The sequence below is a fragment of the Fibrella aquatica genome, from assembly GCF_041321135.1.
Classification (GTDB): domain Bacteria; phylum Bacteroidota; class Bacteroidia; order Cytophagales; family Spirosomataceae; genus Fibrella; species Fibrella aquatica.
This window is the reverse complement of sequence record NZ_JBGGWF010000005.1, coordinates 288,358-346,028: the sequence shown is the minus strand read 5'-3', so window position 1 is coordinate 346,028 and position 57,671 is coordinate 288,358. Positions and strand designations below refer to the sequence as shown.

Annotated in this window: 48 protein-coding genes (2 of these 48 only partly in view); 32 read left to right on the top strand and 16 right to left on the bottom strand. The window is 48.4% G+C overall.

Annotated features, from left to right (window positions below; translation table 11 throughout):
* Positions 1-926 carry the 5' portion of an MBL fold metallo-hydrolase gene (locus tag ACAW87_RS14940; RefSeq protein ID WP_370724249.1) on the bottom strand. Its footprint begins 100 nt before the window's first position, so the window shows 926 of its 1,026 coding nt (coding positions 1-926); its start codon is at positions 924-926; its stop codon lies off the left edge, out of view.
* Positions 927-1,136: 210 nt separating this feature from the next.
* The gene (locus tag ACAW87_RS14935) at positions 1,137-2,141 is read right to left on the bottom strand and encodes a T9SS type A sorting domain-containing protein (RefSeq protein WP_370724247.1); all 1,005 of its coding nucleotides are present in this window, start codon (positions 2,139-2,141) and stop codon (positions 1,137-1,139) included.
* Between the two features lie 154 nt (positions 2,142-2,295).
* Here ACAW87_RS14935 and ACAW87_RS14930 point away from each other — a divergent pair, with 154 nt between their 5' ends.
* The 4 genes from ACAW87_RS14930 to ACAW87_RS14915 all read left to right on the top strand — a co-directional run bounded on the left by ACAW87_RS14930 (position 2,296) and on the right by ACAW87_RS14915 (position 7,798).
* A complete protein-coding gene (locus ACAW87_RS14930; RefSeq protein ID WP_370724246.1) occupies positions 2,296-4,281 on the top strand; it encodes a sensor histidine kinase in 1,986 nt (661 codons plus the stop codon).
* A gap of 132 nt (positions 4,282-4,413) precedes the next feature.
* Positions 4,414-5,100 carry a response regulator transcription factor gene (locus ACAW87_RS14925; protein ID WP_370724244.1) on the top strand — a complete coding sequence of 229 codons (687 nt, stop codon included), beginning with the start codon at positions 4,414-4,416 and terminating at the stop codon, positions 5,098-5,100.
* Positions 5,101-5,270: 170 nt separating this feature from the next.
* Positions 5,271-6,245 carry a porphobilinogen synthase gene (gene hemB, locus ACAW87_RS14920; RefSeq protein ID WP_370724242.1) on the top strand — a complete coding sequence of 325 codons (975 nt, stop codon included), beginning with the start codon at positions 5,271-5,273 and terminating at the stop codon, positions 6,243-6,245.
* Between the two features lie 218 nt (positions 6,246-6,463).
* Positions 6,464-7,798: a dihydroorotase gene (locus tag ACAW87_RS14915; RefSeq protein WP_370724240.1), complete on the top strand. Its 1,335-nt coding sequence runs from the start codon at positions 6,464-6,466 to the stop codon at positions 7,796-7,798.
* A 56-nt stretch (positions 7,799-7,854) separates the two neighbouring features.
* Here the strand turns inward: ACAW87_RS14915 and ACAW87_RS14910 are convergent, their stop codons facing one another.
* The 7 genes from ACAW87_RS14910 to ACAW87_RS14880 form a co-directional block, all read right to left on the bottom strand.
* Positions 7,855-8,193 (bottom strand): phage holin family protein, encoded by a 339-nt coding sequence (locus tag ACAW87_RS14910; RefSeq protein ID WP_370724238.1) that lies wholly within the window; start codon positions 8,191-8,193, stop codon positions 7,855-7,857.
* Positions 8,194-8,359: 166 nt separating this feature from the next.
* On the bottom strand, positions 8,360-8,962 hold the full coding sequence (gene hisIE / locus ACAW87_RS14905) for a bifunctional phosphoribosyl-AMP cyclohydrolase/phosphoribosyl-ATP diphosphatase HisIE (RefSeq protein ID WP_370724237.1): 603 nt from the start codon (positions 8,960-8,962) through the stop codon (positions 8,360-8,362).
* Positions 8,963-9,101: 139 nt separating this feature from the next.
* Positions 9,102-9,863, bottom strand: coding sequence for an imidazole glycerol phosphate synthase subunit HisF (gene hisF / locus ACAW87_RS14900; RefSeq protein WP_370724235.1), 762 nt, complete (start codon positions 9,861-9,863; stop codon positions 9,102-9,104).
* A 12-nt stretch (positions 9,864-9,875) separates the two neighbouring features.
* Positions 9,876-10,610, bottom strand: coding sequence for a 1-(5-phosphoribosyl)-5-[(5-phosphoribosylamino)methylideneamino]imidazole-4-carboxamide isomerase (gene hisA, locus ACAW87_RS14895; protein ID WP_370724233.1), 735 nt, complete (start codon positions 10,608-10,610; stop codon positions 9,876-9,878).
* Between the two features lie 67 nt (positions 10,611-10,677).
* Positions 10,678-11,040, bottom strand: a complete 363-nt coding sequence (locus ACAW87_RS14890; RefSeq protein ID WP_370724231.1) for a four helix bundle protein — start codon at positions 11,038-11,040, stop codon at positions 10,678-10,680.
* Between the two features lie 92 nt (positions 11,041-11,132).
* Entirely contained in the window at positions 11,133-11,726 is a 594-nt protein-coding gene (gene hisH / locus ACAW87_RS14885; protein ID WP_370724229.1) for an imidazole glycerol phosphate synthase subunit HisH, read from the bottom strand.
* A gap of 77 nt (positions 11,727-11,803) precedes the next feature.
* Entirely contained in the window at positions 11,804-12,415 is a 612-nt protein-coding gene (locus ACAW87_RS14880) for a transposase (RefSeq protein WP_370724227.1), read from the bottom strand.
* A 306-nt stretch (positions 12,416-12,721) separates the two neighbouring features.
* On the opposite strand from ACAW87_RS14880, the gene ACAW87_RS14875 reads away from it, so the two are divergent.
* From ACAW87_RS14875 to ACAW87_RS14830, 10 genes are all read left to right on the top strand, one after another.
* Positions 12,722-13,717 (top strand): GDP-mannose 4,6-dehydratase, encoded by a 996-nt coding sequence (locus ACAW87_RS14875; RefSeq protein WP_370724225.1) that lies wholly within the window; start codon positions 12,722-12,724, stop codon positions 13,715-13,717.
* A gap of 141 nt (positions 13,718-13,858) precedes the next feature.
* A complete protein-coding gene (locus ACAW87_RS14870) occupies positions 13,859-16,234 on the top strand; it encodes an SLBB domain-containing protein (RefSeq protein WP_370724223.1) in 2,376 nt (791 codons plus the stop codon).
* A gap of 8 nt (positions 16,235-16,242) precedes the next feature.
* Positions 16,243-17,319 (top strand): Wzz/FepE/Etk N-terminal domain-containing protein, encoded by a 1,077-nt coding sequence (locus ACAW87_RS14865; RefSeq protein ID WP_370724221.1) that lies wholly within the window; start codon positions 16,243-16,245, stop codon positions 17,317-17,319.
* Between the two features lie 26 nt (positions 17,320-17,345).
* Positions 17,346-18,839 (top strand): oligosaccharide flippase family protein, encoded by a 1,494-nt coding sequence (locus ACAW87_RS14860; RefSeq protein ID WP_370724297.1) that lies wholly within the window; start codon positions 17,346-17,348, stop codon positions 18,837-18,839.
* Positions 18,840-18,862: 23 nt separating this feature from the next.
* On the top strand, positions 18,863-19,606 hold the full coding sequence (locus tag ACAW87_RS14855) for a glycosyltransferase family 2 protein (RefSeq protein ID WP_370724219.1): 744 nt from the start codon (positions 18,863-18,865) through the stop codon (positions 19,604-19,606).
* Between the two features lie 35 nt (positions 19,607-19,641).
* On the top strand, positions 19,642-20,532 hold the full coding sequence (locus tag ACAW87_RS14850) for a glycosyltransferase (RefSeq protein WP_370724217.1): 891 nt from the start codon (positions 19,642-19,644) through the stop codon (positions 20,530-20,532).
* Between the two features lie 36 nt (positions 20,533-20,568).
* Positions 20,569-22,362 carry a hypothetical protein gene (locus ACAW87_RS14845; protein ID WP_370724216.1) on the top strand — a complete coding sequence of 598 codons (1,794 nt, stop codon included), beginning with the start codon at positions 20,569-20,571 and terminating at the stop codon, positions 22,360-22,362.
* A 17-nt stretch (positions 22,363-22,379) separates the two neighbouring features.
* Positions 22,380-23,663 (top strand): O-antigen polymerase, encoded by a 1,284-nt coding sequence (locus ACAW87_RS14840; RefSeq protein WP_370724214.1) that lies wholly within the window; start codon positions 22,380-22,382, stop codon positions 23,661-23,663.
* Between the two features lie 4 nt (positions 23,664-23,667).
* Complete coding sequence (locus tag ACAW87_RS14835) at positions 23,668-24,372, top strand: glycosyltransferase family 2 protein (protein WP_370724212.1); 705 nt, start codon at positions 23,668-23,670, stop codon at positions 24,370-24,372.
* A 22-nt stretch (positions 24,373-24,394) separates the two neighbouring features.
* On the top strand, positions 24,395-25,300 hold the full coding sequence (locus ACAW87_RS14830) for a glycosyltransferase family 2 protein (protein ID WP_370724211.1): 906 nt from the start codon (positions 24,395-24,397) through the stop codon (positions 25,298-25,300).
* Positions 25,301-25,309: 9 nt separating this feature from the next.
* Here ACAW87_RS14830 and ACAW87_RS14825 read toward each other — a convergent pair whose 3' ends face one another.
* The gene (locus ACAW87_RS14825; RefSeq protein WP_370724209.1) at positions 25,310-26,932 is read right to left on the bottom strand and encodes a glycosyl hydrolase family 28-related protein; all 1,623 of its coding nucleotides are present in this window, start codon (positions 26,930-26,932) and stop codon (positions 25,310-25,312) included.
* A gap of 485 nt (positions 26,933-27,417) precedes the next feature.
* Here ACAW87_RS14825 and ACAW87_RS14820 point away from each other — a divergent pair, with 485 nt between their 5' ends.
* The 7 genes from ACAW87_RS14820 (at position 27,418) to ACAW87_RS14790 (ending at position 36,699) form a co-directional block, all read left to right on the top strand.
* A complete protein-coding gene (locus ACAW87_RS14820; RefSeq protein WP_370724207.1) occupies positions 27,418-28,359 on the top strand; it encodes a class I SAM-dependent methyltransferase in 942 nt (313 codons plus the stop codon).
* A 250-nt stretch (positions 28,360-28,609) separates the two neighbouring features.
* The gene (locus tag ACAW87_RS14815; RefSeq protein ID WP_370724205.1) at positions 28,610-29,311 is read left to right on the top strand and encodes a glycosyltransferase family protein; all 702 of its coding nucleotides are present in this window, start codon (positions 28,610-28,612) and stop codon (positions 29,309-29,311) included.
* Complete coding sequence (locus ACAW87_RS14810; protein WP_441656226.1) at positions 29,281-31,062, top strand: autotransporter outer membrane beta-barrel domain-containing protein; 1,782 nt, start codon at positions 29,281-29,283, stop codon at positions 31,060-31,062. Before ACAW87_RS14815 ends, ACAW87_RS14810 begins: the two co-directional genes overlap by 31 nt.
* Before the next feature lie 119 nt (positions 31,063-31,181).
* Positions 31,182-32,756 (top strand): capsule assembly Wzi family protein, encoded by a 1,575-nt coding sequence (locus ACAW87_RS14805; RefSeq protein ID WP_370724204.1) that lies wholly within the window; start codon positions 31,182-31,184, stop codon positions 32,754-32,756.
* A 151-nt stretch (positions 32,757-32,907) separates the two neighbouring features.
* Positions 32,908-34,287, top strand: coding sequence for a sugar transferase (locus tag ACAW87_RS14800; protein ID WP_370724202.1), 1,380 nt, complete (start codon positions 32,908-32,910; stop codon positions 34,285-34,287).
* Between the two features lie 204 nt (positions 34,288-34,491).
* On the top strand, positions 34,492-35,703 hold the full coding sequence (locus ACAW87_RS14795) for a serine hydrolase domain-containing protein (RefSeq protein ID WP_502918426.1): 1,212 nt from the start codon (positions 34,492-34,494) through the stop codon (positions 35,701-35,703).
* 36 nt (positions 35,704-35,739) lie between these two features.
* A complete protein-coding gene (locus ACAW87_RS14790) occupies positions 35,740-36,699 on the top strand; it encodes an alpha/beta hydrolase (protein ID WP_370724200.1) in 960 nt (319 codons plus the stop codon).
* A 97-nt stretch (positions 36,700-36,796) separates the two neighbouring features.
* Here the strand turns inward: ACAW87_RS14790 and ACAW87_RS14785 are convergent, their stop codons facing one another.
* The gene (locus ACAW87_RS14785) at positions 36,797-37,699 is read right to left on the bottom strand and encodes a prohibitin family protein (RefSeq protein ID WP_370724199.1); all 903 of its coding nucleotides are present in this window, start codon (positions 37,697-37,699) and stop codon (positions 36,797-36,799) included.
* Between the two features lie 265 nt (positions 37,700-37,964).
* Positions 37,965-38,378 (bottom strand): DUF1573 domain-containing protein, encoded by a 414-nt coding sequence (locus ACAW87_RS14780; RefSeq protein WP_370724197.1) that lies wholly within the window; start codon positions 38,376-38,378, stop codon positions 37,965-37,967.
* Between the two features lie 306 nt (positions 38,379-38,684).
* Here ACAW87_RS14780 and ACAW87_RS14775 point away from each other — a divergent pair, with 306 nt between their 5' ends.
* From ACAW87_RS14775 to ACAW87_RS14750, 6 genes are all read left to right on the top strand, one after another.
* Complete coding sequence (locus ACAW87_RS14775; protein WP_370724195.1) at positions 38,685-41,093, top strand: alpha-ketoacid dehydrogenase subunit alpha/beta; 2,409 nt, start codon at positions 38,685-38,687, stop codon at positions 41,091-41,093.
* Positions 41,094-41,201: 108 nt separating this feature from the next.
* Positions 41,202-42,692 carry a 4Fe-4S dicluster domain-containing protein gene (locus tag ACAW87_RS14770; RefSeq protein ID WP_370724194.1) on the top strand — a complete coding sequence of 497 codons (1,491 nt, stop codon included), beginning with the start codon at positions 41,202-41,204 and terminating at the stop codon, positions 42,690-42,692.
* A gap of 23 nt (positions 42,693-42,715) precedes the next feature.
* The gene (locus tag ACAW87_RS14765; RefSeq protein ID WP_370724192.1) at positions 42,716-43,246 is read left to right on the top strand and encodes an NADH-quinone oxidoreductase subunit J family protein; all 531 of its coding nucleotides are present in this window, start codon (positions 42,716-42,718) and stop codon (positions 43,244-43,246) included.
* An 89-nt stretch (positions 43,247-43,335) separates the two neighbouring features.
* Positions 43,336-43,647, top strand: coding sequence for an NADH-quinone oxidoreductase subunit NuoK (nuoK, locus tag ACAW87_RS14760; RefSeq protein ID WP_370724191.1), 312 nt, complete (start codon positions 43,336-43,338; stop codon positions 43,645-43,647).
* Positions 43,644-44,258, top strand: a complete 615-nt coding sequence (locus ACAW87_RS14755) for a 2OG-Fe(II) oxygenase (protein ID WP_370724190.1) — start codon at positions 43,644-43,646, stop codon at positions 44,256-44,258. The genes nuoK and ACAW87_RS14755 overlap by 4 nt, the downstream gene beginning before the upstream one ends.
* Positions 44,259-44,381: 123 nt before the next feature.
* A complete protein-coding gene (locus tag ACAW87_RS14750; protein WP_370724189.1) occupies positions 44,382-45,866 on the top strand; it encodes a sulfatase in 1,485 nt (494 codons plus the stop codon).
* Positions 45,867-45,938: 72 nt separating this feature from the next.
* On the opposite strand, the gene ACAW87_RS14745 is transcribed toward ACAW87_RS14750, so the two are convergent.
* From ACAW87_RS14745 to recQ, 3 genes are all read right to left on the bottom strand, one after another.
* Positions 45,939-47,108: a PSP1 domain-containing protein gene (locus tag ACAW87_RS14745; RefSeq protein ID WP_370724187.1), complete on the bottom strand. Its 1,170-nt coding sequence runs from the start codon at positions 47,106-47,108 to the stop codon at positions 45,939-45,941.
* Positions 47,109-47,220: 112 nt separating this feature from the next.
* Positions 47,221-48,504 (bottom strand): phosphoribosylamine--glycine ligase, encoded by a 1,284-nt coding sequence (gene purD, locus ACAW87_RS14740; RefSeq protein WP_370724186.1) that lies wholly within the window; start codon positions 48,502-48,504, stop codon positions 47,221-47,223.
* 110 nt (positions 48,505-48,614) lie between these two features.
* Positions 48,615-50,846, bottom strand: coding sequence for a DNA helicase RecQ (gene recQ, locus ACAW87_RS14735; protein ID WP_370724184.1), 2,232 nt, complete (start codon positions 50,844-50,846; stop codon positions 48,615-48,617).
* 195 nt (positions 50,847-51,041) lie between these two features.
* Between recQ and ACAW87_RS14730 the strand changes: the two genes are divergently transcribed.
* Positions 51,042-52,010: a KpsF/GutQ family sugar-phosphate isomerase gene (locus ACAW87_RS14730; RefSeq protein ID WP_370724182.1), complete on the top strand. Its 969-nt coding sequence runs from the start codon at positions 51,042-51,044 to the stop codon at positions 52,008-52,010.
* 122 nt (positions 52,011-52,132) lie between these two features.
* Complete coding sequence (locus tag ACAW87_RS14725) at positions 52,133-52,570, top strand: nuclear transport factor 2 family protein (protein WP_370724180.1); 438 nt, start codon at positions 52,133-52,135, stop codon at positions 52,568-52,570.
* Positions 52,571-52,674: 104 nt separating this feature from the next.
* On the opposite strand, the gene ACAW87_RS14720 is transcribed toward ACAW87_RS14725, so the two are convergent.
* Positions 52,675-53,268: a TIGR04282 family arsenosugar biosynthesis glycosyltransferase gene (locus ACAW87_RS14720; RefSeq protein WP_370724179.1), complete on the bottom strand. Its 594-nt coding sequence runs from the start codon at positions 53,266-53,268 to the stop codon at positions 52,675-52,677.
* Positions 53,269-53,507: 239 nt separating this feature from the next.
* Here ACAW87_RS14720 and ACAW87_RS14715 point away from each other — a divergent pair, with 239 nt between their 5' ends.
* The 3 genes from ACAW87_RS14715 to ACAW87_RS14705 form a co-directional block, all read left to right on the top strand.
* Entirely contained in the window at positions 53,508-53,876 is a 369-nt protein-coding gene (locus ACAW87_RS14715; protein ID WP_370724177.1) for a Rid family detoxifying hydrolase, read from the top strand.
* Between the two features lie 123 nt (positions 53,877-53,999).
* Entirely contained in the window at positions 54,000-55,538 is a 1,539-nt protein-coding gene (gltX, locus tag ACAW87_RS14710; RefSeq protein WP_370724176.1) for a glutamate--tRNA ligase, read from the top strand.
* Between the two features lie 277 nt (positions 55,539-55,815).
* Positions 55,816-57,671, top strand: the beginning of a protein-coding gene (locus tag ACAW87_RS14705) for a hypothetical protein (RefSeq protein WP_370724174.1). 3,379 nt of this gene lie beyond the right edge of the window; only the first 1,856 of its 5,235 coding nucleotides appear in the window; the start codon lies at positions 55,816-55,818; its stop codon lies beyond the right edge, outside the window.

The following is a 57,671-nucleotide window of genomic DNA, read 5'->3' as shown; positions in this document are numbered from 1 at the left end:
AAAAGACCATCGTCGCCCTGCTGGAAGGTACCGAAATGAATACCGATGCTCTGCGGCTGACCCAGGTCGTTGAACGCTTTTACCGCGTCGATGGGCGACATATGCACGGGAGCCATGAACCAGGTAGGTCGGTATGAACCAATGGGCAACATCGCGAATTTGATGGGTCCGGTTTCGCTGATTTCAGCCTGACGGGCAATTTTCGGAAACAGATCGCCGTAGCCCGTATCACCGGCGAAATAGATCGTACCAAACCGGGTGTGCAACAGATAACCGGCCCACAGTGTGCGGTCGCGATCACCCATGCCCCGGTTGCTGAAATGGCGCGCTTCGGTGCAGGTGATGGTCAGTTTATTTGATAAGACAAGCTTATCATTCCAGTCCATTTCGCGGGTTGCGTTGCCGCCCACTTTTTTGGGCAGATACGATACGCCCAATGGCGTAACCATTGGCGGATTAAAATCTTTCGCCAGCCGCTCTAACGTACCCAAATCGAGGTGATCGTAGTGGCAGTGACTGAGCAAGACCGCGTCGATGGGCGGTAACTCTTCATAGCGAATGCCCGGCGGACGACCACGTTTGATACCCAGCCACTTGGTTGGCCCAACCCTGGGCGACCAAACCGGATCGGTCAGGATATTGAGTCCGTCGACCTGAAGCAGAAAGCTCGAGTGCCCCACAAACGTAACAACCAGACTATCTCCAAAAACGCGATTCCGTGGTTTAGGGCCCGGTTGCGCATTGGGCTCATCAAGCCAGGGACCTTTGTCGCGGTTCAATAACCATTTCAGCACGCCTCCTTTCCGTTCAACAGCCGGTCCCGTATTAACGAACTTTTTCCCGTTGAAATGGTCGGTTACGGGTCCTTTGTAGCGCGGAGCACAAGCCGTAACCCAGAGAATGAGGAACAGAAAAGTATATTTCATACGCCGTTATGAACAGGATTCGATAAATGACGACACGAAGTTAAGTCAGGCACACGCATGAATATGTACGTACCTACCAACAAAAACCCCGGCTACATATCGGAGACATGGCCAGGGTTACAAGAAGTCTGCTGTCTTCTGTTGCTTCGCTGGGTCAAACAACGTACCTGAGCGAAGCAACAGAAGACAGTAAACTGTAAACAGAAAACTTTATTTCGAGGTAGTGTCTTTCTTCAACACCACACGGCGTACGGCACCGTCTTCATTTTGAGTGACAGTAACGAAGAAAACGCCTTCGGATTTCCGGCCCAAATCAACCTGACCGACAAACTCACCGGTGAAATCTTTCAACTCGCGACGGGCTACTTCTTTCCCTTTAGGATTAGTAACCACAATGAGCGCGTCACCTTTGCCGGGGGCACTGAACCGAACATTCAGCATGAACTTATCGGGATTGCTGGGATAAGCATCCAGCCCACGAATAGTCGACGCCTGCGAACCTCCGCTGCTTCGCGACCAGCTTTCAAACGGCCGCGCCAGCCGCTCGTTGAGCCCGCTCAGGCCCTGCACCCGCGAGAGCCGATCGGCCAGGGGCGCAAATTCACGCTCGAACGTGTAGCCAAACTCTTTCATGTTGTTTGCCAGTGAATCGAGACGACGGCGATCGAAACGAAACACGCGCGAACGGCGACCCAGCGAGTCATCATCAAACGTAAAGTTTCCTTCAAATTCAAAATCGCCGTTACCGAAGAGTGCGCGGGGCGGTTGCGGTGCCCGGGGGGCGCGGGGCGAGCGGGGAATCGTAGCTGTCCGTGGCGCACGCGGGGTGGGCATGCCATATACGCGAACAGGTGCGTCTGGCGACACAAACACATCACCTACTACGTTCTGCCCCCCGCCGTTGCGGTTGTTGAAGCGAATTCGGTCGGTGCCGCGTTCGTCTTCGATGGTCACCGAAATCTGGCTGTCTTTGCCTTTGCGCGTGGCCCGCAGCGAATCGATCAGTTTGTTGACAATAGCATCGCGTTTTTCATCGGTCATGCCATCGGTGCGGTAGGTACGTTCTATTTCGCGCAGTTCGTTGCCGTTCCGCTCAACTACTTTAAGCCGCATTTCGCCAGCGGTTTTGGTCGAGGCGGGCGTTTGGGCCATTGCTGTGGCAGCCAGACACGTACCTATTGCGAACTGGCACAGGATGTTCACTGTTTTTTTCATGGTTAGCGTAGTTTTCAGTGGTTTTCTCAGAACGATAAGCCACTAGTATGTTGCCTGTTAAAAGTTGTTAAGTCGATATGTGCGTCGGGGTTAGACGCGTACTTTGTATAGACGAGCCGCTTCGCCACCGCGTTGCACCGATCCTTTAAAATTAATGTCAACGAAACAAATTCGCTGGATTGTTCTTTCGATGGCTATTGGGCTGTTGGGTTTGGTAGGGTTTCAACTCTACTGGATCAGCAACGCCCTGCATTTACAGAAAGAACAGTTCGATTACAAAGTAACCGATGCCCTTCAGGAGGTTGTGCGCAGCCTGGAGCGGCAGGAGGCTCAGTATCAGGTCAGGCAGCGATTGGCGGCGCAACAGCAGCAGCAACAGTTGAAGGCCATTGGCAAAAGCAGCCCCCTGGCAGTTAACAATCAGAATTCAACGCCACGCCAGACTCCCACTCGCAGCGGGGTGGAGCAACCACCCCGACAACGTCAGCAGAAACCAACGGCGTCATCGGCTTATCCGCTGGAAGAAGGCATGCCCGGCACAGTGACCATTCAGATGGATGCCCTGCAACCCATTCACCGATCGCTCACTCCAGAACAACTACGAACTGTTGATGAATTTTACCGGCAGCAGGATTTATTGATTGCGGTGGGTGATCTGGAAGCTCAACTCATTCAGCAGGAACGATTTGGCCGTTGGATTGATCAGGTATTGCAAAGCCACATCAACGACGTGTTGCAATCCTCATCGGGCTTGGTTGTGCCCGACTCTGTGTCGAGGCTAGAACAGCAACGTACCCACAGCCCTACCACCAGCTTACCAAAACCGCTGAAGTCGAGGCAGAAAAAAGCAACCTTAACGGCGGATCAAGTAATTACTAATTCCGTGCCCGCCACCAGTTCGAGCAATCAGCCCGGAAGCGGCACGTCGGTTACCGATCAGTCGGAAATGATCAAGGATATTTTCCGGGGCGTGCTGATGGCCGATCGACCGCTGACCGAACGGGTAAATCGATTTATGCTCGATACGCTGCTTCGGCAGGCGTTGGGCGAGCGGGGCATCAGTATTCCGTTCGATTATGCCGTTCGGAGCCCGCAACTGGGCAATTTCCTGTTCACGTCGACCGGAAAGCCGTTGGGCAATAATCCGGTTATTTCTCAAAACGGAAATCAGCAACAGGTTGAGGAGTCGACGTATAAAGCAGCGCTGTTTCCCAACAATATGCTGGAAACCGGCAACTATCTCTACCTGTTCTTCCCCGATCAGCGGGCCTTCATTCTGAGCCGTATGACAGCCACATTGGCTGGCTCGGCCATTCTGATTTTGGTGATCATGGGCTGTTTCTACGTGGCTATCACTACCATTCTGCGCCAGAAAAAAATGGCCGACATCAAGAACGACTTCATCAACAACATGACGCACGAGTTCAAAACACCCATCTCGACCATCGGATTGGCCGTTGAGATGGCTCGTGATCAGTTATCGACCAGTATGGCACCCGCGCTGGTTGGTGCCGGGGCTCAGGGTAGCGGCGGTTCGGGCTTATCCGAGCGGCTCTCCAGGTACGTTAGCATCATCCGCGACGAAAATCAACGGCTGGGTTCACACGTTGAAAAAGTGCTGCAAATGGCGCTTCTCGATAAAGGCGAAGTGAAACTGGCCCTCACGCCGGTGAACGTGCACGACGTAATAGAAAAGGTCCTGAACACGATGAGCCTATCGATCGAGCAACGGCAGGGTGAGCTGGACATGGAGTTCGACGCCACCGACGAGGTCGTACTAGCCGATGAAGTTCACCTAACCAATATGCTCTATAACCTGATCGATAACGCCATCAAGTACTCGCCCGATCACTTAACCATTCGCATACGTACCTCCAACACCACCTTACCCACTGGAAAACCGGCCGTAGCTATTGCCGTTGCCGATCAGGGGCTGGGCATGACGAAGGAACAACTGAACCGAATCTTCGAGACCTTCTACCGCGTACCAACGGGAAATCGCCACGACGTAAAAGGCTTTGGCCTGGGGCTCAGCTATGTAAAGAAAATGGCGGAAGAGCATCAGGGACAGATTACCGTTAACAGTACCCCCGCAAAGGGCAGTGAATTTCAACTAGTTATACCTAATGTTGGAGTCTAAAAAGTCGATAGTCGGCAGTCTTGACAGTCTGTTTTAGTGTTGCTTACGCAGAACGTTTGCTCTTGCGTAAGCAACACTAAAACAGACTATCCAGACTGCCGACTATCGACTATTACCGACTTCTCTCCTCCTATGCCTTCTATTCTCCTTGTTGAAGACGATCCGAATCTTGGCCAGCTTACGCAGGAATACCTGACGTTGAAAGGCTACCCAACCGACCGCGCCACCGATGGCAACGCGGGCCTGCAGCAGTTTATGACCGGTCAGTACGACCTGTGCATTCTGGATGTGATGATGCCCAAGAAAGACGGTTTTACGCTGGCCAAAGAGATTCGCATGGGCGGGCGTGACGTACCCATCATCTTTCTTACGGCTAAATCCATGCAGGAAGACACCATTCAGGGACTGCGCCTGGGAGCCGATGATTACATCACGAAGCCCTTCAATATGGAAGAGTTGCTGTTGCGGATTCAGGCCATTTTGCGGCGGTATCAAGGCGCAGAAACTCAACCCGAAACGACCATGTATCAGATCGGTATGTTCCGGTTCGATTACCCGCATCAGTTATTGTTACGCAACAATGAAACCACCGGTCAGCGCCTGACCAGTAAGGAATCGGAGCTGCTTAAGTTGCTGGCTCAGAACCTGAATCAGCCACTGGGACGTAGTTTTGCCCTGAAAGTGGTGTGGGGTGACGACTCCTATTTCAACGCCCGCAGCATGGACGTATACATCACCAAGCTTCGTAAATACCTGAAAGATGACCCTTCGGTGCAGCTTGTAAATGTGCACGGCGAAGGATTTAAATTGGTAGCGTGAGGAATTGTCATTCGTTGTCATTTGTAGTCATTATGCTACGCTGTCATTTATTGTCCTTACGCTTCGCCGTCATTAAGTAGTCAGTCATTGTTATTAATGAGCGCCAATCAATGACAGCGAAGCGTAATGACTACCTAATGACAGCACAGCGTAAGGACAATTAACTAACTATGAACATAATTCGCCGCCCCCGCCGCAATCGTCAATCGGCTGCTATTCGCGACATGGTGCAGGAAACACGCCTGCACGCGTCTGATTTCATTTTCCCCGTTTTTATTCTGGAAGGAAAGCAGGTACGTTCTGAGGTCAGTTCAATGCCCGGTATCTACCGCTATTCGCAGGATCTGTTGCTCGACGAAATCGGCCGTTGCCTCGATCTGGGCATCACTACGTTCGATCTGTTTCCGAACCTGCCAGAGTCGATAAAAGATAAATACGCTACCGAAAGCCACAATCCCGACGGGCTGTATCTGCAAACGGTGCGCGCCATTAAAGAGAAATACCCCGAAGCCACGGTCATGACCGACGTAGCCATGGACCCGTACAGTTCGGATGGGCACGATGGCATTGTGGAAAACGGACAGATTTTGAACGACGAAACGCTGGAGGTACTTGGCCGCATGGCCGTTGCCCAGGCACAGGCCGGCGCCGACATTGTTGGTCCGTCGGATATGATGGATGGGCGCGTTGGTTACCTGCGTCAGGAACTGGACAAGGCCGGTTTTCATAACGTGGCGATCATGTCGTACTGCGCTAAATACGCGTCGGCGTTCTACGGCCCTTTCCGCGACGCGCTGAATTCGGCTCCGAAGTTTGGTGACAAGAAAACCTACCAGATGAACCCGGCTAACCGCCGCGAAGCCCTGATCGAAGCTGAACTCGACACCGCCGAAGGGGCCGATATGCTGATGGTTAAACCGGCGCTGGCTTATCTGGACGTCATCAGCCTGTTGCGGCAGAACAGCCATTTGCCCATCGCCGCATATAACGTCAGCGGCGAATATGCCATGATCAAAGCCGCCGCCCAAAACGGCTGGCTCGATGGTGAACGGGCCATGATGGAATCGCTACTGTCAATCAAACGCGCCGGTGCAGACGTGATTTTGACCTATTTCGCCAAAGAAGCCGCCGCGCTATTACGATAATATTTGATGGGTACGCGGATTTTCATGGGTACGCTGATCTCGCGGATTAAAAAGGATTTACGCGGATTTTTGGATTTAAAGGGATTTGCTCTGCTAAGGCTACACATCCGCTTAAATCCAAAATCTGTGTAAATCCCTTTTAATCCCCTTAATCCGCGTTCCATCATACATCCGCGAAAATCCGTTAAATCCCTTTAATCCGCGTTCCCATAAAACGTATGACCTACCGTATTCTTAACGCCCAAATTATCAACGAAGGGCAAATTCAACAGGCTGACCTGCGCATTGAAAACGGGTTCATTACCGAAATAGGCGCACACGTAACCGCCAAACCCGGCGATCAGGAAATCGACGCGGCGGGTCAATATCTGTTGCCCGGCGTGATCGATGATCAGGTACACTTCCGCGAGCCGGGGTTGACCCACAAAGCCACAATCCGCAGCGAATCGCGGGCGGGCATTGCCGGGGGTGTCACTACATTCATGGAAATGCCCAACACCACGCCCAACGCCCTGACGCAGCAACTGTTACAGGACAAATACGACATTGCGGCGGCCACGGCTTTCGGTAATTACTCGTTCTTCATGGGTGCCTCGAACAACAACCTCGACGAGGTGTTGCGCACGGATGCGCAGGCTGTTTGCGGTATAAAAGTGTTTATGGGCTCGTCGACGGGAAACATGCTGGTAGACAATGAGCAAACGCTGGATGCGCTGTTCCGGGAGTGCCCCATGCTGATTGCGACCCATTGCGAAGATGAAGCCACCGTTCGCGCCAATGTTGAGCGCTACAAAGCGGAGTTCGGCGACGATGCCCCCGCCCGGATTCACCCGCTCGTACGCGATGAGCAGGCTTGTCTGGTTTCGTCGTCAATGGCCGTTGCACTGGCTCAGAAACACAATACCCGACTGCATATTCTCCACCTGACAACGGCGGATGAGTTGGGACTATTCCGAAACGATATACCGTTGACGCAGAAACGGATTACAGCCGAAGTTTGCGTGCACCACCTGCATTTCACGGCCGATGACTACGAACGGCTGGGGAATCAGATCAAGTGCAATCCGGCCATTAAAGCGGCGCACCACCGCGATGCCCTCTGGACTGCCCTGCTCGACGACCGCCTCGACATCATCGCCACCGACCACGCGCCGCACACCTGGGACGAAAAACAGCAGCCTTACTGGCAAGCCCCATCGGGTTTACCACTAGTACAACACCCGCTACTCCTGATGCTGGACTACGCGAAACAGGGCAAACTATCGCTTGAGAAAGTAGTGCAGAAAATGGCCCACGCGCCGGCCGACTGTTTTCAGATCGATCGTCGTGGGTACGTTCGCGAAGGCTACTGGGCCGATCTGGTGCTGGTTGATCCAACACAGCAGACGGTGGTAACACCGGAATCGATCCTGTACCAATGCGGCTGGTCACCGTTACTGGGCGAAACGTTTAACCACCGTATCACCCACACGTTTGTGTCAGGTGAGTTGGTGTATGAATCAGGTACGTTCAAAACAGAAAAAGCCGGGCAACGCCTGGCTTTTAATAGGTAACTCATTCACTATTAAGTCTATAAGGTCTTTTTTGAAACCTTATAGACTTGGGAAATCTAGTTTACGATTGCATCGATCAGCCAGGTCACGATTGACACCACAAAGCTGAACAGCAGGGCTGCAATAAATCCGCTAACGGCGAAACCGCTCACCAGGTAAGCCGCCAGATAAACCATCAGCACGTTCAATACGATCAGAAACAGGCCCAGCGTGATGATGGTGATCGGAATGGTCAAGATGGTCAACACGGGCTTGACGAATGCGTTAAGCAAGCCCAGCACAATGGCAACGATCAGGTACGTGGTGGGACCACCCGACACGCGAATGCCCGGAACGAAGATGCTGGCGATGTAAACGGCCACTGCACTGATTAAGATACGGATAATGATGCCCATAGCGACAGAAGGTTTGGGGGTTATGTGTGAAAAAATAGATGCTAGATAGTAGACGTTAGATAATAGACTTAACTGTACCTGTGCGAGGCCTATTTTAGTCCAATATCCAACGTCTGATAGCTAGTATCCAAACAGAAACATTAGCTGTCAAACCCCAGACGTTTGTCTAATGTTTGTCGTGCCGTTGCTGAAGTACGGCAATAATATCATCCAGACGCATATTTTTCTCTTCCAGCAGCACCAGAAAGTGGAACATAAGGTCGGCTGCTTCGCCCCGGAAAAGGTCATCGTTATTGTCTTTCGCTTCAATAACCAGTTCAACGGCCTCTTCGCCCACCTTCTGCGCAATCTTATTCACGCCCTTCTTGAACAGAGAAGCCGTGTACGATTCATCCGATGGGTTCACCTTTCGATCGTGGATAATTCCCTGTAAGTAATTCAGGAACTGGCCTTTACCTGTATTTACCTCATCGAAGCAGGTATCAGCGCCGGTGTGGCAAGTTGGTCCGTCGGGCGTTGCCTTAATGAGCAGTGTGTCGCCATCGCAATCGACCAGTATCTGCTTAACGTGCAGAAAATTGCTCGATGTTTCGCCCTTTGTCCAAAGGCGTTGTTTGCTACGGCTGAAGAAGGTGACAATACCGTCTGCCTCTGTTTTGCGATAGGCTTCTTCGTTCATATAGCCCAGCATCAGCACTTTACCCGTCACGGCATCCTGAATCACGGCAGGCACCAGCCCATCGGGCGATTTATCGAATTGAATAGTCATTTTTAGTAGTCATTAAGTAGTCATTACGCTTCGCCGTCACTAGGTTGTCATTAAGTAGTCTTCAGTCGTAAAACAATCAATGACGCAACGCAAATGACGGCGAAGCGTAATGACTACCTAATGACAGCGAAGCGTAGTATCAAGTTGTTAACCGCATGGATATACCCTGTTGGTGCAGGTACGTCTTCAGGTCGGGAATACTAATTTCTTTGAAGTGAAAGATACTCGCTGCCAGCCCGGCATCAGCTTTTCCGGTGGTGAATACGTCCGTGAAATGGTCCATCGTACCCGCCCCGCCCGACGCAATCACCGGAATGTTGGCCGCACCAGATACCGCTGCCGTCAGTTCGAGGGCGAAACCGGCTTTGGTACCGTCGGTATCCATCGAGGTCAGCAGAATTTCGCCGGCACCACGCTCCTCTACTTCTTTGGCCCAGGCCAACGTACGTAGTTCTGTAGGTCGACGTCCACCGTGTGTATGCACAACATGCTCACCATCAACGTACCTGGTATCGATAGCGACGATCACACATTGGCTTCCGAACTCAAGCGCTAACTCATTGATAAGCGCCGGGCGACGGACGGCCGACGAATTGATCGATACCTTATCGGCCCCCGCGTTAAGCAATGCGGATACGTCGGCGATCGATGAGATACCACCGCCCACAGTAAACGGAATATTGACCGCATGGGCCACGCGCCGAACCAGATCAAGCAGCGTTTTGCGCTCGTCTACGGTGGCTGTAATGTCCAGAAAAACCAGTTCGTCAGCACCCTGCGCGGCGTAGATAGCCCCCAGTTCAACCGGGTCACCGGCATCGCGCAGGTCAACGAAGTTTGTTCCCTTCACGGTGCGGCCATCTTTAATGTCGAGGCAGGGAATAATGCGTTTTGTCAGCATAAGTTAGTACAGCTAATTATTACGCGCCTGTTCATTGATGATCGACAATTCTTTCAACGTTACCCGACCTTCGTAAATCGCTTTACCGACAATGACGCCGAACATATTCATCTCAGCCAGTTTCTCAATGTCGCCCATGTTGCTTACACCGCCACTGGCCACAATGTTCAACTTCGGCGATCGCTCTTGCAGGTTGCGGTACAGATCAAACGATGGTCCTTGCAACAGGCCGTCTTTGGCAACGTCGGTACTGATGATGTGGGTTATCCCCTTATCCACCCAGTTATCCACAAAATCATAGACCCAAATCGTGGTGGCTTCTTCCCAGCCACCCACAGCAATTTTCTCGTTCTTCGCGTCGGCACCCAAAATCAGCACGTCGGCCCCGAAACGCGACAGCCACCGCTCAAACATATCGGGATTCTTCACAGCAATGCTTCCGCCGGTCACCTGCTTGGCCCCGCATTCAAAAGCAATCCGCAAATCGTCATCTGACTGCACACCTCCGCCAAAATCAACATGTAGTTTGGTTTTAGAAGCAATCAGCTCCAGTACTTTGTGGTTGATGATCCGTTTTTCTTTGGCGCCATCCAGATCGACCAGATGTAGACGGGTTAGGCCGGCATCTTCAAACTGTTGCGCCACTTCCAGCGGACGGGCATTGTATTCTTTTTTCTGAGCATAATCGCCCTGGGTAAGCCGAACCGCTTTCCCATCAATCAGATCAATAGCAGGTATAATGTGCATTTATAAAGAGGCAAGAAATGAGAGGCAAGAAGTAAGAAATGAGAGGCAAGAAGTAAGAGATTAGAGGCTAGAAGTGTGTGGAGAGCTTTTTCTGAAAACCGAATATAACTCGTTGCACCTCCTGAATCTGTAGGGATAAGTTATCTAACGCGTCAGAAGGCAAAAAACCAAGATCAGCAGACAAGATTAACTGTGTTTCCAATTCGTAGGCTGATGACAAACTCATTGATAAAAACCGATGAAAATCTTTATCTGTCCTACCAGACCCTTCTGCGATATTGGACGGAATGGAAATGGCCGCCCGCCGCATTTGTGAACAAATTCCATATCGTTCGTCAACTGGGAAAACTACCGTCAATTCGTAGATAGCTTTGACTAGAGACCGGCTCAACTGCCAAGCTTTTAAATTTTTAAAATTGTGACTTTGCATTACAAATGAGGGTTAAGTACGAACTGCAAGCTAAGGCACTTAAGCCAAAGCAACGCGTCTCACTTCTTGTCTCTCATCTCTTACTTCTCTTCTTACAGTTTCAAAAAATTCTCAAGAATACGCTGCCCTACGTTGCCGCTGATTTCGGCGTGGAACTGAGCGGCGTAGAAATTATTTTTCTGGAGCATGGCGCTGAACGGCCTACCGTAGTCGCAAACAGCCGTTGTGTCGGGGCAAACATCAGCGGCGTAGCTGTGCACGAAATAAACGTACGGATCAACGGGCAAACCGGTCAGGCCTTCGGTAAGCGGGCCACGCAGGCTGTGGATATTGTTCCAGCCCGTATGCGGCACCTTTCCCGCCGATGCCGGGAACCGCCGTACGTCGATATCGAAGATTCCCATGCAGGTGGTATCGTTTTCTTCCGAATAGCGACACATCAGTTGCATGCCCACACACGTACCCAACACCGGTTGCGTCAGGCTGGGAATCAGCTTGTCTAGCCCCCGTTCGCGCAGGTACGTCATGGCCGTGCTGGCCTCCCCTACGCCCGGGAAGATCACTTTGTCAGCGGCCCGGATCGTAGCTTCGTCGTCGGTCAGTTCGTAGCTGGCTCCAATACGGTCGAGCGCATACATCACCGATTGCACGTTGCCTGCGTTGTATTTGATGATAACGGTATTCATATGTTCACCGGAGCGCTGCTCCGGTTATTAGTTGCAAAAACTCTTTCAAAAACGGAATACCACTCCGTTGAACATCTTTACCAATACGCTTTATTCACGTAGGAATAGGGCCACTTTTCCCATTCATCAACTAAACCCGCCTTTACTGGATTCTCCAAAGTATACTCGATAATTCGCCTCAATTCACGATCATCTCGGACGATATGATCGCACGATTCATCATGCCAGAATGTGCCGGATCTTTCTAATAGTACATTGGCCGATTTAGCGACATAAGCGTGTAACGACTGTAAAATTCGGTGCAACGGACGCGTTGAAACGCCCAAACGACGTGTATCGATAACCAGATGATAATGATTTGACATAACACAAAACGCAACTAACTCGAAATGAACATCATGCCTATAGCGTATTGCTTCCATGAGTACGTTTGCAACAGCAGGTTTAGCCAGCCAGTATGGCCCATTCTGTGGGTTGTCTAAACACGTATCAAAACGGGCAAAGTCTCGCTTTCGTTGGTTGACTTTGTCAACTTTTGTCTGCTGGTTATCCAATAAATTCGCCCTAGTCTGTTCTTCACGTAACTGCTCGAGTACTGCCATAGGTAAGCTACCATGCAGCCTCGCTGTGACGAAGAAAATTGCATATACAGGCTGGATATGTGGCAAATCACGATAGTACTGTTTCATCTGTTCAACGGAGTGCCACTCCGTTTTTTCAAGTAAGAATCGCTTTTTGTAGCGGAGTGCTACTCCGCTAAACAGAAAACCCGGCTCCTGGCAGAGACGGGCTGGTCTATTCGTGAGTCAATATTGAATAGTCACAAGACATAGCCATCAGTCTGCGTTAGCAAACAGGGCGATGATACACTGAAAAAATGGCCTTGCGACGAATCATGGTGTAAATTTACGACAGCCTATCGAGAACGCCAATTAAGGCGACTAACCTTGTAGAATAGGGCTTGCTTATCAATCAGCCTATTTTTTAACGATTACATGAGCGAAACAACGAAAACAGCCCTCATCTGCGGCGTATCAGGACAGGATGGTGCGTATCTGGCCAAACTGCTTTTAGATAAAGGATATACGGTATACGGTGGCTCCCGCGATGCACAAATGTCGTCGTTCAGAAATCTGGAACGTCTGGGCATTCGGGAACAGGTCAATTTGGTATCGCTCAGTATCAGCGACTTTCGCAGCGTACTGCAGACGCTCCAAAAAGTCAGGCCTGATGAGGTTTACAACCTGGCGGGGCAAAGTTCGGTCGGTTTATCCTTCGAACAACCCGTTGAAACACTGGAGAGTATCAGCATAGGTACATTGAACCTGCTTGAATCCATCCGGTTTACCAATCAGCCCATCCGCTTTTACAATGCCGGGTCCAGCGAATGTTTTGGCGACACAGGTACGCTGTCGGCTGACGAGAACACACCATTCCGGCCGCGTAGTCCATATGGTGTTGCCAAAGCGGCGGCCTTCTGGCAGGTAGCCAATTACCGGGAAGCCTATCAACTTCATGCCAGTACAGGTATTCTGTTTAACCACGAATCACCATTGCGGCCCGAGCGGTTTGTGACGCAGAAAATTGTGTCGGCCGCCTGTCGCATTGCCAACGGAAGCCCGGAAAAGCTTACGTTGGGCAACATCGACATCGCCCGCGACTGGGGCTGGGCACCTGATTATGTAGAAGCCATGTGGCTCATGTTACAGCGCGATACGGCCGATGACTATGTCATTGCCACTGGTAAAACCCACACACTGAAAGATTTCATTGCTACCGTTTTTGATCAGGCTGGTCTCAACTATGAAGACCATGTGGTGACCGACCCGCAGTTTTTTCGCCCCACCGACATTGCCGAAGGACATGCCTACCCGGCCAAAGCAAAGCTCAAATTGGGCTGGGCCGCCAAACACACGATGGAAGAAGTAGCCCGTATGATGGTTGATTCGGTGATGACCAGAATGATAGCCAAAACAACTTCTAGTCACTAAAATTCATTTATTGACTATCCGTTTTCACATTAAGTGATCTCTTGTCCTGTCTCTACCAAACGCCACTCCATCAAACGGGCCGTTGCTTTTCCTAAAACCGTAGTAGATTTGTAGTCTAATTCTGGTCATCGACCCCTTGTCATGTCCGCAACTATTTTGGCAATACCTTCTCATTTCCGTATCAATCGTCTTTTTCGGGGCTTGTGTAGCCTGTTATTGACAATACTGACATTTGCCGCTCTGGCCCAATCCCGGGTTGATCAGTTATCTGATGAGCAGGTACAGGAATTTTACCGACGCGCACAGTCTAGTGGTCTAAGCGAAATTCAGATTGAGCAGGCCGCTATGTCGCAGGGCTATACACTCGATGACATTTCTAAAATGCGGCGGCGTATTGCTCAGATCCGGGCCAAAGCCCCCCGTTCGTACCAGGGCAGTGGTGACACAGATACCAGCTTTACTCGTTCATCACCAACAGGTTTGTCGCGCCGCCGCCTCGACTCGCTGGGCTTGCCACGGATCGACTCAGCCAATGTTCGTAGCCGTGTGTTTGGCGCATCGCTTTTCCAGAACGCCAGCCTCTCGTTCGAGCCCGACATTCGCATTGCTACACCGCGTAACTACATCGTTGGCCCCGACGACGAAATTTTGCTCGACATCTACGGTGCTTCGTCCGAAAACTTCAGACTGCGCGTTACGCCCGAAGGAACCGTTAAGATCCCGAATTTGGCACCCGTTATCGTCAGCGGCCTAACGGTTGAGCAAGCCGAACAACGCATCATTGCCCGCCTCCGGCAAGGTGGTTTCCAGGGCCTCAACACCGCAGGGAGTGGCACGTACGCCAGCGCTTCTGTTGGCAAAATCCGAAGCATCCGCGTCACACTGGTTGGCGAAGTAGTTCGCCCAGGTACGTATACTGTCTCCTCACTGTCGTCAGTTTTCAATGCCCTGTATTTAGGCGGCGGCCCTAATCCGGAAACGGGTTCCTTTCGACGTATTCAGGTGATCAGAGGAAACCGGATTGTCCGTACCGTTGATCTTTACGACTTTCTGCTTCGCGCCGATCAGCGCGACAATATTCGCCTTCAGGATCAGGATGTTATCCGGGTTGCCGAATACCAGACTCGCGTAGATGTTCAGGGCGAAGTTCGCCGCCCTTATCTGTTTGAATTAGTACCGGGTGAGACGTTCCAAAATTTGCTTACCTACGCGGGCGGCTTCAACGAAGAGGCTTATACTGCCTCTGTATCGGTACGCCGCAACACACCTCGTGAACGGAAAGTGCTTACGCTGGTACCAGAGGAGTTTGCCCAGTTTATACCGCAACGGGGCGACCGGTTCACCATTGGTCGTATTCTGGAACGGTACGAGAACCGGGTTCAGATTATGGGAGCCGTGATGCGCCCTGGTGACTATGCGCTGGGAAATGGCATTAGCACAGTTGGCGAGTTGATCAGAAGAGCCGATGGACTTCGTAAAGATGCCTTCACCACCCGCGCCAATATTTTCCGTGAGAAAGAGAACACAGACGCTGAGAACATCACATTCGACGTAGCCAAACTGCTCAATGGAACGGTGGCCGATATTCCGTTGCAACGACAGGATAGCGTCGTCATTCAGTCGATCAGGAATTTGCGCGAAGCCTATTTTGTGTCCATTGAAGGAGCTGTAAACAAGCCGGATACGTTCAATTTTGCGGATAACATGACCGTATCGGATCTGATTACGCTGGCGGGCGGCTTCCAGGAAGGAGCTACTGCCAACCGGCTGGAAATTGCCCGACGTGTCCGTAGCGATTCAACGAGCGAGCCCAACAATACAGCGATCTATCGTTTCTCGCTCGACCGTCAGCTTCGGCTCAACCCCAATGACGCCCAATTTACCCTTCAGCCGTTCGATATCGTTTACGTGCGCACCCAGCCCTATTATGGCAACCAACAGCAGGTAGTTGTCACGGGTGAAGTTATCCACTCAGGTACGTATGCCATTTTAAACCGAACCGAGCGCATCAGCGATATCATCACCCGGGCAGGAGGCCTAAAGCCCGACGCTTACTTACCCGGCTCGCAACTGATACGGACTGGTCAGGTAGTGGGTACGGATATTCGCGCTGTGCTGGAGAACCCCAAAAGCGAGGGCAACCTACTGCTACAGGATCGGGACACACTCTTTATTCCCCGCCGATCAGACGTTGTACAGATTCAGGGAGCGGTACTGAACCCATCGACAGTCAGTTACGAGGAAGGACTATCGCTTGACGATTATATCTCATTATCGGGCGGATATACGGAAAACGCTCGTCCAGGGCGCTCGTATGTCATCTACCCAAATGGCCGCAAAGATCGTACAAAGCGTTTCATCGGATTCAGGGCATATCCTGATATTCAACCTGGGTCTACGGTTGTTGTACCTTTCAAACCACTGGACAATAACCGCCTGAGCACTATAGAACGCGTAACGATTTTATCAGTAACAGGTTCGTTGGTTTTAGCTGTGTTAAACTTCCTGAGACCCTAATATAAGCTATGACGATCAGCGACCATCCAGAGCACGCTAAGCAACCTGATGATAAGATCATGGAAATTCACCTTGATGATATCATTTCTTTCCTGAAGCGAAGCCGAAGAGCCATGATCTTCGGTGCGCTGATTGGGGGCATATTGGGGGCTTTGTATGCGTTTTCAAAGCCTAACGAGTACACCTCGCAGGTTATCGTGCTCCCTGAACTACAATCTAAAGGGACAAATCTAGGTAATTTAGGATCGTTAGCTGGGTTAGCAGGTATTGACGTGAATAGTATGACTGGTGGCACAGATGCTGTTCGTCCTGAGCTATACCCAAATGTATTGCAAAGTGTTCCATTCTTTTTATCACTACTCAGTAAGCCTGTTTATGTAAAAACACTTAAGCGCGGTATGTCTTTGGAGACATATTTAAATGAGACGCACAAATTAGGTTTGTTAGGATCACTTAGTCCGAGTGATCCAGAGGAAAAAATCACCAGAGATTTAGCTGATACGAGCAGTGCACTTCGAATAACTAAAGAAGAAGAGAGACTTTCGAAAGCATTGCTAGAGCGTGTTACAGGTACGTACGATAAAAAATCGGGTATGTTAACGATCAGTTCTACAATGCAGGACCCTGTTGTGGCAGCTATCGTATCAAGGCACAGCCTCACTTACCTTACTGACTATATTACAACTTATCGCACAGAGAGAGCTCGCCGCCAAGTAGATTTTTTAAGCCAGCAGTTATCATCTGCCAAGCAACGTTATCAGAGCGCCGAATATAATCTGTCTAGTTACAGAGATCGAAACCGGAGTGTTTTCCTTAACACAGCTAAAATAGAAGAACAGCGTATTCAGGCTGACTTCCTATTAGCTCAGGATCTCTACAATACGCTTTCTAAACAGTATGAAATGGCGAAAATAAAAGTTCAGGAAGAAACGCCTGTATTTAAAGTTATGGAGCCAGCCCAAGTGCCGTTAAAAAAAAGCGGTCCTAAACGGTCAGTTATCGTTCTTGTTTGCGTCATTGTGGGTGCTCTGCTTGCGCTGCTTTGGGTAAGTTTCCTGGGCTACCGCTTGGGCAAAACTATTTAACGTTCTTTTCATCGGCTCTTGTTAAAATGTTCAAAAACGGTTTATACAACCTTTTGGGTACAATAGCCCGTCTTGCTCTAAGCATAGCCTCGGTACCATTACTTCTCCGTTTCTTAGGCCCTTCTGACTATGGGTTATATGCCATACTGATGGCGATCATCAACATATCGGTGTTGTCGGAATGGAGTATATGTATGGTTTTAATTGTATTTGTGACTCAGGCCGTAGCTAAACCAAGAGAGCCTACTGCTTTATTGGGTAATACATTACGACAGGCCCTTGTACTTGTAGTTTGCCTAGCGATAATTACGGCAACGCTATTGTGGTTACTGTCTCCGTTTATGGCACTGGCTTTCCCAAACCTGAGTGAAAGTCACAGAATACTTCTTAAACGAGGGTGCCAGTTATCGGCAATTGTCGTGTTCTTCAGGTTACTTCAGCAATTTTTTATTGGGCTTGAGCAAGCGCATGGTCATTATAAGTTGCTAAACTCAATTGGTACCATCTTTACGATCAGCCAGACAGTACTGATTCTGGTAGCAGCTTACTGGCAAAAGGGTTTGTTAGCTATAATCAGTGTTCAAGCAGCCGCCACAGCTGTCTTTCTATTTATTCACGGAACTTGCTGTTACCAATATGGTTGGTTATCTCCTCTTCGACAGGCTGATAAAAATCAATGGGATCAATTTCCCAGAATGTTGATGTACAGTAGCAGAACCTTCATCGGGGGTATCGGATCGGCTTTCTTTAGCCAGGGAGATCGCTTAGTTGTAGGTCGGCTTCTAGGGTTGGAAGCATCGGGCTTTTACGCTGCTCTAGCTAGCGTGGCTACGCAAATTCATACTCTTTCCACTATTGCCATCCAGCCACTCGTTCCTACACTCACAAAGTTGGTGGAACAGGTGAGTTTACCCAACAGCCCTGCTTCCACTCAAGAATCCTTGGAAACAACCATAAGTCGCGCCTTAAAAATCAATGCAATTTTAGCGGTTGGTTTAGGCAGCCTTATAATGATGATGGCTCCAGAATTGAGCGCATTCCTGTTCAAGCATGACCTTTCAAAATTGACCTTAACATCGAACGGACTAAGGGTAATAGCATTCATTTATACCTTGTACTCATTGAATGCAGTTGGCTACTACATGCTGCTAGCAATAAAGCGAGAAATAGTTACAACGATGCTAACCCTTATATGCGGTTCAGCTAGTCTGTTACTGGTCGGCATACTAGGACATTTTTACGGGGTTACTGGTGCTTTATATGGAAATGCAGGTTATCTACTAACATTACTCTTGCTGGTTTATGGATTCAAATCGTTCAGCTTACGATGGCAATTGTGGCTGAACGCGATGTGGCAGCCACTACTCATTTTGATTTCAGTCTTTGGGGCGTCCAAGGTTATTGATTCTTTCGTTAACAGAATCGTCTTGTTAATTATGTTGTCACTCATTTTATGCATACCACTAATACAAGAAGGGTGGCAATATTTTATAATTAACCGTAGAAATCGCGACATGTAATAATTTTTTACATTTAAAACGTTATGGAATTAATAAACAATAAACTGCCCCTTATTTCGGTAATAATGCCAACTTATGACGCGGCAAAAACATTAGTACTAGCAATAGAGTCAATAAATCGACAAAATTATTCAAATTTAGAACTTATTATTATTGATGGTAATAGTAATGATGGCACTGTAGATATTCTGAAAACATACGAGACTGGTATTACTTTCTGGATAAGTGAGCCAGACAAAGGAATCTATGACGCGATGAATAAAGGTATTAGCAAAGCAACTGGAGACTGGCTATATTTTCTTGGTGCAGACGATCAACTTAACCCTGATATCTTGAACCAAATTGCGCCGTATCTTGATCTGAAACTAGCAGCAGTTTACGGTGACGTTATTTATGATACAGGAGGTGTTATGCGCTCAAGAGTAGATTTCAGGATACTCATACAAAACACATTACATCATCAGGCTACTTTTTACAACAGAGGCTTATTTACTGATTTCCGTTACAACACTGATTACCGTGTTATCTCAGACTACGAGTTGAATTTACAAATTTACCTGCGTAAGAAGCCTACTTTGTTTGTACCCTACTTAATTGCTACCTGTGGGTCTGTAGGGACAAGCAGCGTATTATCGACAACCGAGGTAAATGACTTACGCGGCAAGTATGTAAAAAACCGGGTCGTTAATTACCTCCTTAATAGTATGCTTGAGTTTTACTATTTTTATTTTAAGTCAAAGAAGAAATTAATGAATCACTTAAGGTAATTTTTTATAGTGAGAATCACACATATGTCAAAGTTATGAAAGACTATATTTCTCTTGAAGATGTTGTCGGAACTGTTATTTTATACAACAGCTCAAATAAGACTTTTGAAAATATTCATACGTATATAAACCAGGTTACAAAACTTTATGTTGTGGATAATTCTACTAATTATAATCATGAATTGATTGATAAAATAAGCGCATTAGACAAAGTACATTATCATTCCTTATCTGGTAATAAGGGCATCGCTGCAGCTTTAAATTGGGCGGCTGACCAAGCAATTAAAGATAATTACTTGGTATTATTAACGATGGATGATGACACTCGTACGCCTGATTTGATGGTAGAGAAAATGCTTGATTTTTGGAATCAATATAGTCATAAGATCGGTATCCTATCGGGTGTTCATCACGACAGACCGGCCACGAAGGCATTTAATAAGGTTCCATTCACGTTAACTTCAGGAAACTTATTGAGCCTGATAGCTTACAAACTAGTTGGCAGTTTTAGAGAAGATTTTTTCATCGATCATGTTGATCATGAATATGGTTTCAGATTAAATAAGTACAATTATGATGTTGTCGAGTTACCTGACATTCATTTAGATCATCAGCTCGGCATTACGAAAAACCTCAAAATAGGTTCTATACAACTTAGAACTTATGGCACAAATACACCTATACGATTATATTATTATGCAAGAAATGGAATGTACATCTCAAAATTATATTTTAAAGAACATCCTTGGTTCGCTTGGTTATATACTAAGGAGATGATTAGAAGATGGATCAAAACACTTGTGTTAGATACAAATCGCCTTTATAGAGCTAGGATGCTTTTGAAGGGTATCATAAACGGTTGGCATGGAAATTTAGGAAATTATTTACCCGATCTTCGAACTAGTGACTGGAGGGACAAAAGCTAATTTTTAACTAATGTAATATCAATAAGTAATTTATGTATGATGAAACAAGCAGCAATTATAACGTTTACACTGTTTGTGGCGTCACTAATTACCCCAAAAGTAAGGGTATCGCCGACAAACGCTATTATTTATCGGCAAACGGATTTAGGTTCGCCGATTTTGCCTATTCAAAGTGCTAGCTGGACAGCTACAGATGCTTTGGGCAGAAAATTGCCAACAGCCGCTCAAACAGGCCCATTTAAAAAAAATAGGTACGTAGGTATTTTCTATTTTCTCTGGCATGGAGAACATGAGAGCAAAACTATTTATGATATTACCAAACTAACAACTCTTAATCGCACTCAACCTAGCTATGGTGCTCCGGGGGTTTTCCATTGGTGGGGTGAACCCGAGGCAAGTTACTACAAGGCGGATGACCCTTGGGTTATACGCCGTAACTTACAAATGCTGACAATGGCAGGCGTCGACGTACTTTTCTTCGACGTTACCAACGCCAGTACCTATCTATCAACGGTAGATAAGCTTTGTTCTATCTCTATTTCGATGCGTCATCAGGGCATACCAACGCCTTATTTCTGTTTTGTCACACACACAAGGGCCACAGAAACGATCACTCAGTTATATCAGCAAATTTACCAAACAGGCAAATATGCTGAACTTTGGTTTCGCTGGTTGGGTAAGCCGCTCATGCTTGGCAAATCGGAAGAAGCATCAAACGCAACAATAAAAGATTTCTTTACATGGCGGTATAGCTGGGCATGGACAGAAGCCGATAAGAATCCACATCACTGGCAATGGCTTGATAACACTCCTCAAAAATACGGTTGGGATAAATCGCCGGAAGTAGCAGAACAAATTCCTGTCGCGGTAGCTGGCCATCCAACATTTAATATTGGAAAGAGCTTCCGCAATGGCAAACCAGCCGCTCTAAAAACGGAAAATGTAGCAACCACTACAAGTCAAGGACTATATTTTGACGAACAGTGGAAGCGGGCGCTGAAGGTGGATCCCCAACTTGTTTTTGTAACTGGCTGGAATGAATGGATTGCACAACGGTTTGTCACTACTCGGGCTGACGAAACAAAGTTCCTTGGGAAGAGCTTGCCCGCTAGGCAAACTTATTTTATTGATCTGTATAACCAAGAATACAATCGGGACATCGAACCTATGAAAGGCGGCTATACGGACAACTATTATTATCAACTAGTGGCTAATGTCAGGTGGTATAAGGGCATGAATAAGCCAGAAAAAGCTACCCCCCCAAAAACAATAGTCATTGATGGCAAATTTAACGACTGGCTTACCGTTCAGCCTGTTTACGTCGACGTGCAAGGCGATGTAATTCATCGTAATCACGCTAGTTTTGGAAACCAAATAAATTATATCAACAATACTGGCCGCAATGACATCATTGAATCGCGAATAACTTATGACAAAACAAATTTGTACGCCTACGTAAGAACAAGTCAGCCATTAACTAAGTCCACAGATAAAAATTGGATGCTATTCTTCATTGATAGTGACCAATCGTTCAAAACAGGTTGGCAAGGTTATGATTACGTGATTAATAAATCTGTAACTAATCAAAAAACGACCATTAGCCAATGGAAGGGCAAGAACTACAAACAGGTTGCCTTAGGACAATTAAGATATACCGGTACTATGCTAGAGCTTAGTTTACCTTTATCCGTTCTAAAAATTAATTCTAAAAAAATGTCAATTAATTTTCATTGGGCTGACAATATTCAACGCTTGTATGACATAAATGAATTTTTCATTAACGGCGATAGTGCTCCTGATCGTCGTTTTAACTATGTATTTAATAACTAATAAATAACATATCTAATATGCAAATTGACTACGACAATCTTTTAGAAATAATTTTATATGGTGTAGGCTTTTTCATTGTCTATTTTATATTTTACAAAAAGTATATTTATTCTCCTTTAGATCCTTTGTTTATCTATGTCTTTACTATATCCTTCGCAAGCGTATTAGTCGTTTACATTTTAGAGGAAAGTCCACTATCACTATATCATTTTTTCATTTGTAATCTTTTTTTATATTTTGGTTTTACATTAGGTACAAAGTGGATGCGTTATAAGAAAACAGATTTGCCAAGCCAAACATGTGATCCTACTTTTTATGATAAGGCTATTTTTAGAAATACAGTATACGTATTATTTTGCTTATATATGCTTGCTAATATTATTTTATTCTACACGACCGGATTCGCTTTACTGAGCGACGAACCAACTGTGGCTAAAGTGGAAAATTTCATAAAGGGGTTTGGAATAATACTTAAAATAAACTGGGGCGTAGGTAGTTTTCTTACAGCAGGCCTAATTTATCTCATCCTATTAGAAAAGAGAGGGGTTGATGGGCTGCTTTTAGGCATAATTGTAGTCTTCACTGCCTTAGAAGGCTCAAAATCATCTCTACTCCGAATTTTAATAACCTTGTTTCTTTTACTAAATCACGCTTTTTTTAGAGACAAACAAGCAATTATCAGAAAGATTAAGTTATTAGCCCCGCTCGGTATATTTGGACTTTTTAGTATATTTTTTATTGTTTTGTTTAAAGAAAATGCTGATTCAGAGCAAGCTATATTCGCTTTTGTTAAGCGATTACTTTATGGCGCGGACTCAACCTTATACTTCTACCACCCGGTTAATGAGCAGTATTTTGCCCGTTTCCATCCGAGCGATTATATATTACATTTTCTCAATCCAATCCTGACTTTCATGCGGCTTGTTCCTAACGAAGAAGCATTAGGTAATGTCATTGTAATGAATGCTCTTCCGGGCGTCAACAATATGGTGAATGGTCCTAATACACCCTATTATGTCGAAGGACAAGTCTATTTTGGATACGTGGGTGCTTTTTTTTATAGCGCAATTATTGGCCTCGCTTATTCCTTAATCCGAGAATATTTCTTTAATACTAAGTATTACTCCGCTTTTTGGTTTGTACTAATTTGTTGCATTTGTCAGCAGGCTTACTTTTTATGCGTTGAGGTGACTCTTTTTATCACACAAGTTTTTGACACACTGTTCTTCGTAATTCCCACATATGTAGTGGTCTCACTTATCATGAGTAGAAAAATTCAATTCAGGAGATTTCATTATTAACTCTATGACCCAAATTAGCGTATGCATGGCCACGTTCAATGGCGAAAAGTTTATTCAAAAGCAGGTAAAGTCTATTCTTGTTCAATTAGGTCAAGAAGATGAACTCATCGTTTCGGATGACAGTTCAACCGACAATACTTTAGCAATTCTTGAGAAGTTAGCTGACAAACGCATAAAAATCACGTTTAATGATGGGCGACCTGGACCTGTAGGAAACTTTGAGCAGGCAATGAAACGAGCTAGAGGTAATATAATTATTCTTTCGGATCAAGATGATGTATGGCTGCCAGACAAAGTCAATACCATTCGGTATTTGTTACAGTCGGCCGATCTAGTTCTTTCCGACTGCCGAGTAGTAGATGAAAACGATGGCATGCTGTATCCCTCTTTCTTTTCTCATCGAAATAGCCAGCCAGGCTTTTGGTATAATTTATACAAAAATTCATATGTAGGATGTTGTATGGCTTTTCGTGCAGAGATACTAACATACGCACTACCAATCCCAGCTAGCATACACATGCATGATTGGTGGATAGGACTATTGGTAGAAGCCAAGGGTAAGACTCATTTCCACTCTAAGCCTTTGATAAATTACGTCAGACATGGATCTAATGCTTCTCCAACTGGTGAAACGGGCTATGACTTCCCGAAACGGCTTCGTAACAGGTTTACATTACTTTGGTATATTATCAAGAGGCTAATAAAGTAGCTTTGCTCAAAAGAAAGCGCAAATGATATCTATAGTTGTCCCAACGTATAATGCTTCGGCTTATCTGCCACAATTGTTACAGCGGCTTAAAGACCAAACCATAAATCACGAGTTAATTATAATCGACTCAGAATCAGACCATGCGACTCAGCAACTCTTTATTCAATATCATGTTGATGTAATTCGAATAAATAAAGCGGAATTCAATCACGGAGGTACGCGTAATCTCGGGCTTAACCTTGCCAAACACGATACGGTCGTTTTCATGACACAAGATGCCTTGCCCGCATCAACTACTACATTACAGACGCTGGTTGATTGTCTATACAGTCGTGAAGATATAGCAATGGCTTATGGTAGACAGCTACCCTACCCGGAAACTGGCACGTTTGGAAGCTTTGCTAGGTCAATAAACTACCCTGCTCAGAGTTTGATCAAGACAAAAGAGTTGATTCCACAAATGGGAATAAAAACCTGTTCTTGTTCAAATTCATTCGCAGTTTACCGCAAGTCAGCTTTGCTTGCCATTGGCGGTTTCCCAACAGATACTATTCTTGGTGAAGACGTGTCAGTGGCAGCTCGTTTTATTTTACAAAACAAAGCGCTCGCTTACTGCGCAGAGGCAGCAGTGTACCATTCACACGATTACACTATAGCAGAAGAGTTTAAGCGCTACTTCGATATTGGTGTATTTCACCGCGAACAGCAGGACGTATTAAGCAAATTTTCCCAAGCGGAGTCTGAAGGAGCAAAGTATATCGTTCATGAATGGCAACATCTTGCCAAGACCGGGCAATTTACATTAATTCCAGTTCAACTCGTTCGGACATTTGCCAAATACACAGGTTACAAACTTGGTCGTATTGAACATAGACTACCTGTCGGCATCAAACGAAAAATTAGTATGCATCGCTCCTTTTGGGGGTAGGTACGTTGCTTATCCAATTGGAATGGGATCGTTGACCAAAAAGTCGCTCTGTATCTCGGTGTACCCATCATAATTCACTGGCTCCCCTGTCCCATTGCCCATTATACGTGGAGTAACACTAACAATACCAATACCGTTAGCAAACGATATATTAACGATAACTCCCACGATGTCTATATAGGCAGGATTAGAAACGCTTTTATCTAACGTGATTACTGTAATTGAAGGTGTATCGAAGACACCATTATATAGTTGATTAACAACAATTTGTGCTTGGAACGAGAGTGTACAGGAAAATCCAGACCCATAGCTGCCACCACGAATAACACCGTCAAGACAAATACGGTAATAACCGCCGTTTATATTAGTAATAGGTAGTTGGTTAGCTTGCCTAAAGCGAAATACCACTGCTGCTGTTATGGACCCTAAGGTACCAGCTGAAACAATTGTATTATCTAGCACTCGAATTCGGCCGCCTTTTTTCTCGAAGGGGTTTTCCGTTTGAAAAACTACATTGTAAGATTTTTTTAATATATCAGCTGAAACAACATATTGGTTATTAGGCAAATCGTAACACGATATCTCGCTGTTTCTAATGAACCCGATTGCCTGTTGATTACCATTAGGAGCAGAATATATTATATACCGGTTAGCGCGTTCGTTGGGATTAGGTAAAGACAACTGTAACTGCAAGCCTTTTATATAGCAACCGGTCATGTTTATTATTTCGGTCATTGGGGCAGTTGAGTTAGCTACAGCTAAATTAATCAGCGTTCCCTCTAAGGTGGCATTGACTAATTGCAATGCCCTTGAAAATGACTCAATTGTAGCGTGAATTCGTAGGTTAGTTGTGTACTGACTACACAAAATAGCAGTTTCGTTTGAGCCAGCAGCTTGAGAGCCGCGCGAGATGTATCCTTGAAAATTTAAGCTATTAGTACCGTTTAAAATCATTGCAGGCTGCCGTTTCTCGTATGCTTGAAGCGAAACGCCTATAAGGTTAGTGACACCCATTGAACCAACACCAGCGGTGAGCGTCTGATTAGGACTTGAAGCAGTATAATTTATATTAGCCGCATTTAGTGAGCTTGAGTTAGTTAGAATTACTGGCGTATTAGCCCTCACGAAGCATTCGTGAACGTAGAACTCTTCTGAACGTATATTAATAATGCCAATCGTTCCCAATCCATTATTAGCTGTAGGAAAATCAAACATTAAGAAAGAACAATTGCGTATGCCACAGTTAAGGCCGCCACTGCTAGTCAGTGCAAACTGCACTCCGATAGTGGAACGATTAGTTGATGTAGGTGTCGATAAGAAGTAAAAATTTTCACAGCCTGCCTGATCAGACCCACTAAAGTCAAACATGATACCACCCGTATTGCCTATTATGCAAGTGTTTAACCACTTACCTCCGTCGCCTGTTAACCATATTCCGCTTATGCCTGTAAGATTAATAGGCGCTGTTATGAGGTAATATCCTGCCGGAAAATAAACAGTGGGCCGGTAAGTTGCTCCACCTGGCGAAGATTGACTCTTAGCGAAGTTGATCGCTTTTTGAATGGCAAGCGTATCGTCTGTATTTCCATCTCCGACAGCACCAAACCGAGTTTCAATAACATTGATTGCCATATATAAAATATGTTTAAATGATTTAACTGCAATATATAAGACGCTGCAATAGCAGCAACATTCCACTTGTAACTACATGTAAAATACTGCTAACATAGCTATTTGACTGATCCTTTCTTACCCAACTGTATTGTATGTATGAGCCAAATTTGTGTGAATCGTGACACTTAGTTAACTTTGTTTGTTAGATTCAGCTTTGAACCTATCTTCCACGTATCTCTAATGATACAAGAGAGACATTCCGAACTTGAGCAAGTCATTTATCGAAAAAGCCATTCATACTGCCTCAGATTCCTACGTAATAGTACCTAAATATTCTTATTGCGCACGTACTTGAATTGTTTTCATACGATATGATATTGATAGAGTGCTAGATATAACGTAGATGGTTTGTATAATTTGAGTTGATTATTTTAGAGTAAAGAATTTTAATAAAGTCATCAGTGTCAACTTAACACCCAGTATCATTTTACTAAATCACATTTATGAGCAGTAACTTTGAGTATATTAATTGCCCTGTTTGTAGTCTTAACAAAACAGAAAAATTATATCCAATTACTTATTTCAATGATGATATACTACCTAAAATAGATGTAAATCATGTCCCAGAAGTTTCTTACGTATATCGTTGCTTAAACTGCGATCACAAGTACGTTAATCCACAGCTATCCGATTCTGCTTTAGACAAATATTATACTCAAGTAAATACAGAATACTACGGTGACCAGCTTGATACTGTTGATAAATTATTGCCTCAACACAAACTAGTTGTTTCATTAATCGAAAAGAAGATTATTAGCGGAAGAATCTTGGAAATAGGTTGTGGTAACGGTTTCCTGTTAAGCCTTTTCGACAAAGAGCGGTGGCATGTTATTGGAGTTGAACCGTTTAGCCCTGCGGTCAAATTCGCTAAAAACAACCTAAAACTAAACGTAGTAGAAGGATACCTTGATAGACAGACTTTCCCCTCCGACTCCAAGTTCGACGTTATTTTGCTGTTTGATGTCATTGAGCATCTTAAACAGGCTGGCGACATGATTGACTTAATAAATTATTACCTCAAACCGGGAGGGTTACTAGTTATTGGAACCGGTGATATTAGTAGCCTACATGCAAAGCTCAGTGGTCGATATTGGTTCTATATGACCTTACGAGAACACTTATCTTTCTTCTCACAGAATAGCATCAGATATTTGCTTAAAGAGTTTGATCCTGTAGAAATAACGTCAGTATCATACATGGGCACGGGTCTACAAAATCTCGTAACGTTTTTAAAGAGTCATCTAATTCGAAAATCTTACAATATTTTTCAGTCGAGCCATTATTGGCTAACTAAATTCAAAGTCACCCGATTCTCTCATGTGCGTATGGAGTCTGCCTTCGACCACATGATCGTAATCGCAAAGAAATGTCAGAAAACTCTATAGTTGCTATAACATCTAACTCTTAAATTAAAATTTGTTATCCATAAATGTGTAAAATAGTCTCACACACCACAACTTGAGCATTGTACGAACACATATTGACAATGTTTTGGTGGTAATTGTACTCTACCAAACGAAATTGTCTGATTCCAAGTCCTATCAGTCATTCGTTAATGAATTCCAACGTTCATATAATATCTTACGAAAAATTGACTTGATAGTCATCAATAACGGACCCATATCAGATTACTCTGTGGTTGATGAGGAACTTATCGAACTACACCCTATCGAACAGCTAGATAACCCGGGCGTTAGTGCTGCATACAATATTGCGGGTCGATTAGCTAAGCGGTTAGAAAAACAATGGCTTTTACTATTAGATCAAGATACTAAACTACCCATTGGTTTCTGGAAGCAATATGAGCTATCAATAGAAAAATACACAAACTCGCCCGTTCATGCCCCTCGATTGTACGACGGTGAGGTATTAGCTTCCCCATGCGGATATTTATTGTACCGGGGGCGGGTATTAACCCAAATAGATGCAGGTATAACACCTATGAGAGGCAGAAATGTACTCAACAGTGGATTATTGGTGAGTGTAGAATCATTTTGGAAAGTTGGCGGATATGACGAGTCCGTGGGTTTATATTTCAGCGATTTTGTTTTTTTCGACCGCTTAAAAAATTCATACAAAAATTTCGCGGTCGTCGATATTGACTTGGCTCATAATTTGTCGAGCAGCGATTATTCGGACCTAGATGTCGCACTTCATCGATTTCATTTGTACTGCAAGGGCGCTTATGCTGCCTCAAAAGGGGATCCCGTTAAGAAATTCCTTTACACAATTACAGTGGGGGCACGAAGTTTGCTAATGAATAGAAGATTTAGCACTTTCCGCTTTAGCAGAATCTTCTTCGACGCTTGGATGTCAGGAAATATGTTCAGAGCATAAGATACAAGCTAACTCTATTTGGTTCCTTAATTAGCCTTTGTTATCTTCAAGCCAAAATCATATACAATATGAAGCAAGTTATACTGCTTGTGTCATTGTGCTTACCCAGTTTAATGGCAATTGCACAAACCAATTTTGTGGCTACAAATCCCTCATCCGCTACACCTGGCTCTGACAACACCTTGGTCGGAGTAGGAGCCGGGAATCTGAACATGAGTGGCGCTAGCAACTTATTTATTGGCAGAGGATCTGGTACTCAGAACATGGCTGGTACACAGAATGCTTTCTTGGGAGCAGGATCTGGTGCTCAAAATACCTCTGGTCAGAATAACGCTTTTGTTGGTTACAGATCAGGTGCTAACAACTCAAGTGGTAACAATAACACTTTTCTGGGATCTAATGCTGGGGTTACGAATGGATCCGGTTACAACAATGCGTTTGTAGGTTATAACTCGGGTTACTTCAACGCCCAAGGCAATAACAATTCCTTCTTCGGCCCTGGATCAGGTTATGCCAATACTGAGGGTAGCAACAATACGTTCATGGGTTCTGATGCCGGAAGTAATAACTCTACAGGTTTGGGGAATACATACGTGGGCTCTTTATCTGGATCGGGCAACATTTCTTCTTCGCAAAACACCTTCGTTGGTGCTAATACAGGTATGACTAACACCGGAGCTTCGAACACGTTTATAGGTTACGAGGCTGGCCGCAATAATAAGTCAGGTAGTAACAACGTATTTGTTGGCTATTTTTCAGGATTAAATAACACTACAGGTTTAGGTAATCTGTTTTTAGGACAGCAAGCAGGTTTGAACAACTCGTCGGGTAGTTACAACCTCTTTATAGGAAACAGTTCAGGAAGTGCTACAACAACAGGCACTGGCAATACAGCTATTGGTGACGGATCTGGACTAAGAAATATTAGCGGCATGCGCAACACAAATATCGGTCAATATGCTGGTGTAGATAATACTACCGGATCAGATAACGTCTTCATTGGATATAATTCTGGGGTTCCAAGTGGTACAGGCAACCTATCTAATGCAATTTCAATAGGGTCGAATGCAAGAGTTACTCAGAACAATAGTCTTATTCTTGGTAACAACGTCAATGTGGGTATAGGTACGTCGGCGCCTAATAATAAACTTGAAGTTGTGAGCGCGGCGAATAACACGTCGGGGCTTCGGTTGACCAATCTGAAAAGCACCAGCCCAGCTACCGTACTCAGCACTACTAAGTTTTTGACGGTTGATGCAAATGGCGATGTGGTAATGGGTAGCACGTCAGGCTCGGCCCGGATTGGTGTCGACGAAGCGGCTACTACCTGGCAGGTATCTGGCGAGAATTTGGTCAATGCCAACGCTGGCGGTGTAGTTATCGGACCGGGAGTGAGCAAGACACCAGCCGGCTATCGCCTGTTTGTGAGCGAAGGCATTCTGACCGAGAAAGTGAAAGTAGCGGTGGCCAATACCAGCGAATGGTCAGATAAGGTATTCGAGAAGACCTATAACCTGCGTACACTGGAGCAGGTTGAGCAACACATTAAACAACATGGTCATTTGCCAGGCGTTCCGTCGGCTGACGAAGTAGTTCGTGAAGGGGTCGACGTGGGTAAAATGGATGCCAAACTGCTGGAGAAAATCGAAGAGTTGACGCTCTACATGATTGAGCTCAAAAAAGAGACACAGGCACTCAAAGCAGAGAACAGCCGAATCAAACAACAGCTTCGTCGGAATACCCGTCGCTAAGTCGCCTATACGAATTCAGTAAATGAGCCGTTGACTCACCAAGGCCACCTCGCCCACGAGGTGGCTTTTTTCATTATGGCCAGATTGGTAACTACCTTTGCCGGGGGTGAACGTATCCTTTGCAACAGACTCTTACACCGATCTGGACTAAGTTCATTAATTGGCTCTCACTAGTGAAATACTTCTTTTTCTCAGGTCTATTCCTTCTCGGTTCTCAAACCCTGATTGCTCAGTCGCCTGCCGTTCGGGCACCAGATAGCTATCAGGCCGAAGTAGGGACTATTCTCTCCACTTCGTCAAGAACGCCATTCTGGTTGCGCGCCAATCAGTTCGGATCCGTTCCCTACAATGCCCCCTCTGCTACTGCTCGCATTGGCCTCAGTAGTGACTATGACACGACCAGACACAAGTTTGATATTGGTTATGGCGCTGATTTGCTTGTAAACGGGTCAAACAATGCGTTCTTCCCTCCTACTCAGAAGGTATTGTTGCAACAGGCCTACGTCAAGGCTCGCTATGGAATAGTAGAAGCTTACATAGGCAGGCGACGTGAAGTTTTTGGTCTGGTCGATACGCTTCTGACATCAGGATCGTATAGCTGGTCGGGTAATGCCTTGCCGATACCTAAAATTCAGATCGGTATTCCGCAATACACACCTATTGGTTTCACTAAAGGCTGGCTCTCGGTGATGGGTACGTTCGCCCACGGATGGATGGGAGGCACGTACGTTCGCCATACCTTTTTACACCAGAAATCGCTGTTTTTTCGAGTCGGTAAAACACAAAGCACATTTCGGGCCTATGGCGGAATCAATCACGACGTAGTTTGGGGAGGGGTTAGCCCCGATCTGGTAGGTACCGGCATAGTTACCTCCGAACGTCTGCCTGCCAGTTTCTACGATTATCTGTTGGTGGTGACTGGCCTGCGAACGGGCAGCCAGTCTATTATCCCAATCGGCACCGATCTAACCGACTTCGACATTACAAACCGGATTGGCAACCATCTGGGCTCTATCGATTTAGCGCTTGAAATTGACCTGCGTAGACATTCTCTGTTTATGTACCGGCAAAATCCGTTCGACTCAGGTGCCTTGCTTTACCTGACCAGTATTTCTGATGGGCTGAACGGAATTCGGCTGAGAAACCACAAGCCCGATGCCTTATTTCAGAATATACTTTTCGAGTTTCTAAATACGGCCAATCAGGGTGGCCCAGAATTTGTGATCGATGATCCGAAGCGCCGGGGGAAAGTGAATTATTTCAATAATGCTCAATTTCGCGATGGATGGGCCTATCAGCGTCAAACGATTGGAACACCGTTTATAAACCCACATTATAACATAAACGGACGGACTTCTTTTGGTGGTTATACGATCAATAATCGGATCAATGCCTGGCATCTGGGCGCTTCAGGTACGTTACCAATTCGAGCAAGCTGGCTAAAACAAAGCCCCTCCTATCTAGCCAAAATCTCATTGAGTAAAAACCTGGGTACGTATGATAATCCTTTTCCAAAACCACTTACTCAGTTTTCTATGCTGCTACAGGTAGCTCTTCCCGTTAATGGACAGGGCAGCATAGGTTCATTACTGAATGGTACTGAGGTAATTACAAGGCTTGCTCTTGATGCAGGAGGCCTGTATCCTGCTGGGGCAGGAGTCTATGCAGGTGTGAGACGGGCATGGCGCAAATAGGATTTTTCTAATAATTCGGCGACGGCAAATGATGTTGCTCTTGCATAAAGAACCTATATTTGCTCTTGCGACAATGAGCCATTACCTAAGAAGGTCTCGCCTCGTCTTTTTCTGAGTTGTACCTTACAGTGCTCAACAATAGTTTGTCTATATGAAACATAGGTATTCCATTCTCCTCTTTCCGCTACACGTCTTCCTGGATTTCGTGTGTCTGAATACGTCCTTCGCTGGTGCTTACTGGCTAAAGTTCGGGGAGATGGCCGGTATTGCGCAACCACCTTACCAATCCCTTTGGATTGCCTTCAATGTAGTTTGGGCCGTAATAGTGCTGGTAACACGACCTTATGTTTTTCCCCGGCAGCTTTTCAAAGCCATTCCGTTGCTTAAAAAGTTGGTTTATCTGGCTGCTGTTCATGCCGCCATCATTGCGCTCCTCTGGCTCTTTGTACAGGGCATTTACTTCTCGAGGGGACAATTAGCCTACACCTATATTCTCTTTTTGCTTACCGGTGGTCTTTTCCGGTTGGGTGGTCTGCTATTCCTACAGGAATATCGGGCAAGAGGCTATAACAACCGCCGGTTTATAGTAGTTGGTTATGGCAAACTGGCACAAACAATTACTGACTTTTACCAGGCACATCCCGAAATGGGATTTCAGTTTCAGGGGTACTTTGACTGGCCTACAGAATACAACAAAGAAGCGCTTTCGGGATCGTATACCGATCTGGCAAAATTTATACCTGTCCAGGGGATTGATTGCGTGTATTGCTGTCTGCCCTACATCGATAACACGCAGCTAAAAGGAATCGTTGATCAGTCAGAATTCCTTGATTATCAAGTGAAATTACTGGTCGATTTCAGAGGCTTCCTGACCAAAGGGGCCTCGGTTGAGTACCACGACTTTCTGCCCGTTCTGAACCTGTCGACGAAAGAGCTGGATGATTTCCGGGTTGCTTTCTTCAAACGCTCATTCGACATTGCTTTTTCGCTGGGCGTGCTGGTTGCTGGCGCACCAATTTTTGCCATAATCGCGCTGATAACCCGTTTCACATCGAACGGTCCTGTTTTTTATACGCAGGAACGCATTGGACATCGGGGTAAACCGTTCATGATCTATAAGTTTCGGAGCATGTACGTCGATGCCGAAAAAGCTGGGCCATCCTTGTCACAGGGACATATCGACAACCGGATAACACCCTGGGGACGGTTTATGCGGCAGACCCGTATCGATGAAATTCCGCAGTTTGTCAACGTCTTGTTTGGCAACATGTCAATAGTAGGTCCGCGCCCTGAACGTCAGTATTTTATTGACAAAATCACCGAGGTTGCTCCCGAATATACTGACCTGCTTAAAGTGAAACCCGGTATTACGTCTATCGGACAGATTCGCTTTGGCTATGCTGCGAACGTAGAAGAAATGGTTGAGCGCCTGCGGTATGACCTGCTCTATCCTAAACGCCGCTCCCTGTCATTCGACCTGTGGATCATTGCTCAAACACTCCGGGTGATGGCACAGGGAAGAGGCCGCTGACTTTAGTTTAAGCTGGTTTTACCCCCACCTTTGCTCTGACAGGTGTTGATTACCCACAATCGTAGCGCTACTTTTACAGCAGAATAAACTTCGGCAGACGCAGTGGCTTGTTCTTTTTTGATTGTTGATAACCGCATTGTGTGAGACTGGTTTGTGTTGATGAGATTACTATTGCGTCGTTGGGCATATAAAGCCCCTATCTTCTTGCTGATTCTTTTTTGCAGCGTCGCCTGTGAACAATCAGCACAATACAAAGCCAATCAGTCGGTGGCTGAACTGCGTAACTGCGCCGACGAGCAAGTGCTATCGCCCACAGAAGAAGCCAGCTTGCGAACAGCCATTGGAGCAGACGAAAAGACTAGGCAAATAGACGCTATTATTCAGCAGAAAGTACGGGGCGGTCTAAATGGCAATGTGCTGGTAGCTCAGAAAGGCCTTATTCTGTATAAGCGTTGCTTCGGACTAGCTCATTTCGAGAAGAGCGCACGCGACTCACTCGTTGAACAGTCAAAGTTTCAACTGGCCTCGCTGTCTAAAACGTTTACGGCCATTGCCATATTGAAACTTCAGGAATCAGGAAAGCTGGCTTTTACTGATTCTATTCAGCGCTTCTTTCCTGATTTTCCGTATCATAACATCACCATTCGTGATCTGCTTAGTCATCGCAGCGGCTTACCCAACTACGTATATTCCTTCGACGACAGCATGAAGGTGAATTATTACCGAAAAGACCCTAAGCTGCCCAACAACGCCGATGTAATGCATTGGTTTGCTACTGTAAAGCCAACACCTCCCAAATACAACGTACCTGGCCGGGGCTTTTCCTACAACAATACCAACTACATGGTGTTGGCCGCTATTGTAGAAAAAGTAACCAAACAACCGTTCGACGACTACCTGCGGCGTACTATTTTTCTACCGTTGGGCATGCATGATACCTATGTAGCCACCACGAAAAACGATTCGATCAACCTCTTCCGAACGGCCGGGTACCAAAGTAGTCGACGCATTCCGAAAGATTATTTTGACAATGTGGTTGGCGATAAGGGCGTATATTCAACCATTGGCGACCTGTTCCGTTGGTATCGGGCATTGAACGGCGACTGCCTGTTATCTCGCAAAACGTTGTCAGAAGCCTTTATTCCACGCAGTTTCGAGCGGAAAGGACAGCGGAATTATGGCTATGGCTTCCGAATGCAACTTGATGCTACTAACCAACCTGAATTTATTTACCATACCGGCTGGTGGAAAGGCTACAACACGATGTTCTGGTTTAGCCCCAAAGATGAGTATGTTATCATTATTCTCGGCAATCGACTCAACTCCACGGTCTACCGTGTGCAGGAACTAATTGATATACTTCACGGCGGTGCCAAGCAAGGGGTTGGGGATGTCAATGGAGAGGTAGAGATCTAAGGGAAAGGGCTTTGTTTAATAACGAAGCCCTTTTTTATGCACTATTTATCCACCGTTTCCCGGCTATTTATAGCCTCTCTGTTTTCTATCACTGCTATGGCGCAGACAACCACGCCCGGGGAAGTTATTCCGCTCTGGCCTGCTGACCGCATGCCGAATGTACTCACATCCCCTCAGTCGGCTACGATTAGAGAGACGGCGACTAACAATGGAGGTATTCTACGTATTGGTGATGTGGTTACGCCCACGCTAACCGTTTACCCCGCCAAAAAGCAGGCCGGAAGCACCGCGCCTGGCAGTGCGGTAATGATTTGCCCCGGCGGCGGATACTCCATTTTGGCCGCCGAACACGAAGGATCTGACATCGCCAACTGGTTTGCGGAGCGGGGCATTACGGCCTTTGTGCTGAAATACCGCTTGCCCGATGCCCGATTGCAACAAACGCCCCACGAAGCCCCCCTTTCCGACGCCATGCAGGGAATGCGCCTGATTCGGCAACAGGCATCCCGCTTTGCTATCGATCCGAATAAAATTGGCGTAATGGGCTTTTCGGCGGGTGGTCATCTGGCGGCTACCCTGTCGACTCATTACGATAAAGGTGCATCGGCAGACCAACAGGCCAAGCCTAATTTTTCCATTCTGATGTATCCGGTTATCACGTTTGGGGAAAAGGCTCATTCAGGCTCACGCACAAAATTGCTGGGTACGTTAGCTAGTGACCCAACATGGGTTAATTACTATTCGAACGAAAAGCAGGTGTCGGCTACTACGCCACCTACTTTTCTGGTACATGCCATGAATGATAAAGGAGTACCGGTCGAAAACAGCATTGACTACTACCTTGCCTGCCTGAAACAGGGCGTTACCGCCGAGATGCACCTCTACCCTACCGGAGGTCATGGTTTTGCCCTGCGTACAAAGCCCAACGAGTCGGTCTCTACCTGGCCCAATGCCCTCGAAAAATGGCTGAAACAACTACTAATTGTTGGACAGTAGGTATTTGGGCAAAAATAGGCGCAGAGGGCATAGAGTTCTTCCATTAGTTTATCAAAAGAACTCTGTGCCCTCTGCATCTCTGTCTTGACTCTATTTCTTAGTTATTTAGCAGTAAAGGCACGTTACCGCGCCCCCCCATGATCACAATTTTTGTGTTTGGAGATGCCGCTAACTCTTTCTGTGCTTTGATCTGTTCGTATTGCAACTGCTTATCGCTTAGGCCAGTCGAGAGTATTTTCTGGTAATCGGCGATTCCCTGGGCTTCAACGCGTTTACGCTCAGCCTCCTGCTTTTCTTTCTGGAGAACGAACTGCATTTTCTGCGCCTCCTGCTCCGCACTGATCTTCGACTCGATGGTTAGTTTCACCGAATTAGGCAGGTTGATTTTCCGAATCAATAATTGTTCCAGTAACAATCCCCGTTTCCGAAAATCGGTTTCGATGCTCTTGTAGATCCGGTTTTGAAACTCATCCCGCCTTGATGAGTACAAGGCTACCGCATCGTAGTAAACCGCGTTGTCCCGAATACGCGTACGAGTTACCGGCCGTACAATCTTATCGTTGTAATCGGTACCGATTTCACGGTAAATGCGCGGTGCATCAGCCGAAATTACCCGATACAGTACGGTAAGATCGACTACCACTTCCAGACCGTCTGCAGTAAGAACGCGAATAGCATCATCGCCTTTCTTTTCACCCTCGTCAGTATCTGCCGACATGGTATAGTTCTGCGTTTTTACGTCAAACTTCGTAACGGAAGCCAGAGGATTTACAAAATTCAGGCCGGGCATGAGCACCGTATCCGTCACTTTACCAAAAAGAGAAACAATGCCAACCTGACCCGCGTCGACCTGCCGAATGCTAGCTGTTAACGCGCCAACCAGCGTGATAGCGATACCAACTATTTTAACGGGCCTTGCATAATGAGCAATGGCCAACGAAGGCGTATTAATGGCAAAACCGGCAATAAGCACAGCTATACCGATAACGATGAAAAACATAGTGTTTGAGTGGTTAAGACTGTCTCAAACCTAGTCAATTTCAACTTATTACAAATAAATACCGGAAGAGCGGAAACGGGTATATGGAATCGGCGGCAGGGCAAGACGAACAAAAAAGCACCCGGTACACTACCGGGTGCTTTTCAGATACTACTTGATCAATTAACCCTTCAGTAAAAGAGGTTAAACAGTCTAAGTCTCTAACAATAGACTTAACAATCGGACTAGTGTCGACGACTGTTAAGACTGACGACTCAGAACTATATTATTTCGTTCCTTTCTTTTTGCTGGCTGCCTCAGCAGCTTCTTTAGAAACTACTTCGCCTTTCAATGTCAAATACACCGTTGATGTTTTGGCATTACTAGTGATAGTGACCGTTTTGTTGAACGGACCCATGCCAGCAGCGTTGAAAGTAGCCGATATCTGACCTGTCTGACCCGGAGCAACTGGCTCTTTAGACCAAGTTGGTTTGGTGCAGCCACAAGAAGCTACAGCGTCGGTCACTACGATGGGAGCTGTACCCGTGTTTTTGAATGTAAATACGTGGGTTACAGGTTTACCCTGCTCGATTTTGCCAAAATCGTGGGCCTCTTTAGCAAAGGCAGCTACCCCGTCCTGGGCGAAGCTAACACTAACAAAGGCAAAAAGAGCTACGAAAAGTGATAATGCGGTTTTCATTGCTTAATCAGATATTGGTTTGGTTGTCTGGTAGATTCAGATGCTAAAACAAATATACCGCAAACGCTTTGCCAAAGAGTGTTTGGCGGTCACGGTTTTAACAAAGAAATCGAAAAAATCGTTTTTTTGATCGGTGGGTTCCTTTACTGTACTTTTACTATTCAAGGATTTCCAACCCACATTACACTGCGTTAGAGTTGCAAACGCAGTAGGGGTTTAACTCATGTGCCAACTTTTTCTATCCAACAGCCAGTCAGCACATCACTTCATCGTTCAGAAATTTGACCATTAACCCGTGCCCATGCTGTGATTGTAAATGAACCCATTCGCACAACAGACGCTCTGACCCGGGAGATCATCCTGGCCGACTACCGAATTGCCTGTGAGAGCCGACAGGTTAGCCTCCTGGGCCGAAAGGACGTGATGGGTGGCCGGGCCAAGTTCGGTATCTTCGGTGATGGCAAAGAGCTTGCTCAACTAGCCGCAGCCCGTGCTTTTCAGCGCGGCGATTTCCGGTCCGGTTATTATCGGGATCAAACCTTTGTGGCCGCGCTGGGCGAGTTACGATGGTCTGAGTTCTTCGCCCAACTCTACGCCCATACCGACATTGCCCACGACCCTAATACAGCGGGCAGATCAATGAATGGCCACTTTGCTACTCGCTGGCTCGACGAGCAGGGACATTGGCGCAACCAGACAGACCTATTCAATTCAGTCTGTGATATTGCCCCTACCGCCGGCCAATTTCCGCGCTCTTTGGGGCTGGCCTACGCCTCTAAACTATATCGTGATAATGCTGAACTGGCTAGCCTGACGCAGTTTTCGCGGCAGGGAAACGAAATTACGTTTGCCAACATCGGCGACGCATCTACCTCGCAGGGCATGTTCTGGGAAACGCTCAATGCAGCGGGCGTTCTGCAAGTGCCACTGCTGGTGTCCGTTTGGGACGATGGCTACGGCATTTCGGTGCCGGTTGAACTCCAGACAACGAAAGGCAGTATCTCTAAAGCATTGGCCGGTTTTCAGCGCGACGAGAACGACAAAGGCTTTGCCATTTTCACGGTTAAAGGCTGGGACTACGCCGCCCTGGTAGACACCTACGAGAAAGCCGCTCATATCTGCCGCACCGAACACGTACCTGTGCTGGTGCATGTGCAGGAACTGACCCAACCGCAGGGCCACTCGTCGTCAGGTTCGCACGAACGCTATAAACCTACCAATCGATTGACTTGGGAACGGGAATATGATTGCAACAAGCAATTCCGCGCCTGGATTCTGGCTAACGATGTGGCTACTGAAGAAGAACTGGTAACCCTCGAAAAAGAAGCGCTGACAACCGCACGCGACGCCCGGAACAGAGCCTGGAAAGCCTTTCAGCAGTCAATGGCCGGCGACCAGACCGATGTGCTCGATCTACTGCAACAGGCTGCTCGCAATCACCCCAAATCAGCTGATCTGATGGGGATTCGGATGGAATTGCAGCAAACAGTGACGCCCCTTTACCGCGATTCGGTTACCGCTGTTCGAAAAGCCCTCCGCTTGCTGCGTACCGATCAGGGGCAGGGTAAACAGGCATTGGCACACTGGATAACGAACATAGCCGCCCAACATACCGACCGTTTCAGCTCCCACCTGTATAGCCAGTCCGACGAGTCGCCGCTACGGGTGACGGCCATTCCGGCCCAGTACTCCGACGAGAGCCCGATGCTCGATGGCTACCTGATTATGCAGCGCTATTTCGACAGTCTGTTTGGCCGAGAACCGCGTGCTGTAGCGATTGGCGAAGACGTTGGGCATATTGGCGATGTGAATCAGGGGTTTGCCGGTCTTCAGGAAAAATATGGACATCTGCGCATTACTGACACTGGTATTCGCGAAACCACCATTATCGGTCAGGGAATTGGCCTGGCCATGCGTGGTCTTCGACCCATCGTTGAGATTCAGTATTTCGACTATATTTTCTATGCACTGGCTACGCTAACCGATGATCTGGCCACGCTGCAATACCGTACCAAAGGCGGTCAGAAAGCGCCGGTCATTATTCGTACACGCGGGCACCGGCTGGAAGGAATCTGGCATTCAGGTTCACCAATGGGGGCTATGCTGAATAGCCTGCGTGGCATTCATGTGCTGGTACCACGCAACATGGTGCAGGCAGCCGGATTTTATAACACCCTGATCAAAAGCGACGACCCCGCCCTGCTGGTTGAATGCCTGAACGGCTACCGGTTGAAAGAACGCCTGCCCGACAACATCGCTGAGTTTTGTCTGCCGCTGGGCGTACCCGATATATTGCAGGAAGGAAACGATGTGACGGTGGTTACGTACGGGTCGATGTGCCGGATTGTGCTGGAAGCCGCCGCGCAACTGGCCGAAACCGGTATTTCGGTAGAAGTGATTGATGTACAAACTTTGTTACCCTTCGATCTGACGGGGACGATTGTTGAATCACTCCGCAAAACGAGCCGGGTATTGTTTGCCGATGAAGATTTCCCTGGTGGCGCGTCTGCCTACATGATGCAGCAGGTGCTCGATCAGCAGGATGGCTACCGCTATCTCGACTCAGCACCGCGTACACTAACGGCCAAAGCCCATCGCCCGCCCTACGGTTCCGACGGTGATTATTTCTCAAAACCATCTGTAGATGATGTGTTCGAAGCCGTGTACGCAATCATGCACGAAGCCGAACCAAACCGGTTTCCAGCGTTGTATTAATGAGTGAATGTGCGAATGAGTGACTGTGCAACTGTTTGGAGGTATACACAACGATTCCGCATCGAGATATTCGCACAATCACTCATTTGCCTATTTACTCATTGACTCATGTCTTACTTTTCTGATATAAGCGACGGCATACGCACCACGTTGAAGGGCCTCAGTCTAACGGTTCGTCACCTGCGGAATGCTACGCATCGCCGCGAGTCGATGGGTGTGGCTGATGACCGCTATTTCGATTTGAAAGACGGGCTGGTAACGCTGCAATACCCGCACGAGCAACTGCCCATTCCCGATAATGGCCGCTACCGCCTGCACAACGAAATCGACGATTGCATTGTCTGCGATAAATGTGCCAAGGTCTGCCCCGTCGATTGCATCACCATCGACCCGATTAAGGCGACTGAAGAAGTAGGCCGCGCTTCTGACGGGTCGCCCATCCGCCTTTACGCCGCTCAGTTCGACATCGACATGGCCAAGTGCTGCTACTGTGGCCTATGTACCGTGGTTTGCCCCACCGAGTGCCTGACGATGGAGAAAAAATTCGACTACAGCACCTTCAACCTAAGCGATCTGAATTACGAATTCGCGAACCTGACACCCGAGCAAGCCGACGAAAAACGGGCACTTTACGAACAGTTTGTCAAAGAAAAAGAAGACGCTAAACGCCTTAAGCAGGAACAGACGGTTAGCAAAGCGGCTGAGTCTACAACTGGCGACGTACCTGCAACCGAACTGCCAGCGAAACCCAAACCTGCCTTCCGTCCGGGCATGAAGCCAACGGCAAAACCGGCAGTAGCCCCGACTACCGAGGCAGAAAACCCCGCTATGGCGGGGCAGGTTGCACCTGAATCGGCGAAAGCAGACATACCCGCCGAAACGAACGTACCTGACGCTCCTGCTGTAGCACCAAAACCACGCCCCGTTTTCCGACCCGGTATGAAACCTGCGGCAAAGGTGGATGTACCTACGCCCCCGCCCGCCGAAACAGGAAACTCTACGGAAGGGAATCAGTTGCACCCCTTGACGGACCCGACTCCCGATGAGGCAGAAGCCATTGCAATGAAAGGTGTGGCTGAGCAACCGAACGTAACTGAGCCGCTCACAGCTGCTGAAAAAGACGTTCCTGAGTCCGCATTACCGCTGCCAACAACGTCTAAAAAGACGGCTCCATTCAGGCCAACGATGAAACCAGCCGCTCTTGCATCAGTTACGCCTCCAGTTCCAGCTGTCGAAGAAGGCACCAACGTACCTGAGTCGAACGTACCTGAAACAGCTGCTCCCAAGCCGAAACCTGCTTTCAGGCCAACCATGAAGCCGACGGCACCAAAAGCGGTTACGCCTGAAGAGCCGATTATAGATAAAGCCAGTGAAGACGTTGTAAAGCCAGCGGAAGAAACACCCGTAGCGAAGCCTAAACCAGCTTTCAGGCCAACCATGAAGCCCGTCCAGCCAAAAACGACAACCACTGATGAGCCTACAGGTACGTCTGAGGCAACAGCATCGGGCGAGGCACCTGTTCAGCCCGTAGAGGAGCCGCCAGCAGCGAAGCCGAAACCTGCTTTCAGGCCAACGATGAAGCCCAAATCGTCAGAATAGTCGAAATTTGAGCGACATAACCTATGATACAAATCGCCTTTTTCTCTTTTGTTGCCCTGACGCTGGTGAGCGCTGTAGGTTTGTTGCTTACCCGTAATGTGCTGTATGCGGCCTATTTGCTGCTACTCACGCTATTGGGTGTGGCAGCCCTGTTTGTTTTCGCGGGCGCCGATTTTCTGGCGGTGTCGCAACTAGTCGTTTACGTGGGAGGCGTACTGGTGTTGGTGCTTTTCGGCGTTATGCTGACGAACAAGCCCGCTTCAGCAGTATCCGGTAACACACCTGTTAGCGAACGTCCCAACCAGATTCTAACCGAAAATCGTCGTCCGTGGCTGGCTGTTGCTCTGGCGCTTGGCCTTTTCTGGGGGCTCAGCCGTCTATTGATCAACGCACATTTTGTCATGTTCGACCGACCGGTTTCAATCGCGTCAACAACAGTAGACGTCATCGGCAAACAGTTAATGACCGAGTACGTATTACCCTTCGAAATCATTAGTATCCTCCTGCTGGTAGCCCTGGTCGGCGCTGGCTATCTGGCAAAACTTAAACAGTGAACAGTTATCAGTTATCAGCTCTGCCAAGGAGCGCTCCCTAGCAGAGCTGATAACTGATAACTGATAACTGTTCACTGATAACTGATAACATGGAACCTCAATCATCGGGTATTCTTCTTTTAGTGGCGGCGGCATTGTTCAGCATTGGGCTGGCGGTGGTGCTGACCAAACGGCATGCCGTTGTGGTGCTGATGGGTGTCGAGTTGATGCTCAATGCGGTCAACCTCAACCTGGTTGCGTTCAGCCAGTACGACCCAGACCGGTTACAGGGGCAGTTGTTCAGCCTGTTTGTGATTGTTGTGGCCGCCGCTGAAGCCGCCGTAGCGCTCTCGATGGTCATTCAGGTGTATCGCCATTTCCGCACCGTCCGCCTCGACGAACTTACGGATCTACAGCAATGACCGATGTTGAACTGCTGTTTGAATCGCTGATCGACGGTATCCTTGACCGGGGTTACGGTGTGGTCGATTCGTTTCTGTCGCCCGACGAAGTAGTTGCCCTCCGCCATACGCTTCTGAAACGCCAGGAGGCAGGTCAGTTTCGCGAAGCAGGCATCGGTAACGGACAAGCGGCTATTGAAAAATCAATCCGTGGTGATGAAATTCTGTGGCTCGATGCCACAACGACTACCCCCGAAGAAACGGCTTTTCTGGAGCGGATCGATCAGTTTATTGGGTACGTTAACCGAACCTGTTACCTCGGCCTGCGCGATAGTGAACTGCACTACGCCCGTTACCCCATAGGTACGTTCTATAAGCGCCACCTCGACCGGTTTCGCGCCGATTCAAGGCGTAGACTCTCCGTTATTTGCTACCTCAACGACAACTGGCAACCTACCGACGGTGGGCAATTGGCCGTATACATACCCAACTCCGATTGTGGCGAACAAACAATATTGATCGAGCCTGTAGGTGGTCGGTTGGTCTGTTTCGATAGTGGTTTACTGGAACATGAGGTGCTGCCCGCCAATCGTGACCGGCTGAGCATTACAGGCTGGCTCAGAAACGCCTGATTGGTCGGGTATGTAGATTTCACTCCTCTGTAGAGGCGGGCTGAAGCCCGCGTTACGTGCTGTGTTTTGCCCTGAAAATGTGGTAGTTTCGATCGTGAATAATCTACTAAAACGTTTACCGTTATGAAAGCACTGAGCCGTCGACTGGGTACGTCGGGCTATTTTCTTGTTCTTTCCAGTTGTCTGCTCGCTTTTCTGTTTGTGATGGCCACCAGCAAGCCTGCTCCATCACGATCAGCAGCGCCACCGAAGTACAATGTGCTGTTCATCATATCCGACGATCTCCGGCCTGAACTCGGCGCATATGGTGTATCGATGATTAAAACGCCAAACATCGACCGGATTGCGGCGCGTGGTACCCGATTCGACAACGCCTATGCCCAGTACCCGGTCTGTAATCCGTCGCGTACGTCGTTTCTGACCGGCCGTTATCCAACGCAAACGGGCGTAATGAACAATAACGATTACTTCCGGCTGACCCACCCTGAGTTTGTAACGCTGCCGCAACACTTCAAGGCAAATGGCTATGTAACCTTACGCACTGGCAAGATTTTTCACGGCGGTATCGACGATCAGGTTTCGTGGACAGAAGGCGGTGAGCCAACCAATCCCGGTATTACTGAGCGGGGCAAAACGCCCGCCAAACAACCCGTTGAGAAAGTAGACGAGCCAGATAACGAGCCTAAAGACAAACCACTCAGCAAAGCCTCTGCCTCGGACCGAATCATTGTGTTGCCCGGCAACGGCCAAAACCACGGCGATTACAAAACAGCCAGCCGTGCCATAACGTATCTGGATACGTATAAGAATCAACCCTTCTTTCTGGCCGTTGGATTTGTGAAACCCCATAGCCCACCAACGGCACCGAAGCAGTTTTTCGACCTGTACGATGTCGATAAAATGGAACTCCCCATCGATTTTGGCACCACGCCAAAAGCACCGGTAGGCTTTCCAGCCATTTCGATTTCCCAAACCAATAGCGATCTGTTCATTGCCCGAGAGTCGACACCCGAGCTATCGAAAGAAATGAAGCGGGCCTATTATGCATCGACCAGCTTTATGGATGCGCAGGTTGGGCGGGTCATGGACGCGCTGGAACGGAACAAGCTGCAAGACAACACGATCGTTGTTTTCTTCGGCGACCACGGCTACCACCTCGGCGAAAAAGGAAAGTGGTCGAAGGCCTATTCGCTCTACGAACTGGGCTTACGCGTACCGCTGATCATTGCCATGCCAAAGGGAAAAGGTCAACACAGCGCGCAGGTTGTTCAACTGCTTGATTTGTACCCAACGCTGGCTGAACTCTGCGGCCTGCCTAAACCAACCGCTATCGAAGGGCACAGTCTATCACCACTGTTGAAGAAAACGGATAGTCAATGGACGTACCCGGCCTACAGCGTAACGTCTGTTCAGAACAAGCTGGGCAAATCAGTGCGTACAAAGCGCTGGCATTATGTAGAGTGGGAAGAAGGGAAAGCCGGTTCCATGCTGTTTGAACACCCAACTGACCCGCACGAACTGAAGAACTTGGCCGATGGTGCTTCGTATAGCAATACGGTTCAGGAGATGAAAAAGCTGTTGAAACAGATGCCGACTGCCAGTAAGTAAACGTACCTGGATTTAATCAAAAAACGCCCCTGACTTGACGTCAGGGGCGTTTTTTGATTAAATCCAGGTACGTTAGCGCTTCTTTTTCTTCTTTCCGCTGTTGCCGCCACCGCCGCGAATCGCGTATTTCTTGTCGAGCTGCGTGAGGTCAGCGTTGAGGGCGGCAAGGGGAACCACTTCCTTCTCACCAACGGGCGTGAGCACGTCGAACGATTCGGGGATGACGCCTTGCTTGTTCAGTGCCACGATCTCGATGACCCGCTTGATCGGTAGCGGGTGCCAGGTGCTTTCTGAACTGTAGCCGAACCACATGATCTTGCGGAAGATGTCGGTCTTCTGCAAAAACGCGCGGCCTTTCTGCGTTTCCAGCGGCTTTTCAACTGTCGGGATATCGCGCAGGGCGTCTACGTAGGTATCGAGTTCGTAATTCAGGCAGCACTTTAGTCGCCCACACTGACCCGACAACTTCGCCGGGTTGAGCGACAGGTTTTGGTACCGTGCCGCCGACGTGGTGATGTTCTTGAAATCAGTAAGCCAGGTAGAGCAGCACAGTTCGCGACCACACGATCCGATACCGCCAATCCGTCCCGCTTCCTGCCGGAGACTGATCTGCCGCATTTCCACGCGCACCTTGAACTCGCCCGCCAGCATCTTGATCAACTCCCGGAAATCGACGCGCTCTTCTGACGAGTAATAAAACGTCGCCTTCGTGTTGTCGGACTGAAACTCAACGTCCGACAATTTCATGTGCAGTTTCAGTTCCCGCACAATCTCACGCGCCCGGTACAAACTCGGCAGATCGCGCAACACAGCCTGTTCGTGCTTTTCCAGATCGCGGGCTGTAGCCAGACGGTGAATTGCCTTGGTATCGTCGTTGATCTGAACGTGCTTGCGTTTCAGTTGCAACCGCACCAGATCGCCCTGCATCGACACGGCACCAAGGTGGTAGCCCGACGTCATTTCGCAGACCACAAAATCGCCTGTTGTCAGGTCGAGGTTGTGAACGTTCCGGTAATATTCTTTCCGGCCACCTTTAAATTTCACTTCAACGACCCCGTAGGCCGGACCGGCAATCGGCGTCATGTCGCTTAGCCAGTCGAATGAATTCAGCTTATTGCAGCCACCGGATGAGCAGCCCCCGCTCGAACAACCTGCCGTTTTGGTCGCCACTTCGGCCCCGCCACTGTCAACTGTTTTCGCTTTAGACCCACACCCGCCAACCGCACAGGATTGACATCCCATGGTTTGATTTACGAAGTACGAATTACGATGTACGATTTACGCGCTGCCTGTTAACTCAACGCCTTGTGGAGCGGAGCCAATCGTACATCGTAATTCGTACTTCGTAAATCCGTTAGTCTTGGTACCGGAGTAAATCCAGCCCTATATCTTTTCGGAAATACTTTCCGTCATAACTCACCGCCCGGGCCGCTTCCTGCGATTTCCGAACGGCATTCTCGAGCGAGTTTGCCAGGGCCGTAATGGCCAGCACCCGCCCACCGTTGGTCACTACCGAACCATCGTGGTTGGTTGTTCCCGCGTGAAAAGCTGTCACATCGTCCAGCCGGTCGAGGTCGGTGATGGGTTTGCCTTTTTCGTACTCATTGGGGTACCCACCAGCCACCAATACCGTTGTAACAGCGGTCTGCGGCGACACCTGCATCGCTATTTTGTCCAACTCCCCATCAGCGGCTGCCACCAGCAATTCAACTAAATCAGTCTGAATGCGAGGCAGTACTACTTCGGTTTCGGGGTCACCCATGCGGGCGTTGTACTCAATGACGACGGGTTCACCTTTCACGTTCATCAACCCAATAAAGATAAAGCCTTTATAAACGATTCCCTCCTGTTGAAGGCCCGCCAATGTTGGCTTCACCACGCGTTCTTCTACTTTCTGAAGAAACGTTTTATTCGCAAAAACAACCGGCGATACGGCACCCATTCCCCCCGTATTAGGCCCGGTATCACCTTCGCCAATCCGTTTGTAGTCTTTAGCTTCGGGCAAAATTTTGTAGTTCACCCCGTCGCTCAACACAAAAACGGATAGCTCAATTCCCCGCAAAAACTGCTCAATCACCACCCGGTGGCCTGCCTCGCCAAACCGGCCTCCCAGCATCTGGCGCAGGGTATCTTTTGCCTCCTGAACCGTCTCGGCAATAATCACGCCCTTTCCGGCAGCCAACCCGTCGGCCTTCAAAACAATGGGCAGTGAATGACTTTCCAGGTACGTTAGCCCTTCCTCGATGGTCTCGCCGGTGAACGTTTGCGATGAGGCCGTGGGTACGTTGTGCTGCGCCATGAACCGCTTCGAGAAATCTTTGCTTCCCTCCAGCTGGGCACCCTGCGCATCGGGACCAACAATACGCAGTTTAGCCATATCGGGCTGCTGACGTAGGTAATCCACCACGCCTTTTACCAGAGGCTCTTCGGGGCCAACCAGTACCAGATCGATCTGGTGAGTACGTACCGCTTCGGCAATAGCGGTGAAATCAGAAAAACCAAAAGGCAAGTTGGTTGCGATTTGTGCCGTACCTGCATTACCAGGCGCTACAAAGAGGCTGTCGCATAAAGGACTCTGGGTTAGTTTCCAGGCAAACGCATGTTCACGCCCCCCCGAGCCAAGTATAAGTATATTCATGTACTGATTTACGAATTACAAATTACAAATTACGAATTAGCGTTGCTGGCTTACCGTATCCTGACGAGGCGGAGCCAATCGTAATTCGTAATTCGTACGTTGTAATTCAGTTAGTTCGCTACTTCTGAAAGGAACTTGATGCGCATGAGGCGTAGCTCCTGTTCGGTAAAATCATCACTGTCAAATTCTTTGAGGGCAACGGCAATGTTATCGGTGTCGGCCCGCATGAAGTACTCGAAAATTTCTTCCTGCCGGTCATCGTCAATGATCTGATCAATGTAATAGTCGAGGTTCAGGCGGGTGCCCGAGTAGCAGATGTGCTCTACTTCTTCAACAAGGTCAACCAACGTGAGCCCTTTGGCTTCGGCAATTTCTTCAAGATCTACTTTCCGGTCGATCTGCTGAATGATGTAGATTTTGATCTTCGACTTGTTGACGGTCGATTTCACCACCACGTCTTTATCAGTCTCGATCTCATTTTCCTCCACGTAACTGACAATCAGATCAATAAAAGGCTTACCGAATTTCTGAACCTTGCCCATGCCCACGCCATTGATCTGGGCCATCTCTTCCCGCGTAACGGGGTAGGTGGTGGCCATTTCTTCCATGGATGGGTCCTGGAAGATAACGTAGGGGGGCAGATTTTTCTCTTTGGCAATCTTCTTCCGCAGTGCTTTCAGCAGACCGAGCAGTTCTTCGTCGTAAGCGTTGCCACCGCTGGCAGCCTGGGCGGCGGCATCGTCGGCTTCTTCCTTGGCGTCGGCGGTTTGCTGCTCGTAATCATGATCCTGCGAAAGCATCACCGGATACGGATCTTCGATGTAGTTCATGCCCTTCTGCGTGAGCCGGAGCACCCCGTAGTTGTCTACATCTTTCTCCAGATAACCGAGAATCGTGATCTGTTTGATGAGCGAGCACCAGACGTTGCAATCTTCACTGAACGACTTGCCTTTACCATAGAGATCCAACTTATCGTGTTCGTAGCTGGTTACGTACTGATTTTCCGTGGCTGTCAGTACATCGGCGAGGTGGCTCACATCGAACCGCTGATCGGTTTGGAGTACTGCTTGCAGGGCTATGACAATCTCAGACTGTGCTTTAAACTTGGGCGTTGGTTTCAGGCAGTTGTCGCAGAAGCCGCAGTCTTTTTCGACGTATTCACCGAAATAACCCAGCAGTTGCCGGCGCCGACACGTACCCAGGTTCGAGTACGACACCATTTCCGACAGCAGATGCTTGGCGTTGTCGCGTTCGGTAACCGGTTTGTCTTTGTTGAATTTCTCCAGCTTCAGAATATCGTCGTAGCTGTAAAACATTACGCAGTTGCCTTCCAAACCATCGCGACCGGCGCGGCCTGTTTCCTGGTAATACCCTTCGAGCGATTTAGGCGCATCGTAGTGAATCACAAACCGAACGTCGGGTTTGTCGATGCCCATGCCAAAGGCAATGGTAGCGCAGACCACGTCGACCTCTTCATTCAGGAATGCATCCTGGTTATTCATCCGCGTTTGCGGATCAAGCCCGGCGTGGTAGGGTAGCGCTTTTACGTCGTTGACACGCAGTAGTTCGGCAATGTCTTCGGCCGTTTTACGGCTCAGGCAGTAGACAATACCCGACTTGCCTTTGTTCTGCTTTACGTACTTGATCAGGGCCTTTTTAGAGTCGGCCTTGGGTCTGATTTCATAGTATAGATTCTTCCGGTTAAACGACGTTTTGTACACATCGGCATCCTCCATATCCAGGTTCTTCTGAATATCGATCTGTACTTTAGGCGTGGCCGTGGCCGTTAAAGCAATGACCGGCAGGCCCATGCGCCCCGAGTGGTGCCCGATGTTATCGACAATTCCCCTGATTTTTCGGTATTCGGGCCGGAAGTCGTGGCCCCATTCCGAGATACAGTGTGCCTCATCGATGGCGACAAACGAGATAACGGCTTTCTTCAGGAAATCAAGGTTTTCCTCTTTGGTCAGCGACTCAGGGGCGATGTACAACAGTTTCAGCGTACCGTTGAGGGTATCTTTCTTTACCTTCGTCATCTCGGATTTAGAGAGGGTCGAGTTCAGAAACTGGGCATTGACGCCAAAAGCATTGAGTTGATCGACCTGGTTTTTCATCAGGGCAATCAGCGGAGAAATAACGATGGCGGTTCCTTCGGAGGCAATAGCCGGCAACTGATAACACAGCGATTTGCCTGCCCCGGTGGGCATAATGACAAAGGTGTTTCGGCCCGACAGTATATTGTGGATGATCGCTTCCTGGTCTCCCCGAAACTGGCCGAACCCGAATATTTCTTTTAGTCGCTCCTTCAGGGTTGTCTGGACGGAATTGTCAATCTGCATCATGGTACGCTACTACGGAAGGTGAGTGGAGCCTGCGTGAGTATCTATCTTTGTAAGTGTGTGACGGGAGACGTTGAGTAAACTACAACGAAACCCGGAATAAGTAGGGTTAATCTATGTTCGGTTGAACGGACTAAGCGAATTTACAACCCATCCGTGTTACCTAAGCATTTCTGAACGTTGAATCTAACAAAAAATATGCAATCAATTGCCCGCGATGTGCTACTAGCTGAAGCCGAGGCCATCCGTGGGGCAATCGCACACCTTGATAGTCAGTTTGATTACTGTGTTGAAGCGATTCTGACTTCGGCCGGGCGAGTAGTGGTAACGGGCGTGGGCAAAAGTGCCCTGATTGGCCAGAAACTGGTAGCTACGCTGAATTCTACGGGTACACCGGCCCTCTTTATGCACGCTGCCGATGCCATTCATGGCGATTTAGGCATGGTGCAGGCCAATGATCTTGTGTTGGCTATCTCGAAAAGCGGCAATACCCCCGAGGTAAAAGTGCTGGTCCCGCTTATTCGCCGTACCAACGCCAAATTGATTGCGCTGGTCGGAGAACCAGCCTCATATCTGGCTAAACAGGCCGATTTTGTTTTGCTGGCCCCCGCCGCTCAGGAGGCCGACCCGCTGAACCTGGCCCCCACCACCAGCACCACCGTAGCCATGGCAATGGGCGATGCACTGGCTATTGCGCTGCTAACGGCTCGCGGCTTTACCCGGCAGGACTTCGCCCGTTACCATCCCGGTGGAGCACTCGGCAAAAAATTGTACCTGAAAGTGAGTGATCTGTACCCCGGCAATCAATGCCCCTGCGTACGCCCTGACCAAAGTATCCATGATACCATGCTGACGATGTCGGCGGGGCGGTTAGGAGCAACCGCCGTTCAGGATAGCTCAGCCGAATCTACAGAGGTGGGTACGTTGCTGGGCATTATCACCGATGGCGACGTACGGCGGATGGTCAGTCAGCACGATGATTATCGGCACCTTTGCGCCCGTGATATCATGACGCCAAACCCCATCTGTGTATCGCCCGACGATTATGCCGTAGCGGCACTGGAGATCATGCAAAAGCGCAACATTACCCAAATTCTGGTAGCCGAAGCAGGCAAACTGGTCGGTTTCGTACACTTGCACGATCTGTTGAAAGAAGGGCTGGTGTGATCTTAGGCAATTAACATAAAGACCTTCCTATATCAAGTTACATATGTTACTAATGCATTACAATTGCTTATAAATAAGTAAGTGTCGATTTTTGGTGGATTCAATAATCAGAAGTTCACTACATGAAAAAAGCAATCTTACTGCTGGGTACGTTGATGACCGCCTCACTGACTCACGCACAAACAACCCCGGTTACGCAAGAGCCACAACCCCTGGTATCTGCCTTCTTTAAGGCAATGGAAAGCGAAGATGCTGCTACTGTTGCCGCCCTCACCACCGATGATTTTGCGATTGTCAATTTCGATGGGCAAATCGCCGATCGGGCTTTGCTGAGTCAGGGCCTTACGGCTGGTATTCTGGTGGTCGAAACGTCACCAGCCACCAATCTTAGCACTCGGACCTACAATGGTAACACCGCCATCGTCACCGGCAATTCTTCATTCAAGGGGACTTTACAGGGCGAGAACTTCAATGCAGATGTTGTGTTCACTGTCTCGTGTGTGAAAATGGCCAACGGCTGGAAAATTGCTGCCGCCCAACTGTCAGGCACAGGCAAGTAAGCAGGTAACGGCAAGCCTGTGAGGCATTTGCTTCTACAGGCTTGCCGCCACCCGCTTACCTGCTGTTACGCTCATATTTTTAGGTGACAGGTCATCAGGTACGTTCACTTAGGAACCCGTATGGCCTGTTCGTAGTCACTCCATTCGTCAATGTCGGTCAGTTCTTCCAGTCGTTCGAAGGTGAGGCCTTGTTGCAGAATTGCCTGCTCGGTCAATAATCGTAGTTCGGGCTGGCTCCAGGGCATTTTTTCAAACAAAAACGGGTTGGGCTGTTTCATACCCAACAAATAATACCCGCCATCGGTGGCTGGCCCAATCACTACGTCAGCGCGATCCAGTGCTTGAAAAGCAGCAAACAAGTGTTCTTCCGTAATGGTCAGGCAGTCGCTCCCGATGATGATTGCTTTTTCGGCACCTGCGGCAAATTGGTCACGGAAAGCATTGTCCATCCGTTCGCCTAGGTCAGTACCCACCTGTTTGGCCTTCCCGTAGCCACTCCACCCGTCTGTAGGGTTTATAAAGTCGGCGTAATACACCGTCTTTTTCCAGGGAACATAGCGCGTAACCTGTTGGGTGTAATGAATGAGGTAGCGATATACCTCGGCAGCTTTGGCGTTACCAACAGTACGGGCAATACGCGTCTTCACGGTGCCGGGTATGGGGTTCTTAACAAAGATGATCAGGTGGTGGGTTGCCATATGGTGTGTACTTTTGTGGCTTGGTACGCGGGATTTAAGGGGAAACGGATTCAAAAGGATTAAAACGATTTACGCGGATTGTGGATTGAAGCGGATTATTAGCATCAAGCGGAGCCTATCTACTTTGATCTAAAAAATTGTGTAAATCGTTTTAATCCTTTTGAATCTGCGTACCCATTAAACTCCGCGTAGATCCGATTAATCTCTGTAATCCGCGTACCATAAATCTCATTGAAAAAATGTCAAAGCAAATCATTTATACCGACCAGGCACCTGCGCCGATCGGACCGTATAGTCAGGCTGTAAAAATCGGCAACACCTTATATGTATCGGGTCAGATAGCGGCCGAACTGGCATCATCAGGCGATATAAAGGCCGAAACCCGAAAGGTACTGGAAAATATTGGCGCTATTCTTCGTGCTGCCGATATGAACTACACCAACATTGTGAAAGCCACTATTTTCGTAAAAGACATGAACAACTTCGGTGCTATCAACGAGATATACGGTAGTTTCTTCACTGCCGACTTCCCCGCCCGCGAAACCGTCGAAGTAGCCCGCTTACCCAAAGACGTCAACGTCGAAATCTCAGTCATCGCCGTAAAATAAAGGAGGAAGGGGAGGAAAGGGACGAGAAGGAGGAAAGGGAATTGCGCGATGATACAGATACGATCTGTGGCAAAGCTCCTTTCCTCCTTCTCGTCCCTTTCCTCCCCTTCCTCCCCCTAATTCATGCAAACTCCACCCCGCGTTCGATTCGCACCTAGCCCGACGGGGCCGCTCCATATTGGCGGCGTTCGTACGGCACTATATAATTACCTGTTTGCCCGGAAAATGGGCGGACAGATGTTGCTTCGGATTGAAGATACTGACCAGAACCGCTTTGTACCCGGCGCTGAGCAATACATCATTGAGGCCCTGAACTGGGTTGGTATCCAGATCGATGAAGGGCAAACAGCCAACGGACCGGTTGGTACCGACGCGCCCTACCGACAATCGGAACGCAGAGAAATTTACCAGAAAGAGGCCCTGCGGCTTGTTGAAGAGGGTAAAGCCTATTACGCATTCGACACGGCCGACGAACTGGACGCCATGCGGGCCCGGCTCGAAGCGGCCAATGCCCCCGCGGCGCAGTACAACGCCATTACGCGGATGCAGATGAAAAACGCCCTGACGCTTCCCGCCGATGAAGTGAAAGCCCGCATCGAAGGGGGTGAAGCGTATGTGATTCGACTGAAAACACCCCGGAAAGAGGAAGTTCGGCTGAACGACCTGGTTCGGGGTTGGGTAAACGTACACTCGTCGGCCATTGATGATAAAGTATTGCTGAAATCGGACGGGTTGCCTACGTACCACCTGGCCAACGTGGTCGACGATCACCTGATGCGGATCACGCACGTGATTCGGGGCGAAGAATGGTTGCCCTCGGCACCGCTTCACGTGTTGCTATATCGGTATTTAGGCTGGGAAGATACCATGCCTCAGTTTGCGCACCTGCCGCTTCTGCTCAAGCCCGAAGGCAACGGCAAACTCAGCAAGCGCGATGCTGACCTGGGCGGTTTTCCGGTGTTTCCGCTCGAATGGAAAGACCCCTTTACGGGTGTGGTAGCGCGCGGTTTCCGCGAAGATGGCTACCTGCCCGAAGCACTCGTTAACTTCCTGTCACTACTGGGCTGGAACCCTGGCACCGAGCAGGAATTGTTCACGATGGACGAACTGATCGATGCATTCGATCTGGAAAAAATCCACAAAGGCGGCGCACGGTTCGATATCGAAAAAGCGAAGTGGTTCAACCACCAGTATATCCGGCAGCAAGCCAACGCCGATCTGGCGCCGGAGGTGCAAAAACAGGCACAGGATGCTGGATTTGACTGTTCAGTAGAAAAAGCGGAGAAGATTGTGGCCCTGCTGAAAGAGCGCGTCACCTTTGCGGGTGAGCTATTCACCGAAGCCAAAACCATTTTCTACGCGCCTACCGAGTTTGACGAAACCGTACGGGCCGCCAAATGGAATGACGAAGCCCGCCGCGCCGTAGTGGCGTTCCGCGACCGGCTGGTTCAGTTTGAAAAACCCTTCGAAGCCGATGCGATCAAGCAGTTGCTGTCTGATACGCTTACACAGGCAGGCATTAAGCAGGGAAAGGTGATGCAGGCCATGCGATTGGCGCTGACCGGCCTGGGCACTGGCCCCGACCTGATGTTGACAATGGAAATTGTGGGCAAAGAGGGTGTGATGGAGCGGCTGGAGAATGCCATGACAACGATGCAATAAGTTGGTAACGCCTGTTTTCAGGTACGTCGTACCTGAAAACAGGCTCTTTTTCTATCAATAAAAATGCTTATCTGATCATTTATATATAATTTCATGACTATAGTAAAATCCTCTTAGCTAGTTCTAACAACTTAGTTTAGTTTATTTACTATTCAGTAACAAATACACTTAATATTAATTTAGCTATACAAAACTCTTTTTAATCTGTAGTTTAAATAGATTGGCATGAGTTTGGACGCAACTTTTATTGGCCTTAACCCGCCGACGCGATCCATCTATGCTACTTTCTATCTTTCGGGTGCTATGCGCCGTATTTGCGTGCACAGTACTGAACTCCTCGACCTGGGCACAGGTACGTTCTACTTCCTCGCCTCCTGCTTCACCAACGCCCCGACAAACCGATTCACTTCGGCGCGTGTATCAGGCAGAGTACGCCCGACGTACCCGCGACCCCGCTACTGGTCGGGTACCGGCCGAACGGCTTAACGCGATTAGAACCAAATTGACAAAATCAACGGCGCGCAATGCCCGCACGGGAATCTCTGGCGTAACCTGGACTGAACGTGGGCCGCTGGGCTTTACCGGCACCATTCGGTTGTTTCTCCCCCCGGTTGGCGACCCCACCGGCCGTACAGTTTGGGCGGGCAGCACCACCGCTGGCTTATGGCTACATACCAATTTGGCCGAAACCGGCCTTAGCTGGTCACCACTTAGCGACGACTGGGCCAGTAAAAACATATCGGCCATGACCACCGACCCTACCAACAGCGTGGTTGCCTATGCCGCAACGGGCGATCCGTTGGGCGAAGCAAGCGGCGGCGGCATCTGGCGAACGGCCGATAAGGGAAAAACATGGCTTCGGTTAACTGCCACTATCCCCTCGCAAACGGGCACGGCTTTACAGTCCGCTTTTGGTCAGATTGCGGGCATGGCTGTTACCACTACCGGTCTGTTGTTGGCTGGTACACAGGGCGGTGTACTGCGTTCGTTCGATCAGGGCAGGAGCTGGCAGTTTCTCCTGGCTCCGCAACGTCAAATCGGGGCGCAGCCTGTGGCCGGTGGCAGTGACCGGGTATCAACGCTTAGAACCGGGCCTGATGAACTGGTCTATGTCAGCATGGCTAACGGGCGGATTTTCCGATCAACGACGGCGGCAGCAGCAACCTGGGTCGAGATTACGCCCCCCAACACGGCGCCCTACGTAGGAACCCGTACCGAATTAGCCGTGGCCGCCCCCGTCAGTTCGACCGGCGGAAACGCACAGGTATTGTATGCCGCCCAAATTGCGCTGGATAACGACTTCGGTGGACATACACTTCGGTGGCTTCGAAAATCAACCAACGGGGGCCAAACCTGGCAAACCATGACCCGCCCGGTATATGCCGACGCACCCGATCTGGATATTACACTTGGCTTTGGTAATCAATACTTTACAATGAGCGCATCACCCGACTCCGCTTCCGTGCTCTACCTGACCGCCTACGACCAGTTATACCGATCGGGCGATGGGGGCGCAAGCTGGACAGACGGAAAAGCAATTGGCCGGGCGACCGCTTTCTTCCCGTTGCCGAAGCAGGGAGCCGTTTGGGGAAGCGATAATCAGGTGTATTATGCCCCCATTCAGCAGCTTGTAGCCGAGGGCCGGAACGAAGTTCAGCACAACCGAAGCCGGGGCTTTGGCGGCCTCGACGTAGCGGGGGTCGCAATGAAAAATGTGGCTAACGATCCGTATCGACTTACCGGTAGTGTGTCGGGACCAGGTTTGCTGGAAACGGCAACCACTGGTTCGGCACCGGGTACTGCACAGGTCATTTATCCAGCCTATCCCCTCCGACCGTTTATTGATCAGAATGAACCGGCTGTTCAGGTGGCTGCGACGACAAACGGCGGTTTTCTGACCCGAAATCTAGACAATTCAGCCGCCTGGGATTACTACGCTACAGACTGGGGATCGGGCGATTACCCGGATGGGGGCGTTGACTACGACAGCCGGAACAACACCTTCTTCTTCTGGTCGGATGGGTACCGGAAAGCCACCGGTATTGGCACCGATCCGCAGATTTCGCTACTCGACAGTGGTAATCTGGCCCGGCCCACCTACCTGAAAATTGGCCGGGCCCAAAACACGCTTTT

Bases quoted from the DNA above. Each gene is read 5' to 3' on its own strand.
- ACAW87_RS14935 (WP_370724247.1), bottom strand. From the start codon at position 2,141: ATGAAAAAAACAGTGAACATCCTGTGCCAGTTCGCAATAGGTACGTGT.
- ACAW87_RS14825 (WP_370724209.1), bottom strand. From the start codon at position 26,932: ATGGCAATCAATGTTATTGAAACTCGGTTTGGTGCTGTCGGAGATGGA.
- ACAW87_RS14820 (WP_370724207.1), top strand. From the start codon at position 27,418: ATGAGCAGTAACTTTGAGTATATTAATTGCCCTGTTTGTAGTCTTAAC.
- recQ (WP_370724184.1), bottom strand. From the start codon at position 50,846: ATGATGCAGATTGACAATTCCGTCCAGACAACCCTGAAGGAGCGACTA.
- hemB (WP_370724242.1), top strand. From the start codon at position 5,271: ATGAACATAATTCGCCGCCCCCGCCGCAATCGTCAATCGGCTGCTATT.
- gltX (WP_370724176.1), top strand. From the start codon at position 54,000: ATGCAAACTCCACCCCGCGTTCGATTCGCACCTAGCCCGACGGGGCCG.
- ACAW87_RS14790 (WP_370724200.1), top strand. From the start codon at position 35,740: ATGCACTATTTATCCACCGTTTCCCGGCTATTTATAGCCTCTCTGTTT.
- ACAW87_RS14925 (WP_370724244.1), top strand. From the start codon at position 4,414: ATGCCTTCTATTCTCCTTGTTGAAGACGATCCGAATCTTGGCCAGCTT.
- hisF (WP_370724235.1), bottom strand. From the start codon at position 9,863: ATGCTGACAAAACGCATTATTCCCTGCCTCGACATTAAAGATGGCCGC.
- purD (WP_370724186.1), bottom strand. From the start codon at position 48,504: ATGAATATACTTATACTTGGCTCGGGGGGGCGTGAACATGCGTTTGCC.
- ACAW87_RS14770 (WP_370724194.1), top strand. From the start codon at position 41,202: ATGTCTTACTTTTCTGATATAAGCGACGGCATACGCACCACGTTGAAG.
- hisIE (WP_370724237.1), bottom strand. From the start codon at position 8,962: ATGACTATTCAATTCGATAAATCGCCCGATGGGCTGGTGCCTGCCGTG.
- ACAW87_RS14845 (WP_370724216.1), top strand. From the start codon at position 20,569: ATGATGAAACAAGCAGCAATTATAACGTTTACACTGTTTGTGGCGTCA.
- ACAW87_RS14720 (WP_370724179.1), bottom strand. From the start codon at position 53,268: ATGGCAACCCACCACCTGATCATCTTTGTTAAGAACCCCATACCCGGC.
- ACAW87_RS14850 (WP_370724217.1), top strand. From the start codon at position 19,642: ATGAAAGACTATATTTCTCTTGAAGATGTTGTCGGAACTGTTATTTTA.
- ACAW87_RS14865 (WP_370724221.1), top strand. From the start codon at position 16,243: ATGACGATCAGCGACCATCCAGAGCACGCTAAGCAACCTGATGATAAG.
- ACAW87_RS14870 (WP_370724223.1), top strand. From the start codon at position 13,859: ATGTCCGCAACTATTTTGGCAATACCTTCTCATTTCCGTATCAATCGT.
- hisH (WP_370724229.1), bottom strand. From the start codon at position 11,726: ATGAATACCGTTATCATCAAATACAACGCAGGCAACGTGCAATCGGTG.
- ACAW87_RS14715 (WP_370724177.1), top strand. From the start codon at position 53,508: ATGTCAAAGCAAATCATTTATACCGACCAGGCACCTGCGCCGATCGGA.
- ACAW87_RS14750 (WP_370724189.1), top strand. From the start codon at position 44,382: ATGAAAGCACTGAGCCGTCGACTGGGTACGTCGGGCTATTTTCTTGTT.
- nuoK (WP_370724191.1), top strand. From the start codon at position 43,336: ATGGAACCTCAATCATCGGGTATTCTTCTTTTAGTGGCGGCGGCATTG.
- ACAW87_RS14880 (WP_370724227.1), bottom strand. From the start codon at position 12,415: ATGAAACAGTACTATCGTGATTTGCCACATATCCAGCCTGTATATGCA.
- ACAW87_RS14785 (WP_370724199.1), bottom strand. From the start codon at position 37,699: ATGTTTTTCATCGTTATCGGTATAGCTGTGCTTATTGCCGGTTTTGCC.
- ACAW87_RS14800 (WP_370724202.1), top strand. From the start codon at position 32,908: ATGAAACATAGGTATTCCATTCTCCTCTTTCCGCTACACGTCTTCCTG.
- ACAW87_RS14875 (WP_370724225.1), top strand. From the start codon at position 12,722: ATGAGCGAAACAACGAAAACAGCCCTCATCTGCGGCGTATCAGGACAG.
- ACAW87_RS14780 (WP_370724197.1), bottom strand. From the start codon at position 38,378: ATGAAAACCGCATTATCACTTTTCGTAGCTCTTTTTGCCTTTGTTAGT.
- ACAW87_RS14890 (WP_370724231.1), bottom strand. From the start codon at position 11,040: ATGCAAAGTCACAATTTTAAAAATTTAAAAGCTTGGCAGTTGAGCCGG.
- ACAW87_RS14860 (WP_370724297.1), top strand. From the start codon at position 17,346: ATGTTCAAAAACGGTTTATACAACCTTTTGGGTACAATAGCCCGTCTT.
- ACAW87_RS14745 (WP_370724187.1), bottom strand. From the start codon at position 47,108: ATGGGATGTCAATCCTGTGCGGTTGGCGGGTGTGGGTCTAAAGCGAAA.
- ACAW87_RS14725 (WP_370724180.1), top strand. From the start codon at position 52,133: ATGAAAAAAGCAATCTTACTGCTGGGTACGTTGATGACCGCCTCACTG.
- ACAW87_RS14765 (WP_370724192.1), top strand. From the start codon at position 42,716: ATGATACAAATCGCCTTTTTCTCTTTTGTTGCCCTGACGCTGGTGAGC.
- ACAW87_RS14730 (WP_370724182.1), top strand. From the start codon at position 51,042: ATGCAATCAATTGCCCGCGATGTGCTACTAGCTGAAGCCGAGGCCATC.
- ACAW87_RS14930 (WP_370724246.1), top strand. From the start codon at position 2,296: ATGTCAACGAAACAAATTCGCTGGATTGTTCTTTCGATGGCTATTGGG.
- ACAW87_RS14840 (WP_370724214.1), top strand. From the start codon at position 22,380: ATGCAAATTGACTACGACAATCTTTTAGAAATAATTTTATATGGTGTA.
- ACAW87_RS14830 (WP_370724211.1), top strand. From the start codon at position 24,395: ATGATATCTATAGTTGTCCCAACGTATAATGCTTCGGCTTATCTGCCA.
- ACAW87_RS14835 (WP_370724212.1), top strand. From the start codon at position 23,668: ATGACCCAAATTAGCGTATGCATGGCCACGTTCAATGGCGAAAAGTTT.
- ACAW87_RS14755 (WP_370724190.1), top strand. From the start codon at position 43,644: ATGACCGATGTTGAACTGCTGTTTGAATCGCTGATCGACGGTATCCTT.
- ACAW87_RS14855 (WP_370724219.1), top strand. From the start codon at position 18,863: ATGGAATTAATAAACAATAAACTGCCCCTTATTTCGGTAATAATGCCA.
- hisA (WP_370724233.1), bottom strand. From the start codon at position 10,610: ATGCACATTATACCTGCTATTGATCTGATTGATGGGAAAGCGGTTCGG.
- ACAW87_RS14910 (WP_370724238.1), bottom strand. From the start codon at position 8,193: ATGGGCATCATTATCCGTATCTTAATCAGTGCAGTGGCCGTTTACATC.
- ACAW87_RS14915 (WP_370724240.1), top strand. From the start codon at position 6,464: ATGACCTACCGTATTCTTAACGCCCAAATTATCAACGAAGGGCAAATT.